The 57,671-nt window shown below is 63.7% G+C and carries 46 protein-coding genes and 2 pseudogenes (2 of these 48 running past the window's edge); 24 read left to right on the forward strand and 24 right to left on the reverse strand.

All coding sequences use genetic code 11. From position 1 onward, the window contains the following. From O7A60_RS09045 to O7A60_RS09060, 4 genes and pseudogenes are all read left to right on the forward strand, one after another. Nucleotides 1-426, forward strand: partial view of a GNAT family N-acetyltransferase gene (locus O7A60_RS09045; protein ID WP_337105948.1) — the end only. It extends 567 nt beyond the left edge of the window; the window shows 426 of its 993 coding nt (coding positions 568-993); its start codon lies off the left edge, out of view; it ends in the stop codon at nt 424-426. A 127-nt stretch (nt 427-553) separates the two neighbouring features. Continuing rightward, nucleotides 554-1,204 (forward strand): annotated as a pseudogene (locus O7A60_RS09050) (class I SAM-dependent methyltransferase); the annotation flags it as partial. A gap of 222 nt (nt 1,205-1,426) precedes the next feature. Next, a complete protein-coding gene (locus O7A60_RS09055) occupies nt 1,427-1,645 on the forward strand; it encodes a hypothetical protein (RefSeq protein WP_027144326.1) in 219 nt (72 codons plus the stop codon). Nucleotides 1,646-1,831: 186 nt separating this feature from the next. Further along, the gene (locus O7A60_RS09060) at nt 1,832-1,984 is read left to right on the forward strand and encodes a hypothetical protein (protein ID WP_337105949.1); all 153 of its coding nucleotides are present in this window, start codon (nt 1,832-1,834) and stop codon (nt 1,982-1,984) included. Here the strand turns inward: O7A60_RS09060 and O7A60_RS09065 are convergent, their stop codons facing one another. The 3 genes from O7A60_RS09065 to O7A60_RS09075 all read right to left on the reverse strand — a co-directional run bounded on the left by O7A60_RS09065 (nt 1,985) and on the right by O7A60_RS09075 (nt 4,683). Then, nucleotides 1,985-2,569 carry a sigma-70 family RNA polymerase sigma factor gene (locus tag O7A60_RS09065; protein WP_181165831.1) on the reverse strand — a complete coding sequence of 195 codons (585 nt, stop codon included), beginning with the start codon at nt 2,567-2,569 and terminating at the stop codon, nt 1,985-1,987. Nucleotides 2,570-2,806: 237 nt separating this feature from the next. Continuing rightward, complete coding sequence (locus O7A60_RS09070) at nt 2,807-3,301, reverse strand: hypothetical protein (RefSeq protein ID WP_337105950.1); 495 nt, start codon at nt 3,299-3,301, stop codon at nt 2,807-2,809. A gap of 86 nt (nt 3,302-3,387) precedes the next feature. Next, the gene (locus tag O7A60_RS09075; protein ID WP_140745629.1) at nt 3,388-4,683 is read right to left on the reverse strand and encodes an Nramp family divalent metal transporter; all 1,296 of its coding nucleotides are present in this window, start codon (nt 4,681-4,683) and stop codon (nt 3,388-3,390) included. A 247-nt stretch (nt 4,684-4,930) separates the two neighbouring features. On the opposite strand from O7A60_RS09075, the pseudogene O7A60_RS09080 reads away from it, so the two are divergent. From O7A60_RS09080 to O7A60_RS09110, 7 genes and pseudogenes are all read left to right on the forward strand, one after another. Next, nucleotides 4,931-6,683: pseudogene (locus O7A60_RS09080) on the forward strand (thiamine pyrophosphate-dependent enzyme). Between the two features lie 143 nt (nt 6,684-6,826). Further along, nucleotides 6,827-7,702, forward strand: coding sequence for a cytochrome c oxidase assembly protein (locus tag O7A60_RS09085; RefSeq protein ID WP_027144321.1), 876 nt, complete (start codon nt 6,827-6,829; stop codon nt 7,700-7,702). Nucleotides 7,703-7,912: 210 nt separating this feature from the next. Further along, the gene (gene coxB / locus O7A60_RS09090) at nt 7,913-8,941 is read left to right on the forward strand and encodes a cytochrome c oxidase subunit II (protein ID WP_337105951.1); all 1,029 of its coding nucleotides are present in this window, start codon (nt 7,913-7,915) and stop codon (nt 8,939-8,941) included. After that, nucleotides 8,938-10,878, forward strand: coding sequence for a cytochrome c oxidase subunit I (ctaD, locus tag O7A60_RS09095; RefSeq protein WP_337105952.1), 1,941 nt, complete (start codon nt 8,938-8,940; stop codon nt 10,876-10,878). The genes coxB and ctaD overlap by 4 nt, the downstream gene beginning before the upstream one ends. Further along, the gene (locus O7A60_RS09100) at nt 10,875-11,477 is read left to right on the forward strand and encodes a cytochrome c oxidase subunit 3 (protein WP_337105953.1); all 603 of its coding nucleotides are present in this window, start codon (nt 10,875-10,877) and stop codon (nt 11,475-11,477) included. Before ctaD ends, O7A60_RS09100 begins: the two co-directional genes overlap by 4 nt. Nucleotide 11,478: 1 nt before the next feature. Further along, on the forward strand, nt 11,479-11,820 hold the full coding sequence (locus O7A60_RS09105; RefSeq protein ID WP_337105954.1) for a hypothetical protein: 342 nt from the start codon (nt 11,479-11,481) through the stop codon (nt 11,818-11,820). A 26-nt stretch (nt 11,821-11,846) separates the two neighbouring features. Further along, nucleotides 11,847-13,292, forward strand: coding sequence for a c-type cytochrome (locus tag O7A60_RS09110; RefSeq protein ID WP_337106057.1), 1,446 nt, complete (start codon nt 11,847-11,849; stop codon nt 13,290-13,292). Here O7A60_RS09110 and O7A60_RS09115 read toward each other — a convergent pair. Next, nucleotides 13,264-13,689 (reverse strand): c-type cytochrome, encoded by a 426-nt coding sequence (locus tag O7A60_RS09115; RefSeq protein ID WP_140504053.1) that lies wholly within the window; start codon nt 13,687-13,689, stop codon nt 13,264-13,266. The two genes, O7A60_RS09110 and O7A60_RS09115, sit on opposite strands and share 29 nt — an antisense overlap. An 88-nt stretch (nt 13,690-13,777) precedes the next feature. Further along, nucleotides 13,778-14,080: a hypothetical protein gene (locus O7A60_RS09120; RefSeq protein ID WP_140712635.1), complete on the reverse strand. Its 303-nt coding sequence runs from the start codon at nt 14,078-14,080 to the stop codon at nt 13,778-13,780. 268 nt (nt 14,081-14,348) lie between these two features. On the opposite strand from O7A60_RS09120, the gene O7A60_RS09125 reads away from it, so the two are divergent. Continuing rightward, nucleotides 14,349-15,671 carry an Nramp family divalent metal transporter gene (locus O7A60_RS09125; RefSeq protein WP_415926808.1) on the forward strand — a complete coding sequence of 441 codons (1,323 nt, stop codon included), beginning with the start codon at nt 14,349-14,351 and terminating at the stop codon, nt 15,669-15,671. Nucleotides 15,672-15,693: 22 nt separating this feature from the next. Here O7A60_RS09125 and O7A60_RS09130 read toward each other — a convergent pair whose 3' ends face one another. The 7 genes from O7A60_RS09130 to O7A60_RS09160 all read right to left on the reverse strand — a co-directional run bounded on the left by O7A60_RS09130 (nt 15,694) and on the right by O7A60_RS09160 (nt 24,547). Next, on the reverse strand, nt 15,694-16,242 hold the full coding sequence (locus O7A60_RS09130) for an invasion associated locus B family protein (RefSeq protein ID WP_337105955.1): 549 nt from the start codon (nt 16,240-16,242) through the stop codon (nt 15,694-15,696). Nucleotides 16,243-16,308: 66 nt separating this feature from the next. Further along, nucleotides 16,309-16,770, reverse strand: coding sequence for a DUF4189 domain-containing protein (locus O7A60_RS09135; protein ID WP_337105956.1), 462 nt, complete (start codon nt 16,768-16,770; stop codon nt 16,309-16,311). 46 nt (nt 16,771-16,816) lie between these two features. Then, nucleotides 16,817-17,509: a hypothetical protein gene (locus tag O7A60_RS09140; protein ID WP_337105957.1), complete on the reverse strand. Its 693-nt coding sequence runs from the start codon at nt 17,507-17,509 to the stop codon at nt 16,817-16,819. Between the two features lie 13 nt (nt 17,510-17,522). Continuing rightward, nucleotides 17,523-18,071, reverse strand: a complete 549-nt coding sequence (locus O7A60_RS09145; protein ID WP_337106059.1) for an invasion associated locus B family protein — start codon at nt 18,069-18,071, stop codon at nt 17,523-17,525. Between the two features lie 91 nt (nt 18,072-18,162). Further along, complete coding sequence (locus tag O7A60_RS09150) at nt 18,163-23,085, reverse strand: YadA-like family protein (protein WP_337105958.1); 4,923 nt, start codon at nt 23,083-23,085, stop codon at nt 18,163-18,165. Between the two features lie 197 nt (nt 23,086-23,282). Further along, nucleotides 23,283-23,702 (reverse strand): AraC family transcriptional regulator, encoded by a 420-nt coding sequence (locus tag O7A60_RS09155; protein WP_337105959.1) that lies wholly within the window; start codon nt 23,700-23,702, stop codon nt 23,283-23,285. Nucleotides 23,703-24,358: 656 nt separating this feature from the next. Further along, nucleotides 24,359-24,547 carry a hypothetical protein gene (locus O7A60_RS09160; protein WP_337105960.1) on the reverse strand — a complete coding sequence of 63 codons (189 nt, stop codon included), beginning with the start codon at nt 24,545-24,547 and terminating at the stop codon, nt 24,359-24,361. Between the two features lie 321 nt (nt 24,548-24,868). On the opposite strand from O7A60_RS09160, the gene O7A60_RS09165 reads away from it, so the two are divergent. From O7A60_RS09165 to O7A60_RS09215, 11 genes are all read left to right on the forward strand, one after another. After that, a complete protein-coding gene (locus O7A60_RS09165; protein ID WP_337105961.1) occupies nt 24,869-26,332 on the forward strand; it encodes a phospholipase D-like domain-containing protein in 1,464 nt (487 codons plus the stop codon). A 142-nt stretch (nt 26,333-26,474) separates the two neighbouring features. After that, nucleotides 26,475-27,275 carry an endonuclease/exonuclease/phosphatase family protein gene (locus tag O7A60_RS09170; protein ID WP_140504068.1) on the forward strand — a complete coding sequence of 267 codons (801 nt, stop codon included), beginning with the start codon at nt 26,475-26,477 and terminating at the stop codon, nt 27,273-27,275. 123 nt (nt 27,276-27,398) lie between these two features. Next, nucleotides 27,399-27,719 carry a hypothetical protein gene (locus O7A60_RS09175; protein ID WP_337105964.1) on the forward strand — a complete coding sequence of 107 codons (321 nt, stop codon included), beginning with the start codon at nt 27,399-27,401 and terminating at the stop codon, nt 27,717-27,719. Between the two features lie 129 nt (nt 27,720-27,848). After that, nucleotides 27,849-28,451, forward strand: coding sequence for an ANTAR domain-containing response regulator (locus O7A60_RS09180; RefSeq protein WP_337105965.1), 603 nt, complete (start codon nt 27,849-27,851; stop codon nt 28,449-28,451). A gap of 2 nt (nt 28,452-28,453) precedes the next feature. Next, nucleotides 28,454-29,680 (forward strand): CmpA/NrtA family ABC transporter substrate-binding protein, encoded by a 1,227-nt coding sequence (locus O7A60_RS09185; RefSeq protein ID WP_337105966.1) that lies wholly within the window; start codon nt 28,454-28,456, stop codon nt 29,678-29,680. Nucleotides 29,681-29,890: 210 nt separating this feature from the next. Beyond that, nucleotides 29,891-30,217 carry a hypothetical protein gene (locus O7A60_RS09190; RefSeq protein WP_181166645.1) on the forward strand — a complete coding sequence of 109 codons (327 nt, stop codon included), beginning with the start codon at nt 29,891-29,893 and terminating at the stop codon, nt 30,215-30,217. A 65-nt stretch (nt 30,218-30,282) separates the two neighbouring features. Beyond that, nucleotides 30,283-31,584: an MFS transporter gene (locus tag O7A60_RS09195; protein ID WP_337105967.1), complete on the forward strand. Its 1,302-nt coding sequence runs from the start codon at nt 30,283-30,285 to the stop codon at nt 31,582-31,584. A gap of 20 nt (nt 31,585-31,604) precedes the next feature. After that, a complete protein-coding gene (gene nirB / locus O7A60_RS09200; RefSeq protein ID WP_337105968.1) occupies nt 31,605-34,055 on the forward strand; it encodes a nitrite reductase large subunit NirB in 2,451 nt (816 codons plus the stop codon). Nucleotides 34,056-34,060: 5 nt separating this feature from the next. Then, nucleotides 34,061-34,390, forward strand: a complete 330-nt coding sequence (nirD, locus tag O7A60_RS09205; RefSeq protein ID WP_140504078.1) for a nitrite reductase small subunit NirD — start codon at nt 34,061-34,063, stop codon at nt 34,388-34,390. A 3-nt stretch (nt 34,391-34,393) separates the two neighbouring features. Then, a complete protein-coding gene (locus O7A60_RS09210) occupies nt 34,394-37,258 on the forward strand; it encodes a nitrate reductase (protein WP_337105969.1) in 2,865 nt (954 codons plus the stop codon). Nucleotides 37,259-37,574: 316 nt separating this feature from the next. Next, entirely contained in the window at nt 37,575-38,489 is a 915-nt protein-coding gene (locus tag O7A60_RS09215; protein ID WP_337105970.1) for a hypothetical protein, read from the forward strand. 273 nt (nt 38,490-38,762) lie between these two features. On the opposite strand, the gene amaB is transcribed toward O7A60_RS09215, so the two are convergent. The 8 genes from amaB to O7A60_RS09255 all read right to left on the reverse strand — a co-directional run bounded on the left by amaB (nt 38,763) and on the right by O7A60_RS09255 (nt 51,443). Next, nucleotides 38,763-40,277, reverse strand: a complete 1,515-nt coding sequence (gene amaB, locus O7A60_RS09220; protein WP_337105971.1) for an L-piperidine-6-carboxylate dehydrogenase — start codon at nt 40,275-40,277, stop codon at nt 38,763-38,765. Nucleotides 40,278-40,468: 191 nt separating this feature from the next. Next, a complete protein-coding gene (locus O7A60_RS09225) occupies nt 40,469-41,743 on the reverse strand; it encodes an RNA polymerase sigma factor (protein WP_337105972.1) in 1,275 nt (424 codons plus the stop codon). Further along, nucleotides 41,740-42,114, reverse strand: coding sequence for a YciI family protein (locus O7A60_RS09230; RefSeq protein ID WP_337105973.1), 375 nt, complete (start codon nt 42,112-42,114; stop codon nt 41,740-41,742). Before O7A60_RS09230 ends, O7A60_RS09225 begins: the two co-directional genes overlap by 4 nt. An 83-nt stretch (nt 42,115-42,197) precedes the next feature. Further along, a complete protein-coding gene (locus O7A60_RS09235; RefSeq protein ID WP_337105974.1) occupies nt 42,198-43,313 on the reverse strand; it encodes a DNA topoisomerase IB in 1,116 nt (371 codons plus the stop codon). 145 nt (nt 43,314-43,458) lie between these two features. Further along, complete coding sequence (locus O7A60_RS09240) at nt 43,459-44,343, reverse strand: transglutaminase family protein (RefSeq protein WP_337105975.1); 885 nt, start codon at nt 44,341-44,343, stop codon at nt 43,459-43,461. A gap of 12 nt (nt 44,344-44,355) precedes the next feature. After that, complete coding sequence (locus O7A60_RS09245; RefSeq protein ID WP_337105976.1) at nt 44,356-46,767, reverse strand: circularly permuted type 2 ATP-grasp protein; 2,412 nt, start codon at nt 46,765-46,767, stop codon at nt 44,356-44,358. Nucleotides 46,768-46,776: 9 nt separating this feature from the next. Continuing rightward, nucleotides 46,777-50,136, reverse strand: coding sequence for a transglutaminase family protein (locus O7A60_RS09250; protein WP_337105977.1), 3,360 nt, complete (start codon nt 50,134-50,136; stop codon nt 46,777-46,779). Between the two features lie 110 nt (nt 50,137-50,246). Next, a complete protein-coding gene (locus O7A60_RS09255; RefSeq protein ID WP_337105978.1) occupies nt 50,247-51,443 on the reverse strand; it encodes an acyl-CoA dehydrogenase in 1,197 nt (398 codons plus the stop codon). A gap of 99 nt (nt 51,444-51,542) precedes the next feature. Here O7A60_RS09255 and O7A60_RS09260 point away from each other — a divergent pair, with 99 nt between their 5' ends. After that, on the forward strand, nt 51,543-52,454 hold the full coding sequence (locus O7A60_RS09260; RefSeq protein WP_337105979.1) for a LysR family transcriptional regulator: 912 nt from the start codon (nt 51,543-51,545) through the stop codon (nt 52,452-52,454). On the opposite strand, the gene O7A60_RS09265 is transcribed toward O7A60_RS09260, so the two are convergent. From O7A60_RS09265 to O7A60_RS09280, 4 genes are all read right to left on the reverse strand, one after another. Next, complete coding sequence (locus O7A60_RS09265; protein ID WP_337105980.1) at nt 52,455-54,779, reverse strand: Tex family protein; 2,325 nt, start codon at nt 54,777-54,779, stop codon at nt 52,455-52,457. It abuts the gene before it with no gap. 126 nt (nt 54,780-54,905) lie between these two features. Next, nucleotides 54,906-56,087, reverse strand: a complete 1,182-nt coding sequence (locus O7A60_RS09270) for a serine hydrolase domain-containing protein (RefSeq protein ID WP_337105981.1) — start codon at nt 56,085-56,087, stop codon at nt 54,906-54,908. A gap of 32 nt (nt 56,088-56,119) precedes the next feature. Continuing rightward, nucleotides 56,120-57,316, reverse strand: coding sequence for a serine hydrolase domain-containing protein (locus O7A60_RS09275; RefSeq protein WP_337105982.1), 1,197 nt, complete (start codon nt 57,314-57,316; stop codon nt 56,120-56,122). 67 nt (nt 57,317-57,383) lie between these two features. Next, nucleotides 57,384-57,671: the 3' end of an extracellular solute-binding protein gene (locus tag O7A60_RS09280; protein ID WP_027144728.1), read on the reverse strand. The gene runs 741 nt beyond the window's last position; 288 of the gene's 1,029 nt are visible here — the last part of the coding sequence; its start codon lies beyond the right edge, outside the window — the gene reads right to left on this strand; its stop codon occupies nt 57,384-57,386.

The following is a 57,671-nucleotide window of genomic DNA, read 5'->3' on the forward strand; positions in this document are numbered from 1 at the left end:
TTGTCGTCGGCACGAGGCGATGCCCAAAGGTTCCTCGACCAGTTGATCCGCCTGCACCACGCGCGCTGGGCCGGGCACGGAGGTGGCGTGTTGGCCGATGTCGCCGTGGAGCAATTCCACAGGCGCGCAGTACCCTTGCTCGACGCTCGCGGCCTGGTCCGATGCTGGCTGTTGGCAATCGATGGCAAGACCGTCGGCGCCTATTACGGTTTCCACCATCGCGGTCGTGCCTACGCCTATCTCGGCGGCTTCGACCCTGCCTATGCCGAGGAGAGTCCAAGTGCGATCCTGATCGGCCACGCGATCGCGGAGTCGATCCGCGAAGGTGCCCGCGAGTTCGATTTCCTGCGTGGTCAGGAGGCCTACAAATACGGCTGGGGCGCCATCGACAGGTGGACGATGCGCAGGATCTGGACGCGGAGCTGATAGCATGAGTGCAGCCGGGTCAAAATCCGCCCAGCGCCGGATGGCGATTAGATCGATCGTAGAAGGCTGCATGGCCGATGGTGTTTGCGCCGAAGCCGTCGTCGCCAGGCTGGCGCTTCACCTGGGGATGGAGATCAGGGTGGCGGAATTGGCGGAGATCGTGCTGGAGGTCGTTCCCTCGAATTCGCAAGAAACGGAACGGCTGCGAGAGGTAGCCGGGCTGCTTCGCCGCAAACCCGGCGCCTTTGCCACCTTGCGAGCGACGGGAGCGGCCGTTCGGCACGCACGCGACGACGACGAGACCGATGCCGCTGTCGTCAGGCGGCTGGCGTTGAGCTTCGATGCGGCGGCGGCGATTTCGCAAACAGCGAGTGTCCAGCTCGCATCGCTCGGTGATGAGGAAAGGCTGTCGGCCACGACCGAGGAAGTCGCTGCATGGCTCAAGGAGCAGGACTTCACCGGAACCGGCCGGGACATTCTGGACATTGGTTGCGGCATCGGCCGTTTCGAGCGCGCGCTTGCCAAATCATTCAAGCGGATGGTCGGCATCGATATATCCTCGCGGATGATCTCCGTTGCCTCCGACCGATGCGCCGCGTTGGGCAATGTCGAGTTGCGGCAAACCTCCGGTCTCGATCTGACCGAATTCGACGACAGCAGTTTCGATTGCGTGCTGGCGGTCGACAGCTTTCCTTATCTGGTTCTGGCCGGCATGGCCGAGCGGCATTTCGACGAGATCGCACGCGTTCTGAAACGGCCGGGCTGGCTGGCCCTGCTGAACTATTCCTATCGCGGATCGCTTTTTTTGGACCGCGCCGATATCGGCCGTCTGGCGGAAGCTCACCAATTGCGGGTCGTCATCAATGGCGAGAAGCCGTTTCGGTCATGGGATGGCGACGCCTTCCTGCTTGCTCGAGGCGGCGGAACATTACCGCGCGCCGCCAGTTCGGACGTCGAACCAGAGGCGCTGAAGAGCGTCACCGATCCGAAGGAGAAAATCATGGCATCCGGCGACAAAAAACATTTCGGCCGCGGCACCCAGGGCAAGGGTACCGGCGCCGGCGCGATGACCGACCTGCCCAAGGACAAGGTCGGAGAAAACGCGGTTCTGTCCAATCGCGACAAGAAACAGCACAGCGAGGAGCGCGGACTGGATGGCAATCGCATCAAGTCCGATCAATATCAGGACCATGCCGCGAACCAGTTGCCGAAGGATTGAACGGCGTCCCACCGCATTCTTGGCCCGTGGCGATGTAAGGCTAAGGAAATAAACCTGTGCAAGGGCCGCCGGCAATCATGCCGGCGGTGGATATCGCCTTGTAATCTCGAGCATTTGTCACCACACTAAGGTCAAGGGACTGCTATTATCAAGAGAATTTGGATGTCTCGTTCGAGGGATGATACGGTGGACCCGCAATTCGGTCTGGCTATGGACCAGGAGATCACTTCTCTCCTCGACGCCATAGAGCAGGAAAAAATTCCAGACCGGCTGACCAGGCTGGCGATGGAGTTGCAAAACGCGCTGATCGAGAAGCGTCGAGGTGACGTGAAGAACTGACTATCTGCGGCTGTCACCCTCGATACCGAGTTGACCATCCGATAGATGATTTCGTCTTTCCATCAATGTCTGCAGTGAACTCTCCCCAAGCAACTCGAGAATATTGGCGCGGGCACGATTCAGCCGACTTTTGACCGTCCCTACCGCGCAGCCGCATATCTCGGCCGTTTCCTCATAGCTTACTCCCAGAACGCCGATCAGCATCAGAACCTCGCGTTGGTGTTCGGGTAGTCTTTGAATGGCGCCGTGAACTTCCTTGCTCTGAACGCTCCATTCCTGGGTCGCTTCCGAAATCGGCCTTGAAGATGCACAGTCGAGCAGGCCTGGCGCTTCCCGGGCAGCAATCTTGATCCGGGTATAGTAAGTGTTGCGCATGATGGTGAAGAGCCACGATTTCATGCGTGTGCCGGGTTCGAACTTGTCGATGTTCGCGAGCCCCTTGGTCAGCGTCTCCTGCACCAGATCGTCGGCATCGTCGGGGACGCGACAGAAGGTACGCGCGAAAGCCCGGAGGGCGGGTATGAGGTCAACGATGGAAACTTCATTGGTTTCCTGGTCGGCCGAAATGTAGCCTCCGGATGACAATGGTCCAGCTCCCAGAAGAAAGAGTGTACGAATGCAGCCCCTGCTAAATGCATGGAAGTTTGGTTCGTTCCTCGCGCCGAGGACAACTCTTCAGAAATTCGGCAGGCCGCAACGATGACGCCTCCTTCGATGATGGATCCGCGGCGCACTCCGTTCTTTGTGGGAACAAAGCCGCACACCGGCAGTTTGACGCCTGCGGCCTGGTTTGCAGCCGCGCCTTTGGCTCACATTGCGGCCTTATGATTGGCCGGTCTCTTTGGCTGCCTCTTCTCGCTGCTTTTTCAGCACCTCGTCGGTCCCGACCAGCTTCTTTGCTCCGCCTGGAATGGCTGTGGACACGACCGCTGGCGGATCGCTCGCGGGAAAAGAATCCTCCAACCCGGCCTGCAGTTGATCCTCAAGCGTCTGCGGTTCTTCGGAGCGGCCGGGCGTCCTGCGGGTTTCGGTCTTTTCCAGCGACTGCTTCTTCTTTGGCGAATCGTTCGCTTCCCGGATCACGGCATAAAGCTGCTCGATCGCGAATTCTTTGATCGTGTCGAAATCGGCCCGGTCGTCCTTCGTCGCTTCGATCTGGGCGACCATGGCCTTCTCGAACCGCTCAAGGCTTTCACCTCCACAGGCGTGGGAAAGCCGCAGCAATGCTTCGTGCAGCATCATCGGAGTGAAATGAGCTGAAGCCTCAAGCCTGAGTTGCCGCAGACGATCCGGAGTGGCGGCCTGGAAGTTTGACATGGCGGTGTCCTCTCTCTCACAAGCGTGTCAACGACAATTGATCGCCGATGTTCCGCCACGCCTGAAGATACTTCACGTCCCGCGAATCACAGGAACCAGCTTGCCGCCAGACCCGCCGACGCCGAAAAAATCGCCAGGGTCGTCGCGCCACCCAGGATGTTCGTGCTTTTGCTGTTGACCTTGTCACCCATGATCTTGCGATTGTTGGTCATGATGAGAATGAGAAGCAGGAGCGGAGGCGTGGAAAACCCTTGCACGATGCCCGACCAGACCATGGCTTTCATCGGATTGAAGCCGAGGAAATTGAGACCCACCGCCACCAATGTGATTGTCCCGATCGCCATGTAGAATTTAGGGGCCTGCCGGGGTTTGGCATTCAACCCATTCTTCCATCCCATCGCTTGGGCGAAATCGAAGGCAGCGCCAGCCGTCATGACCGGCACAGCCAGAAAGCCGACGCCAATTACGCCTGCGGCAAAAAGAATTCCCGCCGCATCGCCGGCAAGCGGCCGCAGCGCTTCGGCGGCCTGCGCCGCGGTGTCGATCTGAGTCTGGCCGGCCTTGTAGAGCGTCGACCCTGTCGAAAGAATGATGAAATACATGATCAGATTGGAGAACGTCATGCCGATCAGGATATCGCGGCGGGATCGGCGGAGTTCGCCCTCGGTGGCGCCCTTGCGCTCTTCAAGGGTCGTTCTGCCCTTGGCAATCTCCTCCTCCACCTCCTGGTTCGACTGCCAGGTGTAGAGATATGCGGAGAGCGTCGTCCCGACGATGGCGACCAGGATGGACAGGTATTCGCGGCTGAACTCGATCCTTGGCAGCAGCGTGCCGCGAAGGACCGAAGCCGCATCCGGTTTGGCAAGCAGCGCGGAGACCACATAGGCAAGCAGCGCCAGCGCCAGCCATCGGAACACATCGCGGATCAAGGTGTAGGATCCAAATACCTGCAGGGCAAAAATGACGATCGCGACGACAATGACGATCAGTGGACCAGGCAGCGGAACGAACAACATAACGGCCGCCGACATGGCGCCAAGGTCGGCGGCTGCCTCGATCGTATTGCCAATCAGCACGCCCGTCAGAACAGACCATAGCAGCCAACGCGGATAGAAATCGGATATGACCTTGAATAGCCCACGACCCGAAACCTGACCAAGTTTGGATGAAAGATAGACGACGAGATACATCATCGGCAGAGTAACCGGTGCCGTCCACAGCAGGTCGGGCCCAAATCGGGCTCCGGCACTGGCGTAGGTACCGATCGCCGAACAATCGTCGTCAGCCGCGCCGGTAATCAGTCCAAGCCCGAGGGCCCGGACAACGCCGCCTTCCTTTCGCTCGCTTTTCCTCTGGCCGGCACTATCCAGTGGCTCGCTCATTGGAAGCGCATCTTTACCGAGGGCATGCAAAACGTCATGACAAACATTCCAACCAGGTGCCGACAAAGCGGGATTTGAAGCTGCGCCAAGACGCGGCTCGAACCACTGGTCAGGCTTTTTGTTCCTGGAGTGCGTTGGGGTCCCGACAGCCGCCCGGCCGCCGCTTTCCGACATGTCACGATTTCTTGTGATGAAGGAACCAACCCGTGCTTCACCGGTTCGGCCCTATCACCGGAGCGATCCTGACATGGCAAATGCAGCAGAAATTCTCGTCGACACACTCATCGCGTGGGACGTGGACGTGGTGTTCGGCTTGCCGGGAGACGGCATAAACGGCGTCATGGAAGCGCTGCGCACCCGGCGGGACAAGATAGCCTTCGTGCAGGTCCGGCACGAAGAGTCGGCTGCCTTCATGGCGTGCGCCTATGCCAAATGGACAGGAAAGCTAGGCGTCTGCCTGGCAACGTCCGGTCCCGGCGGAACGCATCTTCTGACCGGCCTTTATGACGCCAAGCTCGACCAGGCTCCGGTGCTTGCGATCACGGGCATGCAGTTCCACGATCTGATCGAGACGTTCACGCAGCAGGATGTCGATCTGACGCGCGTGTTCAACGATGTCTCCGTCTATAATGCCCATGTCTCCGATGCCGCGCATATGGAAAACGTTGCCAGCCTCGCCTGCCGAACCGCGCTGGCGCGTAAGGGCGTCGCCCATCTTTCGATTGCCAGTGACGTGCAGGAGCAAGAGGGCGATCCCTCAAAGCGCAGCAAACGCAACCGCCCGGCGCACACGCCGCAGCAAATGTTCGCCGGCCACACCATGCCGCTGGACGCCGAGCTTGACGAAGCAGCCGCCATTCTGAACCGCGCCTCGCGAGTGACGATCCTGGCCGGACGCGGCGCCATCGGCGCGGCCGCGGAACTCGAACATGCCGCCCATCTGCTGCAGGCACCTGTCGCAAAGGCCTTGCTGGGCAAGGCGGTGCTGCCGGACGACCATCCTCACACGACCGGCGGGATAGGCATCCTCGGAACCCTGGCTTCACAAGAAGCGATGGAGACCTGCGACGGTGCTGATCGTCGGTTCCACCTTCCCCTACATCGAATACTACCCCAAGCCCGGGCAGGCCCGTGGCGTCCAGATCGACTGCGATGCGCAGCGCATTGGCCTGCGCTTTCCGGTCGAAGCCGGTCTTGTCGGGGACGCCGCCGAGACACTGCGCGCGCTCAATCAACGTCTGACCCAAAAGCCTTCCGGTGAATTCCTGCAACACTCCCAGGAAACCATGAGGAGATGGCGCCAGATGATGAGGCAATCCGAAAACGCGCGGGCGCATCCGCTGAAGCCGCAAACGATTGCCCGGGCGTTCGGCCAAAGACTAGCCGACGACACGGTGCTGGCCACCGACTCCGGTCAGAACACGGAGCTTGCCGCCCGCCATGTCGATCTTCGAAGCGGCCAGGCGTTTGGCGTATCCGGATCGCTGGCATCCATGGCTTGCGGCCTTACCTATGCCATCGCCGCCGGCATTGCATTTCCCGGTCGACCGGTCGCCGCTATCGTGGGAGACGGAGGTTTTGCCATGCAGCTGGGCGAATTCTCGACGGCGGTGCGCTACAAGACTCCGCTGAAGATTCTGGTCGTCAAGAACAACATGCTCAATCAGATCGCCTGGGAGCAGATGATGTTTCTGGGTAATCCGCAATTCGGTTGCGAACTGCAGCCGATCGATTTTGCCAAGGCGGCGGAAGCGATGGGTGCAAGCGGTTTTCGCATCGAGCGGGCCGATCAGATCGAGACTATTCTCGACGAGGCCTTCGCAACCGAAGGTCCGGTTGTGATCGAAGCGCTGGTCGATGCCTATGAGCCGTTGATGCCGCCCAGGATGCCGCTCGACTATGCCAAGAATTTCCGCCAGGCCTTGCCGCAGACGCCGGGGCACGAGCGCATCGAAGAAAATATTGCCCGGGAGCCGGCGAAGTCGATGATGGATGCCTAGAGCAATTCCCGCGAAAATGCGAAGCGGTTTGCGTTCGGAATTGCGTAACAAACATATAGAGCATCGGAGGCGAACCTGTTTTCGCCGGAAATACTCTGGAGCCGCGAAATGCAGCCAGGAGAGCAATGCCCCAGAGGCGGAGGATGAGCTTCGACGCACTCTTCTCGACCTCTATCTGCTATGGCAGCGGCGCCCCGCAAGCCGGTTGGACGCTGGCGTTTCCGATTACATTTCCGCTCGCGGCGGCTGTGTCGCTGTACATTGCTGGCGCCAGCCGGCTCTGGCGTCGGAGCGGACGCGGACGTCCTTTGCGGTCGCGGCAGGCCTTGCTGTTTTTCGCCGGCTGGGCCGCACTGGCGGTCGCGCTTGTAAGCCCGATCCACGCATTGGGCGAACATGTGTTTGCCGCTCACATGGTCGAGCACGAACTGCTGATGGCCATCGCGGCACCGCTGCTGGTCGCTTCCCGACCGATGGCGGCAATGATGTGGGCGCTGCCCGCGCGGCTGCGCCAGACGCTCGGCGCGGCTGGGCACACAAACATATTTCAGGTGATCTGGGCTGTCATGAGCCGCCCTGTGGTCGCGACTTTCCTGCACGGAATCGCGATATGGACATGGCATGTTCCAGCGCTGTTTGAGGCTGCGCTCCAGCAGGGCTTTCTGCACTATGCCCAGCATGCGAGTTTTCTCGGCACCGGGCTTCTGTTCTGGTGGGTGCTGCTGCCCCGCCCTGGCCGCGAACAAGACTGTGGCGGTGCGGTCATGCATCTTTTCTTCACCTCGCTGCACACCGGCTTGCTCGGGGCGTTGTTTGTCGTTTCGCGCAGGCTGTGGTACCCGGAAAATGCCATCGGCTCGAAACTGTGGGGCCTCAGCCCACTCGAGGATCAGCAATTGGCGGGCCTGTTGATGTGGATTCCGGCCGGCCTGATCTATGGCGGAGCCGCACTGCTCCTGGCCGCTTTCTGGATTGGAACAAGCGGGCGGCGGCACGCTTCCCACCTGCCCATCATCTAGAGCCGCGCTTCCGCCGTATGCCGAAGAACGGCCGCCCCTCGCCTTGGTTCGACAAAGTATTCCCTGAGTTCGCGCTCTTTCCAGGGACGGTAGCGTTGCCAAGCATCCTTTTGCAACCAACCGCGTTATGGCCTTGGCAACGATGGTGGATCCTTCATGGCAAGGTGCGTGAGTCCGGTGGCCCGCCCTCGTACGCGGAAACGACCGCTGATGCCGCTCACCTGCACATGGCCAAAACAGTGGGCCAGCACAGCGCCAATGCTGGTCCTGGCTGGATGCAGCGACTGGCAGTCCGCGCTTCATCCACACGGTGCGAATGCCCGAAGGATCCTTGACCTGATCTGGTCCTTCAGCGCGGTTGCGACGGGCACATGGCTGCTTGTCATGCTGGTCTTGGCGGCAGCGCTTCTGCGTCGCCGTCTGACCGAGACAACGCATTTGCCACTTGAGATCGATGTCCGGCAGGAACGTCGGTTTACGCGCCTTGTCGCAAGCGCCATCGCTTTGACCGTTCTCGTGCTCGTCATGCTGACGACGATGAGCTTTTTCGCGGGCAAATCCATTGCTTCGCTGAGCGGAACGGAAACGCTCACCGTCCGGGTCACCGGGCATCAATGGTGGTGGGAGGTCCGTTACTTCGGGAATGAACCGTCGCAAGCGCTCGTCACGGCAAACGAGATCCATATTCCCGTTGGCGACCCGGTCAAGGTCGAGCTCGATTCGCTCGATGTCATTCATAGCTTCTGGGTGCCAAGCCTCGCCGGCAAAAGGGATCTCATCCCGGGCCGGCCAAGCGAGCTCACGCTTATTGCGGACAAACCCGGAACCTATCGCGGCCAATGCGCCGAGTTCTGCGGCTATCAGCACGCCCATATGGCCATCACCGTCGTTGCGGAAAGCCGCGAAGCTTTCGATGCGTGGCGATCCAGGCAGGACGCCGCGGCGCCCGCGCCCGCCGGCGAAGAAGAACGCCGCGGCCAGCGGGCTTTTCTTTCCACCGGCTGTGCACTCTGCCACACGATAAGAGGCACACCGGCCGGCGGAACGCTTGGACCTGATCTTACCCATCTCGCAAGCCGCCGCGCACTGGCTGCTGATACGTTGGCCATGACCCCAGGGGCGCTTGCTGCCTGGATAGCCGATCCGCAGTCCATGAAGCCCGGCGCCAAGATGCCGCGCATTGCCCTCAGCGCCGACGATCTCAATGCCGTCGTCACCTATCTTGGAAGCCTCGAATGAGCGGCGTTGCGGGAACGTCAGCCGAGCATGAACAGGAGGTGCTGAAAGGCGTGCGGGACACCGGCCTCGATGAGGCGAGGCTGCGCGCCTTTCTGGCGCATGCCTGGCGAACGCCGAAAGGCCTTTATGGCTGGCTGGTCACTGTCGATCACAAGCTGATCGGCCGGCGCTATATCGTGACGGCTTTCCTGTTCCTCATCCTTGCAGGTCTGTCCGCGCTGGCGATGCGGTTCCAGCTTGCCCGGCCCGAAGCCGGCTACATCGGTCCCGATCTCTACAACCAGCTGTTCACCATGCATGGCACAACGATGATGTTTCTGTTCGCCGTGCCGGTGATGGAGGCGTTCGCCATCTACCTGGTGCCGCTGATGATCGGCACCCGCAATGTCGCCTTCCCGCGCCTCAATGCCTTCAGCTACTGGGTCTATCTTTTTGGCGGGCTGATGATCTGGATAGCCTTTGCCTTCGAAACTGGCGCCGACGCCGGCTGGTTCTCCTATGTTCCGCTCGCCGGACCTGAATACGGCATCGGTAAGCGCCCCGATTTCTGGGCGCAGATGGTGACTTATACGGAAGTGTCCGCACTCGCGGTCGCTGTCGAGATCATTGCGACAGTGTTCAAACAACGCGCGCCGGGCATGTCGCTCGACCGCATCCCGCTCTATGTCTGGTCGGTCCTCGTTACCGCTTTCGTCATACTGTTCGCCATGCCCGCGGTGATGGTATCGAGCACGATGCTGATCCTCGGCCGGTTGGTCCGCACGAAATTTTTCGATCCTGCCGCGGGGGGAGATGCACTGCTGTGGCAGCATCTGTTCTGGTTCTTCGGTCATCCCGAGGTCTACATTATCTTTATTCCGGCGACCGGCTTTGTCTCCGCGATCCTGCCGACCTTCGCCCGGCGCCCGGTCTTCGGCTATCTCGGGATCGTGCTGTCGCTGGTCGCGATCGGCTTCCTCTCCTTTGGCCTGTGGGTGCACCACATGTTCGCCACCGGTCTGCCCCAGCTCGGCGAGAGCTTCTTCACCGCTTCCTCGATGATGATCGCCATTCCGAGCGGCATTCAGATCTTCTGCTGGATCGCGACGATCTGGGGCGGCCGGCCGAGCTTCGCCACGCCCATGCTTTTCGTGCTCGGCTTCATCTTCACCTTCGTGATCGGCGGACTGACCGGGGTCATGGTCGCCTCGGTACCGCTCGACCTGCAGGTGCACGACACCTATTTCGTGGTTGCCCATTTCCATTACGTGCTGGTCGGCGGCGCCGTCTTTCCCCTGCTCGGCGCCGTCTATTACTGGTTTCCCAAGATCACCGGCCGCATGCTGTCTGAAAGGCTTGGCCGCTGGAACTTCTGGCTGGTCTTTCTCGGCTTCAATCTCACCTTCTTCCCCATGCACATTCTGGGTCTGCAAGGCATGCCGCGCCGTGTTTACACCTATCCGCCGGCGAGTGGCTGGGGCGAGATGAACCTCTTCATCAGCCTCTCGTCGCTGGTGGTGTTCGCCGGTTTTGCGCTCTTCTTCCTGAACATCCTGCTCAGCCTTCGCAACGGCCGCATCGCCGGAGACAATCCCTGGCAGGCGAGCACGCTCGAATGGGCGACGACTTCGCCGCCGCCCTCCTACGATTTTTCGCGGCTGCCGGTGGTAAACCACCGCGAACCGCTCTGGGCCGAACCCGACATGCTCCTCGTCGTCGAAGGCCTGCGCGTCGATGCCCGCGAGGTGCTCGCCGGCACGGTCGCCGACGCGGTGCCGCAACTGAGGGTGCCATCGGCCGACAATTCGATTTGGCCGCTGCTCTCGGCCATCGCGGTTGGCGGCGCATTTCTCGGCTCGATATTCACGCCATGGGCGGTGGTCTGGGGCGCTATACCGGTCTCGATTGGCTTCATCTGTTGGTTCTGGCCGAAAGGCGAACCGGAGGACGAGGAATGAGGCAGCGCCCTGTCGCCGATGTCAGCCACCTGCCCACATATGATTTCGGGGCGGCGAGCCCGATGTGGTGGGGAACCCTTGCCTTCATCGCCCTTGAGGCGACGGGTTTCGCCTTGGCGATCGGCACCTATTTCTATCTGGCTGTGCTGGCCCCGCATTGGCCGATCGGGGCGCCAGCACCAGATCTGCTGCCAGGCACGACAGTATTGGTTATTCTGCTGGCGAGCATCGTGCCCAACCATCTGCTCGAACTTTGGGCGCGCCGTCAGGACCTCGCGAAAGTTCGCCTTGGCATGATCATCATGTCGATCGCCGGAATTCTTCCGCTGATCGTTCGTGTTTGGGAATTTCCGGCGCTGCGGATTTCCTGGGATCAGAACGCCTACGGCTCGATCGTCTGGTTCCTGCTCGGACTACACACAACGCATCTTCTTACCGATGTCGGGGACACGATCGTCCTTGCGGTTCTCATGTTCACGCCAAAAGGCAAGGCCGGCCGACGCTTCAGCGACGTCTCGGACAACGCCTCCTATTGGGACTTCGTGGTCGTCTCATGGGTCGTGCTCTATCTTATCATCTACTGGGTCCCGAGGATGTGAGATGCAGGCGATCCGCACCGGCGTTTCCTGGGCAGGCCTGGTCAGTGGACCAGCCGCGTGGGCCATAACGCTGCAGCTCGATTATTCAACCGCGTTCTGGCAATGCCACGCCGGTTTTTGGCCCACTGCCTTGTTCTCGTTGATAGGTGCCGCCGCCGCCACGGCAGGCGCGCTGCTGTCGTGGCGCGCGATTCATGACCGAGGCCATGGCACGAGCCCGCCCCTTAAAGCGCGCACTCGCATGTTTCTGGCTAGGACTTCGGTCGGCATTGGAGCGCTGTTCACGCTCGTGATGCTGACACAAATGTTGGCAGGGCTGACCTTCAGCGGGTGCGAACTGTGATGGCGCCACGAAGCGGGCTATTGGCCGTGCGCCGCCGCCGGCGTGCGCTTCGGCATGCGGTGAGCGCTCCAGTCCCCGCCGCCATCTCTTATGCGATCCCGTCCGTTTTGGCATCGTTGGCGTTTTGCACGCACCTGCAGGCGAGCGAAATCCAGAAGGGTGAATATCTTACCCGGGCGGCCGACTGCATCGGCTGCCACACGTCCAATCCCAGCCGCCCATTCGCCGGAGGCTATCGCGTCCCAACGCCGTTTGGCGACGTCTTTTCCACCAACATCACACCGGACCTCGATACGGGCATCGGGCGCTATTCCGCGGACGAGTTCGTGCGAGCCGTCCAGCAAGGCGTCAGGCGTGACGGGGCCGACCTTTATCCCGCAATGCCCTATGACAGCTTCGCAGCGATGAGCCGCGAGGACGTGCTCGCGATCCGGTCGTATCTGCTGGCGCAGCCGCCGATCTCCCAGCCGCGCCCAGCAAACATCCTGCCTTTTCCGTTCAACCAGCGATGGACTCTGGCGCTGTGGAAGCTCGCGAACTTGCACAGCGGCGGTTTCATGCCGGATCGGAGCCGAACCGCCGCATGGAACAGAGGGGCCTATCTTGTCGAAGTGCTCGGTCACTGCGGTGCCTGTCACACGCCAAGAAATACGGCGTTCGGCATGGATGACAATCGCAAGCTTGCCGGCGGCAGCGCCGGCATCTGGCAAGCCTTCAACATCACCAGTGACAAGATCGCAGGCGTCGGCGGCTGGAGCGATGAAGAGCTGTTTCGGTTTCTCAAGACCGGCGCCGTGCCCGGAAAGGCATATGCAAGCGGCCCGATGGCGGAAACGGTCATGAACAGCCTGCAACATCTGTCGGACGACGACATCCGTGCCATGGTCGCCTATCTCAGGGATGTGCCCGCACAACCCGGGGACGAAAGGCAGCCGCGTTTTTCATGGGGCAATGTGCCTACGATCGCGGACAATGCTGGAAGCAAGGCGCAAGGTAGCGGAACCGCGGCCGGCGGCGATCTCTATCGGTCGCTCTGTTCGGGGTGTCATGGAGCAAATGGAGGCGGATCAGCGGACGGCTCCGCCCCATCACTGACCCACAACACCTCCCCCGGCGCGGCCGTGCCTGACAATGTCGTCATGACGATCCTCGAAGGCGTCAAGGCTGGTGACGTCGCGGAACGCAAATCAATGGCGGCCTTCGCCGGCTGGTTGGACGACGCCCAGGTGGCGATACTTGCAAATTATGTGACCGCGCAATTCGGAAATCCGGAAGCGCGCGTTACGGCGGCCGACGTGCGTCAGATGCGGGCCGGCACGTCAACGGCGCAGACAGTCCTGGTTCTGGCGGGACAGGCGCTGGCGGTTGGAGGCGCCGGAGTGCTCCTTGATCTACTGTTTCTGCTGGCAAAACGACTGCGCCCAGCACTGCCCTCAGCGCGTCTCATGTTCGTGCATAAAGATAGGCGGTGATGTCGCGCGCCTCCTGGGGCGACAGATTTGTGTTGGGCATGGCCGTCTTGGGATCGACGTCGCGCGCCCTGCTGATCCAACGCATCATCGCGTCTGGGGATGTTCGCGACGCCCCGACATATTCTCTCTCGGCGACGCCTCGCAGGGACGGACCGACGGTGCCACGGGCACCAGGGACTCCCGGAATTTCGTGGCATCCGCCACAGCCATTGCGGATCATTGCCGGGACGGCGCGGTCAGGATCTCCACCAACCGCCTGCAGGATGGTGGTTTCTCGCAGATTGCTGCTGCGCATCAAGCCGATCGCGCAGACCGACAACGCAATAAGGGTAGCCGCCGAAGCGCCTGCCGCCCACGGCAGGGCGGATGGCGCCTGCTTGACGGCCTGTCGGCTCATCTGCGCCTGCGGCGTTGCAACGAGAACGCCGCCCGATTGGTCGCCCCGGAGAGAAGAGCGACTTCGGGCGGTGCTCCTAGCCACCGGCTCATTTGTTGCAGTTCTGCATGTTCGACGTTGTCGCGCCGGAGGCGGTGTTGTTGTCGATGTCGTTGCCCGCGGCATCCTTGCAGCGGTCGGTCATGCCGCTCGACGATTTCGTCGAATTAGTAGCGTTCGGATCGGTGGGCGTTACCCCTGCACCAGAGCCGGTGCCGGTCCCATTTGCGCCATTGGTCATGCCGGATGTCGAGCCTGAACCGCTGTTGGTTCCGGTGCCGTTCGACTGTGCCATGGCCGATGTGGCCAGAGCGACCGCAAGCACCGTGGCGGAGAGAAGTTTGGTAATCATGGAGGATCTCCCTTGGTTGTGTGTGCTGCCCCCACCAAACCAGTCGCTCGCTTATATGTTCCGAGTGAAATGATCTTCAGCGAATTCTTATGGGTTCTTTGCCGATCGATTTGATGATGGCCCTCACATGTCGCGGAAACCGACCCGTGCGAGAAATATCATGTCTCCGGCAAAGGAAGCACCAATGGTGTTTCAGCGATCACTAAAGGAACCGAATGGCGATCGCTGAATTCTGCTTCAAGCGGATATATCGAAAGGGGCCGCGGTTTTGGAGCACCTCCATGAGGACATAAGCGCCGAAGTCTCTGAAAAACAGAGTAATATTCGGGCAAAAGGGCCCTTCCAGCGATTCCTGCACACAATCGGACCTGGTTTCATCACAGGCGCTTCGGACGATGACCCTTCGGGCATCGGCACGTACAGCCAAGCGGGCGCTCAGCTGGGCTTCGATGTCGGTTGGACGATGGTGTTCACTCTTCCGCTCATGGTCGCGATCCAGGAGATAGCAGCGCGGATAGGCCGCACGACAGGTCGAGGTATTTCCGGCAATCTGGCCCGACACTACCCGCCTCCCCTGATATATTTTGTGGCCTTGCTTTTGTTCGCCGCCAACGTGATCAACATCGGGGCGGACCTGAGCGCGATGGCTGATGCATTGCGATTGCTGGTGGGCGGCCCAAGCTCGCTTTACGTCGTTGCGTTCGGCCTGGCTTGCGTTTTGGCGATCGTCTTTCTCGACTACAGCCGGTACGTCACGGTCCTGAAATGGACAACGCTGAGCCTTTTTGCCTACGTGGTGGCTGCGTTTCTGGCTGATATCCCATGGGGCGAGGCCCTCAAGGGGGTCGTTCTTCCGCACATGGAATGGAGCCGGGCCTTCTTCACGACATTTCTGGCCATACTCGGCACCACGATTTCTCCCTACCTGTTCTTCTGGCAAGCGTCGCAAGAGGTCGAAGAGGAGACGATCGACCCCAAGGCCAAGCCGCTGAAGCGGGCACCGTGGCAAGCGCGGGGTGCCTTCCAGCGCATTCGCGCCGACACCCTGGTGGGCATGGCTTTTTCGAACCTGATAGCCATCGCAATCATCGTTACAACGGCTGCCACCCTGCACAAGGCCGGGGTGACCGACATCAATTCTTCCTCTGATGCGGCCAAGGCCCTGGAGCCGGTCGCGGGCAAATTCGCATTTGTGATCTTTGCAATGGGGATTATCGGCACCGGCCTTCTCGCGGTGCCGGTTCTCGCGGGTTCGGCCGCGTTCGCCGTGGGCGAGGCGTGCCGCTGGCCAGTGGGACTGGAGCGCAAGCCGAAGGCAGCGATGGCATTTTATGCGACCCTGGCCGCCGCCGTGGCGCTGGGAATGGGGATCATGCTCACGCCGATCGATCCCATCAAGGCGCTTTACTGGAGCGCCGTCATCAACGGCATATGCGCGGTCCCCGTAATGGTCGTCATGATGCTGATGACCGGACGTTCCGATATCATGGGCAAATTCCCCGTTGAGGGTTGGCTGCGCTTTCTCGGATGGCTCGCGACAATTGTAATGGGACTGTCCGTGGTCGGCCTCGCGCTGCAATGGGCCTTTTGAGGTCCCCCCGTCGCCTTGCTCCTCAACGTGCGCTGAGCGCGACCATGCGATCGAGGGCGGCGCCAAGGCCTTTCAGCGACACCGGGAAACTCAGCGGGGTCTCGGCCGCGGTGGTGACGTTGAGCTTGAGCTCGCTGCCCGCCTTGAGCCTCTGCGTCAGCGCCCGGTCGATCGGAAACAGCGCCACGCATCCGTTCGGCAGGCAGGTCCTGAACTTCAACGGTCCGACGGGCTGCTGGTCGTCGATCTGCGCCGCTACGCCGGGCTCGAACAGGATGCCGAAGGGCAGCAGCAAGGTTCCGGTCAATCCGCCCTTCTGCCCCACGCGCAGTTCCACGGCCAGAAGCCTCTGGCCGTTTTTCTGCGTCTGGTCCTGCGTGACCGTGCAGACCCGGGCATTGTCCTGCATGCCGCAGGCCAGCTGCCAGTCCTGATAGGTTTCCTGGAGGGACGATGCGCCGTGCGGCAGCGACGCCGCCTGCTGCTGTTGAGCGAAAGCAGCCGGCAGCGAAGCGGAGAAGGCAGCCGCGCAGATGGCGGCTGCCTTCAGCGAAAAATGTCTACGAACCAATGAATGCGGCCTTCTCTTTTGTGCCGGGCAAATGCCCAAAGTGTCGGCTTCGAGACGCCGTTATTCTCACGTACAGACCCATTCGCGGATCTTGCATTGGATCCCCCCTGCCTCGCAGGCCTGCAGCGCGAGGTCCTCCGCCTCCCGGCGGGTCCCGGCCGAGTTCACGCCCCAGGGGGTGAATCGGTGCTCCACCTTGTCTGCCACGGCGAGCGCGCCGCAATGCTTGTAGGGAAATCCGGTCTCGTCGTCGTCCGTCCAATGGCGGTGATTGCGGAACACGGCAACGACATTGCAGGCTTTTCCACCGGCATTCTCGCAATATCTCTGCGCTATGTCCTTGGCTTCCTGCCGCTTGTCGGCGCCCCAGAAGAAGCCGTACTTGGTATCGGTCTGGGAGTAGGCGATTGCCGCCCAGATACCTTTCTCCTCCTGCGGCGGTTCGGACGGCTTCACCAGATCGGCCGAGACCACCTGCCCGCTCCACAGCAAGGCCATGCACAAGACTGTCAAACGTCGCGATTTCATGGTCCGCAATCCTTTCCCGGGCGCCTCGCCCATTCGCCTGACATCCTCACTTGGCCGCCGATGCGATCGAGATCACCACGCATGTGTTGCCCGTCGGCAGCAGAAGCGCTTCACCCGTGCTGCCGCCAAGCTCGTACACCTCGACCTGTCCGAGATGGTCGGTGATCTTGCTGCCTTGCGGAAGAATGGACGGAATGTCCGCGCACGGGCTGGCGAACGGCGCCACCCGCACCATCGCGCCCTCGCAGCCCGACGCTGTGGGCGATGCGAAGACCACGCCGGCCGCCGGGCCGCTGTACCGATCGGTGGCATAGTCCATGCCGACAAAGGCCTGGACGGCGTGCTTGTCGGCGGCCTGGTCGTTCCACAGCGATTTGACGCTGTATTTCGTGCCGGTCGTCAAAAGCTGCCCGAGCACCGGGAAGACGGTCGAGCAGGCCTGTACGCCGGCCTGCTTGACGTGCTGGAGGAAGGGCGTGTCCGGCAGCGCGGGAGCGGCGGCGGCCTCGGCCTGTGCCGCCGTCGGGCTGCCGACCAGGCCGGCGATCGCGGCATAGTTCGCGCCGGCGAAGCCGATGCCCATCATGGCCAGGCCCAACAGCGAAAACCCGACGATGCGCGGCCACCGCCGCGGCGGCTCGACCGTCCTCTTGCGGTCCGGCTCGACGATCCTTTTGCGGTCCGGATCGACCGTCGGATTGCTGCGCGTCGCGGAGATGAATGGGTCTTGCTGGCTCACGGTGCTGCCTCGGTTATTTGACTGGCGCAAGGGCCTCGGACAGCCCCTTGAGCGTTGCGGTGACGGTAATGGTCTGGCCATCGACGGTCGGGTACGAAATCGCCGGCGTCGCCTTTTGCGCTATCTCCTGGCGCATCAGGGGTCCCACCGGCAGCATGCCGACGCAGACCATTTCGTTGCAGCCATTCAGATGCACGTCGATCGGTTCGGCGCGCCCATCGAACTTCAGCGACACCAGCCCATCGCTCCTGGCGTTCGGCGCGGTGCGCAGGATCATGTAGGGCTTGCCATCCTGGGTGGCGGCCAGCGACCAGCTGAACGCCATCTTGCCGGCGCCGTCCTCGATCACCTGCGAGACGTTGCAGACCTTCTTGCGCGCCTTGAGGTTCTCGTCGCAGATCAGCGTCCAGTTTTCGAAGGGGCGGATGGTGCGCTGGTATTGTCCGAGCTTCACATCGGGAGGCACGATCACGTCGGAGGGCTTGATCCTGTAGGGCGAAGCCACCTGCGCGGCAGCCGGCGCCAGCCCGCCGGCAAGCGCCAGGCAGGTCAGCCATGCCATGGCAAATCCGGGGAAACCCGACGGTTTTCCCGGATTCGCGTCTAGCCTGTCATGGCCGGTTCGCCTGTTCATTGCCGCCCTGTTGTCCACCTCAGTTCAAGGTGAAGCTCAGGCCGGCGCCGACACCGACATTTCCACCCGCCGCCGTGCCCGACACATTGCCACGGATGCGGCCGTCCTCGCTGGTGTAGCCGGCGCCGAAGGCAAAGGCGCTCGAATCCCGCCAGAAGCCGCCGCCGGCCGCCACGCTCAGCTTGCCGGGACGGTCGTCATAGCGCAGCGAGGCCGCCGCCAGTCCGATTGCCGCCGCCTGCCGGGCTTCATCCCTGATGCCGCTGATGTCGGAATTGAGCTGGCCAAGCTTCTGGTCGGTATAATTGTTGGCCTGTTGCAGCGTCGTGACCGCCACCTGGTCGGTATAGGTCTTGCTCTGGGCCAGGTTCAGGTTCAGCTGGTTGACGTTGACCGCGTCGGTGCCGGCAACGCCGGGGCCGACGTTGGAGATGACGACAGGCGCATTCGGGTCGCCGCCCTGCAGCGTTATCTTGTTGGTCTTGGTCGTCGATCCGTCCGGATTGTTGATGGTGTCGTATTGCACGGTGTTTTGGACAGTGCCGCCGATTCCGCCGATCGTTTTGGTCAGGTCCTCGATCGCCGTGTTGGTGGCGTAGAGCTGCGACCCGTTGATCGCATCGGTGCTGCCGGAAGAAATGCGTCCGGCGGCGACATTGGTGATCGTCCGCTCGGAGCCGGCGTCGCCGACGCTGACGGTTCCGGTCGGGGTGGTGCCGGCATAGGCGTAGGTCTTGCCGTTGATGACCGTGCTGGACGTGCCGACGGCGGCCTGCGACACCGAACCCGAACCGAGCGCCACATCGCTGGCGTTGTTGGCCTGTGCGCCCTGGCCGAGCGCGACAGCACCTTGCCCCGCGGCTGTCGAACCATGGCCGGCGGCCAGGCTGTCTGTGCCGCTCGCCACGCTCTCCGGCCCGATCGCCACCGCGTCGGTGCCGCCGGCGACCGAGTCGGCCAGCGCCGAATTGGCGTGGAAATACTTGATGCCGCCGCCATTGTTGATGTTGGTCAGCGCATTGTCGACGGCGGTGAAGCCATCATAGACGGTCGAATAATTGTTGCCCTGAATGGTGTAGGTCGGGCCGGTGATCGAGCCGTCGGGATTGACCGTGGTGCCGCCGCCGAACAGGTTGGACACGTTTTGCGAGACGCCGCGCAACTGCGAGACGTTGACGCCGTCGGTGTCGGCCGAGCCCGCCGCGACATTGGTGAGCTTGCGTTCGGCACCCGCGGCGCCGAACGACACTTCGCCTGCGGAAGTCTGCGCGGCGGTCAGGCCAAAGGCGGTGTAGCCGGCCTGCGCGCCGACAGAGGTGATCGACGAGGCACCCAGTGCGACGCTGTTGGCGAAGGTGCTCTGGGCGCCGGCGCCGAGCGCCACCGACTGGACGCCGGAAGCGGTCGAGTCGGTGCCTAGCGCGATGCCGTCGGCCAGCATCACATGGGCATTCTGGCCGATGGCCGTGCCGCCGGGCGCCGTCTGGTCGACGACGGCGCCGTTGCCGATGCCGACGCCATTGTCGCCGTTGACGACCGTGGTCGGGCCGACCGCGACCGATTCCGCACCGACCGCCAGCGAGTCGCCAGCCGTCGAATTGGCATGGAAATATTTCGTCGAGGTGGCGGAGACCGCCGCGATCGCCCCCGCCAGCTGGCGCACCGTCACGGCGTCCTGGTCCTGCGTGCCGTCGGCGACGTTGGTGATCTGCCGGTAGGCGGTGGCGGTGCCGACCGACACGGCGCCGAGCAGCGTCTTGTCGGTGGTGTTGTACTGGATGAAGTTCGACGGACCGGCGGCGATCTGCCCGGAAGCGGGAGCGATCGCGCGGTCGGAGACCGAACCCGAACCGAGCGCCACGCTGCCGTCGATGCTCGCCGCGCTGTCGCGGCCGAGCGCCAGCGCGCTGACGCCGGTCGCGGTCGCCTGGTAGCCGACGGCCGTCGAGCCGACGCCTTGGGCGAAGGAATCGGTCTGCGCCAGCCCGGTCTCGTTGGTGCGGGCGTAGCGAATGCCCTCGCCATTGGTGGTGGTATAGATTGCCGAGGTGTCGCCGGCGATGTTGTTGATCGTGTTGCCGAGATTGGTGATGTTGCCGCCGATGGCGGCGATGTCGGTGGTGTTCTGCGTCACCTGCTGGTTGGTGGCGAAGAGCTGCGAACCATTGACGGCGTCGGTCGAACCGCCGTTCAACTGCCCGGCCGCGACATTCTGGATCTGGCGTTCCGCGCCGGCCGAACCGACGGAGAAGGCGCCGGCCGGCGTGCCGCCGGCGAAGGTGTAGTTGACGCCGCCGATCGTCGTGCCGCCGACAGCTGTCGTGGGGCCCGATGCCGAATTGAGGCCGATCGCGACGTCGCCGGCATTGTTGGCCACGGCATTGGGGCCGACGGCGACGGAATCAGTGCCGAGCGCCTGAGAGTCCGCCAGCGTCGAGTTGGCGTGGAAATACTTGATGCCGCCGCCGACGTTGATGTTGTTGAGCGTGGTGCCGATGGCGTCGACCGCCTGGTTGGTGGCGAACAGCTGCGAGCCGTTGATCGCGTCGGTCGAGAGCGCGCTGATGCGCCCGGCCGCCAGATTGGTGAGCGTGCGTTCCGCGCCGGGCGCGCCGATGCTGACCGTCGAGGTCGGCGCGGTACCCTGGAAGGCATAGGTCGTGCCGTTGATCACCGCACTGGCCGTACTAACTGCCGCGACGGTCGTCGAACCGGAGCCGAGCGCGACATCGCCGGAGCTTGCCGCCGCCGTCGCGCCATTGCCGAGCGCGACATTGCCCGCGAGACCGGCAGCGCCCGCCGTGGAGCCGTTGCCCAGCGCCACGGAGCCTTGTCCGATCGCCTTGTTGTTGTTGCCGATGGCGACGGCACCCGCCGCCTGGTTGGCAGCGGTGGCGGTTGCCGTGCCGTCGCTGTTGGCGATGTTGTTGGCGCCGCTGGTGACGGCGCCTGTGCCGCTGGCATAGCTGGGGTCACCGATCGAGACCGCGCCGTCGCCATAGGCGGTGTTGCCGGAACCGATGGAGACGGCCTTGCCGCCGGTCGCTACCGCATTCTTACCCATGGCGACAGCCTCGGCGGAATTCGCCGTCGCACTGCTGCCCACCGCTATCGCGTCGGCGGCCGTCGCACTGGCCAGGACACCGACCGCGGTCGCACGATCGCCCGACGCAGTGCTGCTCAGACCGAGGCCTGTGGACCAGGTGCCCGTTGCCTTGCTCGCGATGCCCAGAGCCGTGCCACCCTGCCCCGTGGCGACAGCGCTATTGCCAATCGCGGTCGCTTCGAAAGATGTGAAGCCGCCGGGAAGCGCCGTGCCCGAAGCGCCGCTCGCATTGGCGAAAGCGCCGATGGCGATTGGTGAACCGTTGCCGGTGGCGACGGCGTTGGCACCAATGCCCATGGCGATGGCGCCGGCGCCGGGAACACCGCCGGAGGCAGTCGCACCGTTGCCTATCGCGACTGCCGCACCTGACTGCGCATTGGCCTGATTGCCGAGCGCCACCGATTGCGCGCCGGCCGCGCTGGCGCTGACGCCGCCAGCGAGAGAATTGGCTCCTGCAGCATTCGCTCCGGACCCGAATGAAGAGGCGTTTGCGCCGCTTGCGACGGCGGTGTTGCCAACAGCCGTGCTGGCGGAGCCGCTCGCAACCGAGGTAGTGCCCATCGCGACGGCAAAAGCGCCGGAGGACAGCGAATTGGTGCCGATCGCGATGCTGTTGGGCAGGGCCGTGTTGGCCTGAACGCCTGCTTGCGCGCCGACGCCGAATGCGATGGACTGGTTGCCCCAGGCACTGGCTGTGTTGCCCATCGCCGTGGCGCCGGTTCCCGTTGTTTTGGACAGGACACCTACGGCAGTGGAATTGGAAGCGCCGGCAGCCGCTCCTACGCCGAGAGCGGTCGCTTGAACGTCGGTTGCAAACGCGTTCTGGCCGATCGCGGTGCTGGACGTGGCTGTAGCGTTAGCATTAGGTCCGACGGCGGTGCTGTATTGGCCCGAGGCATTAGCTATGTATCCCATCGCCGTTGCGTTGAGGGCCGATGCAGTGGCCTCGCGTCCTAAGGCCATGGAATTGGTGCCGCTGGCGACGGAGGACCAGCCTCCAGCGAACGCAACGTTGCCGCTGGCGGTGGAGCTGACACCCACCGCGGTGGAGTTCCCCCCCGAAGCGGAGGCAAAGGTACCCAGCGCGCTGGAGCCGGCCGCGGTGGCCTGGGCTTGGACGCCGAGCGCGACCGTGTTGACGTTGCTTGAGATCGTGCCTTGGCCCAGCGCCATCGCGCCACCGGCACCCGTGGCTTTCGCATTGAGGCCGAGAGCCACCGAATATTGTGCCGAGGAAACGGACGAACGTCCCATCGCGATGGCGTCGTTCAGGGACGCGGTGACATCCGTGCCGATGGCGATCGCGCCCGGTGACAATGCGCCCGTTCCCGCAACGGTGCGCGAACCGAGATACATGCTGTTGATCTGTGTTGCGAGCGCCTGAAAGCCGATAGCGACGGCGTTCTGGCCGCCTGCGTTGGTGCTCGTGCCTTGTGCAATGGAATCCGATCCGGATGCGACAGAGCTGGTGCCAATCGAAATGGCGCGGGTGCCCGACGCCGTGCCGCCGCCGCCGACAAATTGTGCCTGCGCCGGAGCAATGTGAAGAGCTGACAGCGCCAGCACCGCAACACCAGCCAAGAGGGCTCGCTTGCCCTGCGCGGCGAAAGCGCTCGAAAGGCTTTCGATACAGGAGACATTACCCGCCCCGAGTGCGCCAACCCCCAGATCTTTGCGGCGCATGCCAAGAACGCGAGACGCCATACGCAATACCGCCATTAGGCGCCGTCGAATCGAGCGCGAGCCCAGATCGGCCCCCGCGATCCAGTGCCCGGCGAAATGCGCCGCGCGGCGCTGCACAAGAAGCGAGCCGCTCGAAATCTTGGTGTCGGTCATGGTGCCCTCTCCGCTGGCCGGCATGGAATCGTCTGACAATTCCAATCCACTACAGGAAGACATGATTCCTGCTTGCGGTATTTCACGATATTGCTGTCTTGTGAGAAAAGGGCCGAGCAAACCGGCAGAGGTTAACGGCTCGTTACGTTAGCAACTGCTTTAAGACAAAGTAATCAAACAATGTCGCGAGCGACGCCTCATCTAACCTTGGCGTTAAGCTTGCCCATCCGCGCCTGCAATGGCGTCACCTGCCGGTATTTCTTCATCATGGTGGTAAAATGGCTCTGGCTTGAAAATCCGCAGGAATGAGCGATGTCCGTGATCGTCATGCGGCTGTCGGCAAGCAGCCTTTCGGCAAGGTCCAGCCGCAGGTCGAGAACATATTGGTGCGGCGGCACCCCGAACGTCCTGGCAAATGCCCGCACGAAGTGAGAGGGCGAAAGCCCACCGACCGCTGCCATCTCGGCGAGCGCCAGCTTGCGCGTGAAGTTCTCGCGCAGGAAGTCCTGCACCTTGCGTGCGCCGCGCGGAGAAAGCCCGCCTTTGGCATTGAACTCCGGCTGCCGGGCCGAATTGATTCGGGAAACCGACCCGGGGAAATCATCATCGCCCGGCATTCTTCGGCCTCCTGACAGGTCCCGGATGGAGTTCAACCCGAGGACTCCTTCCTCGTTCCCCCGGAAAATAATTGGTGATTGATCGCAACGGGCCTGCATCGTCAGGCCCGTTCACATGGTCGATCCGTCCCGACGGCGAACGATGCGCGGGTCGCATGGGCGCAGGCACGATCGCTAAGGGGTATTCCCTGGCCAGGAATGTCCGCGAGCCGGGCCCGCGGACCGAATGGATCACGTTCCCTTGCCCGGCCTTTCGCGGACCGGCATTTTCAGGAATGTTGTCCAGGACGTATCGAGCTATCCGCTTCCGATCGATGCCCCGGGAAACGCCGCTTTCCCGAGCCTCGTCCGCATTTTTCATTCACGCTGCCTCAGCCGTCTCGACGCCGCCTCAAATCCCGTTTCCCCGACCCGAAGACAGCGTAACGCACGCACCTTGACTTGGGAAGAACTCCCACGCGCAAAGAAAAATCTTTATTCGGGAAAAGGTAGAAAAATGAACGGCGTTGACAAGCGTTTCATTGTCGCTCGGCGCGAGGTCTTCGCCATCCCAGAGTTTCGCCGATCGGTCATGACACGACCGGTCACGCGATTCTGCATTCTCGTCAACCACTGATGGAAAGCCACGTGCGGAGCCGGTGATTGGCAGCCCACTCCTACAGATCACCGCGCCGATTCTCGTACAGATCCCAGGCGAGTTCCACGAAAGCCAGAAGAACGTCGTCCCGGTTCCAGCCGGCAGCCACCGCCGCCTGGACGATCCCATTGATGAGAGGCAGCAACTGGTCCTGGCAATCGGCCGACATATCGCCGTCGCCCGGCCCTTCAAAGTTGAACGTGATCATCCGGCGCCCCCCTCGCCTTCAGCCGAAGTGTTACATCGGCAATTTTGTTCCCTCTGATATACAACGGATGCGGCACCAAAGTACAGGAAGCCCTGGAAAACCAAAGCAACGCGGGCGGACGCCGGATCACAACGGCCCTATGCTTCCCCGGGGTCACGGGTGGAGGCCGCTTTCAGCGCCCTGGTTGGCTTGCTCAAATAACCGAGCGCCACCCGTTCTTGCATCCGTAGACACAACCCGGTAGCGCCGCGCGGCCAATGGGCGATGTGAACATCGCCGGCTGCATTGCCTTCCGCGGGCGCTCGCTGGATAGTCCCGGCAATGTTCGAGACCCTGGTGATTCACTGGACCCAAATACTGGCGATCATCTCGGTGGTGATGGCGACCATCGGCATCGCCCATGCCGTCATGACCAAGGAGGACGTCCGCGCCGCCACCGGCTGGGTCGGCATCATGGTGCTGTCGCCGATCCTCGGCGTGCTGATCTACGCCGTGGCCGGCATCAACCGCATCCGCCGCGCCACGATCAGCGCGCAGCGCCCGTTTGCCGAGGGCCTGGTGTCGGCCAAGCATGAGCGCGACGTCGCCGCCGAAGAGGCGCTGATCGTCGAGCGCTATGGACAGCGCTTCACCGGCCTCAGGACGCTGGGCGACAGGGTGGCGCGGCGCGCGCTCAACCCGGGAAATGCAATCGACGTGCTGGAGAGCGGCGACGAGGCCTATCCCGCAATGTGCGCGGCGATCGACGGAGCCGAGCGCAGCGTCCTGCTCGAAACCTATATTTTCGACAATGACGGCGTCGGCCTGCTTTTCGTCGAAGCGCTGGCCGGCGCTGTCCGGCGCGGCGTCACCGTGCGTGTGCTGATCGATGCCGTCGGCGCCCGCTACTCCGTCCCCAGCATCCTGGGACATCTGCGCCGCGCCAACATCACGGCCGATGTCTTCAACGGCAACATCGTCATGGGCCTGCGCTTGCCCTATGCCAACCTGCGGACCCACCGCAAGATCCTGGTGGTCGACGGCACGGTTGCCTTTACCGGCGGCATGAACATCCGCAAGGGTTTTTCGTCGGAGTTCGCCGGGTCGAACAGCGCCAGGGACACGCATTTCCAGGTCACCGGACCCGTTGTCGCCGATCTCTTCTCGGTCGCCGCGGAAGACTGGCGCTTCGCCACCAAGGAGGCGCTGAAGGGCGATGCCTGGCGGATCGTGCCGGTTTCACCGCCCGCCGGCCAGCCGATGCTGGTGCGTGCGGTCGCATCCGGGCCGGATGCCAGCAACGAAACCAACCACAAACTGCTGATCGGCGCCTTCTCGGTGGCGCGCAAGTCGATACGCCTGATGTCGCCCTATTTCCTGCCGGACCGGGAACTGATCAGTGCCCTGGTCACCGCAGCCAGGCGCGGCGTCGAGATCGATGTCGTGGTGCCGGCGGTGAACAACCTCTTCCTTGTCGACCGCGCGATGACCGCGCAATTCGACCAGATCCTGAAGAATTATTGCCGCATATGGCGCACGGAAGGACCCTTCGACCATTCCAAGCTGCTTTCCATCGACGGCGTGTGGGCCTATGTCGGGTCCTCCAACCTCGACGCCCGCTCGCTGCGGCTCAACTTCGAGATCGACCTGGAGATCCTCGACGCAGGCTTCGCCACCGAGATCGAGACCCGGATCGAAACGGCGATCGAAACGGCCGTCCCGGTCACGCTGGCCTCCTTGCGGGCGCGTCCCTTCATCATCCGCCTGTTCGACCGCATCCTCTGGCTGGGTTCGCCCTATCTCTAGAAAAAACCATTATCTCCGAGAAAAATCCTATCTTTAACAAAATGACGTGTTTGCCCGGTAGCATGTCACCAACGATGGAACATCGGCCGAAAGACTCTATTTCTAGGTGCATGGTGAGAACCGTAGGGATGATGGGCGGGTTATGCGAATGAGCGGGCGCAGCCTGCCGGCCAGCATGCTCCTGTCCATTCGCGACAGGCGGATGCGCAAGGCCAACGCCTTGTCGCCGAAGAAGGACGGCGTCACCGGGACGCTGGTCGCCTCCTACAACGTCCACAAATGCATCGGCGTCGACCGCAAGTTCGATCCCGACCGCACCAGCCGCGTCATCCGCGAGATCGCCCCCGACGTGATCGCCCTGCAGGAGGCCGACAATCGTTTCGGCGACCGTGTCGGGCTTCTCGACCTGCACCGCCTCGAACTGGAAACCGGCCTCGTGCCGGTGCCCATTTCCGCAACGGGCAAAGGCCATGGCTGGCACGGCAATGTCCTGCTGTTCAAAAGGGGCGTCGTTCGCGACGTGCATCAGATCAGGCTTCCGGGTCTCGAACCGCGCGGCGCCGTGGTGGCCGAGATCGATTTCGACGGAAATCAGTCCTTGCGCATCATCGCGGCCCATCTCGGATTGCTGCGCCGCTCGCGCTCGCAGCAGGCCCAGGTCGTGCTCGATCTCATGAACAGCCCCGATGAGAAGCCGACGCTCCTGCTCGGCGATTTGAACGAATGGCGGCTCGGAAACCGCTCCGCGCTGAACACGCTGCACGCGACCTTCGGCCCGCAGCCGCCGGCAGTCCCCACCTTCCCGTCCAACCTGCCGCTGCTGGCGCTCGATCGGATCATGGCCAACCGGCACGGCATCATCGCGGCCGTCGAAGCGCATGACACACCGCTGTCGCGCGTGGCCTCCGACCATCTGCCGCTGACCGCCTTCGTCCATTTGTAGTGATTTTTGCCGCGCGTCGGTCACGTCTTGATGTCCGCCGCGTTGGAAAGCGTGTGGTATGTAGCTTGGAACAAGCCCGTCCTGTCGCGAGTTGATGCCAGTCAACCCGCAGGAGGACGAAACGTGAAGAAAGTGATTTTGGCTTCCCTATTGGCGTTTGCCGCGACGGCTTCAGTCATTGCGCCAACGCAAGCCGCAAGTGTGACGATCCAGTCCGACGACGGCAACCAATATTCCTCGGATGACGATTCCGGGATTGTCGTTCGCCGTCATCATGTGCGCCGTTATGACAACGAGTATGATGGCGACCAGAACGCTCAGTACGATGACAACGACAATGGCGGCTATCGCTGGCACCGCCGGCACCACCGTTGCCACACGGAAACGATCGTGCATTGGCGCCACCATCACAGAGTGTTCGAGGACGTTCGCGTCTGCGGCTGAGCCCGCTCCGTCTCCTGATCCAATCCTTGGCGGATTGCCGCCAAGGATAGCCGTTGACGGCCGTCGCCTTTCCACGGATGCGGCTATTGCCGCATTGCACAAATTCCCGAGCATGCCCACAATGCGGGCATGATCCGAACTTCCCTCGCCGTCCTGGTGATCGACGAAAACCGCATCCGCGCTTCGATAATCGAGGCCGGCTTGCGCGATGCGGGCCATGAGCGGGTCACCGTTATCCATGACGTCAGCGGCATTGCGCGCCGCATCGCCGAGATCGAGCCCGACGTCATCGTCATCGACCTGGAAAACCCCAACCGCGACATGCTGGAAAACATGTTCCAGCTGTCGCGTGCGGTGAAGCGGCCGATCGCCATGTTCGTCGACCGTTCCGACCAGGCCTCGATCGAGGCGGCGGTCGATGCCGGCGTTTCGGCCTATGTCGTCGACGGATTGAGGCAGGAGCGCGTCAAGCCGATCCTCGACATGGCGGTGAGCCGCTTCAACGCTTTCTCGCGCATGGCGCGCGAACTGGAAGAGGCGCGCAGCGAGCTCGAGAGCCGCAAGGTGATCGACCGCGCCAAAGGCATCCTGATGAAGTCGCGCGGCCTGACCGAAGAGGCCGCCTACACGCTGCTGCGCAAGACGGCGATGAACCAGAACCGCAAGATCAGCGATATCGCCCAGAGCCTGGTGACTGCCGCCGGGCTTCTCGGACCGGCGGAGGACGAATAGACATGGGCGCCGAGCATCAGATCACCGCCGGCTTCATGCCGCTGTTCGATAGCGCCGTCCTGGTCGCGGCCGGCGAACTGGGCTTTGCCGCGCGCGAAGGCATCGATCTCACCCTGCACCGCGAGACCTCCTGGGCCAACATCCGCGACCGCATCGCCATCGGCCATTTCGACCTCGCGCACATGCTCGGGCCGATGCCGCTCGCCTGCAATCTTGGCCTCACCCCCCTCGCCTCCGAGACCATCGTGCCCTTTTCGCTGGGGCTCGGCGGCAACTGCGTCACCATCTCCAACGCCGTCTGGGCGGGCATGGAGGCGCACGGTGCCGTGCCCGATCTCGATCCGGCGCGCGCCGGCGCGGCCCTTCGCGCGTTCATCCGCGAGCGGGCGGCCGCCGGCCGCGACCCACTGCGCTTTGCCGTCGTGCATCCCCATTCCGGGCACAATTACGAACTGCGTTACTGGCTTGCCGCCTGCGGCATCGATCCCTCGCGCGAAATCGAGATCGTCATCGTGCCGCCGCCCTTCATGGCCGACGCGCTGGCCGCCGGCCGCATCGACGGCTATTGCGTCGGCGAACCCTGGAACAGCGCCGCCGTGGCGGCCGGCACCGGCCATATCGTCACCGTCAAGGCGCTGCTCTGGCGCAACAGCCCCGAGAAGGTGATCGGCGCGCGCAAGGCTTGGGCCGAACAGAGCCCCGAGGCGCTGGCGGCGCTCTTGCGCGCACTGCATCACTCGGCGCGCTGGTGCCAGGATCCGGCGAACCGCGACGAATTGGCCGCGGTGATGGCGCAACGTGGCTTCCTTGGCCTGCCGCCGGCCGTCCAGATGCCGATCCTGACTGGCCGTCTCCGGCTGGGCGGCGGGGCGGAACTGAACATCGACGACTTCTTCGTGCCGTTCGACAAGGCGGCCAACTTCCCCTGGAAAAGCCATGCGCTGTGGTTCTACACGCAGATGGTCCGCTGGGGGCATGTCGCGCACACGCCGGAAAACCTTGCCATCGCCCGCGATTGCTACCGGCCAGACCTGTACCGGTCGGCGTTGAAGCCGCTCGGCGTGGCGCTGCCGGGCGCCAATGCCAAGGTCGAGGGCGCGCTGAAGGTGGCGACCCCGGTGGGCTCGGCGGGCGCAAGCCTGGCGCTCGGCCCGGACGGCTTCTTCGACGGCCAGATCTTCGATCCCGACGAGATCGACGCCTATATTGCGAGCCAGTCGCACCGCTGATCATTCGCGCGCCATTCTTGTGCATTGCACAAAATTTATGCGATCCATCGACCGGAGTGGTCAATGTTTGACCTTGTCCGTTCCTGGCGCGACCGAAGCATGAGTCGGCGATCCAACTGATTTCGTTAGACATTCCGGCCAGTTCAGAAACTGGCACGGTTCCTGCATTGAAATAAACGAGCCCTTCTCGGGCAATCGAACAGGTGTCCAATGGCGGGCGCCACAGGCAAAGCTGCCGCTCAGGTCTACACGCGATCCCGGATGTACGGACGCGAGGGCCTGGACGGCGGCTTTTTTGTTTTGGACCCGAACACGCAATCAACGGAGCGCCGTTCCCAAGGCGCCCAACCGGAGACGACGATGACGAAACGGATCGGAACAACATCCCTCAAGGATTTCACCCGCCGCGATTTTCTGGTGAGCAGCGCGATGACCGCGGTGCTGTTCACCGTGGCGCTCCTGCTGTTTCCCACCGGCACCAAACCAGAGGGCAAGGCTCCGCAAGTGATCGCGCAGGGCGCGGCCTCTTCGCGCTGACCTATGCCGCACCGCATTCACCACCCAAGAACGAGCGCGGCGATGCCCGCAAACCGGAGCCTGACATGACCGCAAATCTCCCAGCCGCGCCCAGCCAGGACACTGCTCCCCGGCAGGCGCTCGTAATGTCCACCATCGCCTTCACCGTCTGCTTCGCGGTGTGGACGATCTTTTCGATCATCGGCGTGCGCATTAAGCAGGATCTCGGGCTGAATGAGACGGAATTCGGCCTGCTCGTCGGCACGCCGATCCTCACCGGCTCCCTCGTGCGCATGGTGCTCGGCGTCTGGACCGACCGCTTTGGCGGTCGGCTGGTCTACACCGCGACCATGCTTGCGGCGGCAATCGCGACCTTCCTGCTGGCTTTTGCGCACACCTACGCGCAGATGCTGGTCGCCGCGCTCGGCGTCGGGCTAGCCGGCGGCTCCTTCGCCGTCGGCGTGTCTTATGTCTCGCGCTTCTTCCCCGCCGACAAGCAGGGCACGGCCCTCGGCATCTTCGGTGCCGGCAATGTCGGGGCCGCGGTCACCAAGTTCCTGGCGCCTTTCGTCCTTCTTTCCTGGGGGTGGCAGTCGGTTGCGCTGATCTGGGCGGCGGCACTCGTCGTCATGGCTTTCGTCTTCTGGTTCACCACCGGCGATGATCCGGTCATTCGCGAGCGCCGTGCCGGCAAGGCGACACCCACGAGGAGCTTCTGGCAGGAATTCGCGCCGCTCAAGAACCTGCAGGTCTGGCGCTTCGCCTTCTACTATTTCTTCGCCTTCGGTGCGTTCGTGGCGTTGTCGCTGTGGCTTCCGCGTTATCTGATCGGCGTCTACGGCTTCGGTCTCGCGACCGCCGGCATGATCGGCGCGGCCTATTCAATTCCCGCAAGTGTCTTCCGCGCTTATGGCGGCGTGCTCTCCGACCGGATCGGCGCCCGCACCGTGCTCTATTGGACTTTCGCGGTCAGTGCCGTCGCGACCTTCATTCTGTCTCTCCCCTCGGCAGACTACGTCGTACGCGGCATCAGCGGGCCGATCGCCTTCCATTTCGAGATCGGCCCGCTCGCCTTCATCGCCGTTGCCTGCGTGCTCGGCTTCTTCATGAGCCTTGGCAAGGCCGCCGTCTACAAACACATTCCCGCCTATTATCCACAGAGTGTCGGCGCGGTTGGTGGCGTGGTGGGCATGATCGGCGGTCTCGGTGGCTTTATCCTGCCGATCGCCTTTGGCGCACTCAACGACCTCACCGGCGTCTGGTCGAGCTGCTTCATGCTGCTCTTCCTGATCGTCGTCTCCTGCTTTGCCTGGATGCACTTTTCCATCCGGCGCATGGAGCGCGCGACAGCCGCCGAAGCTCCAGACCTTTCCTACGCCGCAGAGTGACACGGGAGCGGAGTAAGCACATGACCGAAAAACTCGTCATCATCGGCAACGGCATGGCCCCCGGGCGCATGCTGGAGCATCTGCTGGAACAGGCGCCGGGCCGCTACGCCGTCACTATCTTCAACGCCGAGCCGCGCGTGAACTACGACCGCATCATGCTCTCGCCCGTGCTGTCAGGCGAAAAGGCCTATGAGGAAATCATCATCCATGGCGACGGCTGGTACATCAAGCACGGCATCACCCTCTACAAGGGCCACAAGATCGTAGCCATCGACCGCCAAGCGAAGACCGTCACCTCCGATCACGGCGTGACCGAGCCCTACGACAAGCTCGTCATCGCCACCGGCTCTGTACCGTTCATCATCCCGGTGCCCGGCCACAACCTGCCGGGCGTGCTGACCTATCGCGATCTGGATGACGTCCGCGCGATGATGCTTGCCGCCCAGTCGCGCGCCAAGGCCGTGGTCATCGGCGGCGGCCTGCTCGGGCTCGAGGCCGCGGCCGGACTGAATTCGCAAGGCATGGATGTCACCGTGCTGCATGTGATGCCGACGCTGATGGAGCGCCAGCTCGATCCGGCCGCCGGCTATCTCCTGCAGCGCGCCGTCGAACAACGCGGCATCAAGGTCATCACCAAGGCCAACACCCAGGCGATCACAGGCAATGGCAAGGTCGAGCAGGTGGAACTCGCCGACGGCACAATCATCCCGGCGACCCTGGTGGTGATGGCGGTCGGCATCAGGCCGAATGCGGCGCTGGCCAAGGATGCAGGCATCGCCGTCAACCGCGGCATCGTCGTCGATGCCGGGATGCGCAGCAACGACCCCGACATCTTCGCGCTCGGCGAGTGCGCCGAGGTGGGCGGCACGGTCTACGGGCTGGTGGCGCCGCTCTACGAGATGGCGCGTGTTGCCGCTCATCAGCTTGCCGGCGACGAGACCGCCGCCTTCGTCCACATGGACACACCGACCAAGCTCAAGGTCACCGGCATCGACCTCTTTTCGCTCGGCGACTTCGCCGATGGCGACGACCGCCAGGAGATCGTGCTGCGCGACGCTTCCGCCGGCGTCTACAAACGCCTGGTGCTCAGGGATGATCGCATCATCGGCACCGTGCTCTATGGCGAGACGGCTGACGGCGCCTGGTTCAACGACCTGAAGAAGAAACAGACCGACATATCGCAAATGCGCGATACGTTGATCTTCGGCCAGTCCTACCAGGGGGGTGCCCCGCTGGACCCTATGGCGGCCGTTGCAGCCTTGCCGGATGATGCGGAAATCTGCGGCTGCAACGGCGTCTGCAAGGGCAAGATCACGGGCGCGATCACGGGCAAGGGCCTGACTTCGCTCGATGACGTGCGCGCCCACACCAAGGCGTCGGCCTCCTGCGGCTCCTGCACAGGGCTGGTCGAAAAGCTGATGGTGCTGACCCTCGGCGACACCTACAACCCGGCCGCGGTGCAGCCCATGTGTTCCTGCACCACGTTCGGCCATGACGAAGTACGCCGGCTGATCAAGGCCAAGCACCTGAAGACCATTCCGGCGGTCATGCAGGAACTGGAGTGGAAGACCTCCTGCGGCTGCGCCAAATGCCGGCCGGCACTCAACTACTATCTCGTCTGCGACTGGCCGGACGAGTATGCCGACGACTACCAGTCGCGTTTCATCAACGAGCGCGTCCACGCCAACATCCAGAAGGATGGCACCTATTCGGTGGTGCCGCGCATGTGGGGCGGCGTGACCAATGCGGCCGAACTGCGCGCCATCGCCGACGTCGTCGACAAGTTCGAGATCCCGATGGTCAAGGTCACCGGCGGCCAGCGCATCGACATGCTGGGCATCCGCAAGGAGGACCTGCCGGCGGTGTGGGCCGATCTCGGCCAGGCCGGCTTCGTCTCGGGCCATGCCTATGCCAAAGGGCTGCGCACGGTGAAGACCTGCGTCGGCTCCGACTGGTGCCGCTTCGGCACGCAGGATTCGACCGGGCTCGGCATCCGCATCGAGAAATTCATGTGGGGTTCGTGGACCCCCGCCAAGGTCAAGATGGCGGTGTCGGGTTGTCCGCGCAACTGTGCCGAGGCGACCTGCAAGGATGTCGGCGTGATCTGCGTCGACAGTGGTTACGAGATCCACTTCGCCGGTGCCGCCGGTCTCGATATCAAGGGCACGGAAGTGCTCGGCCTGGTCAGGACCGAAGACGAAGCGCTGCAGCACATCGTGGCGCTGACGCAGATGTATCGCGAGCAGGGCCGCTATCTCGAACGTATCTACAAATGGGCCAAGCGCATCGGCATAGCCGAGGTCAAGCGCCAGATCATGGACGACGGCGAGAAGCGCCAGGCCTACTACGAGCGCTTTGTCTTTTCGCAGAAATTCGCCCAGGTCGATCCGTGGTCCGAGCGCGTCTCCGGCAAGGACAAGCACGAGTTCCGGCCCATGGCCTCGGTCGGGTTTGCGCAGGCGGCGGAGTGACAATCATGAACTGGATCGCGATCGGCACCATCTCCGATATTCCCCGGCGCGGCGCGCGCTGTGTCGCCACACCTCAAGGCAAAATCGCCGTCTTTCGCACGGCGGACGACGAGGTCTTCGCCATCGAGGACCACTGCCCGCACAAAGGCGGACCGCTGAGCCAGGGCATCGTCCATGGCGCGGCCGTGACGTGTCCTCTGCACAATTGGGTGATCTCGCTGGAGACGGGCAAGGCGCTTGGCGCCGACGAGGGCGCCGTGCGCACGATTCCCGTGAAGCGGGAAGGCGAGCGCCTGTTCATCGCGCTGGAAGCGCTGGCCAGCCGCGCGGCCTGAACCATGGAGATTGACGAAGCACGCGAGGTGAGGACCACCTGCCCCTATTGCGGGGTGGGCTGCGGCGTACTGGCAAAGGTCGCCGCGGACGGGCAGGTGTCCGTCCGTGGCGACCCCGATCATCCTGCGAATTTCGGCCGGCTCTGCTCGAAGGGCTCCGCGCTCGCCGAGACCACCGGCCTCGACGGCCGGCTGCTCCATCCACAAATCCACGGCCGAGGCTCCTCTTGGGATGAGGCGCTCGACCTCGTCGGTTCGACCTTCTCCCAAACCATCGCCGAACATGGTCCCGACGCGGTCGCCTTCTACGTCTCCGGCCAGTTGCTGACCGAGGATTACTATGTCGCCAACAAGCTGATGAAGGGTTTTGTCGGCTCGGCCAACATCGACACAAATTCGCGTCTCTGCATGGCGTCCTCGGTCGCCGGCCACCGCCGCGCGTTTGGTTCGGACACCGTGCCGGGAACCTACGAGGATCTGGAACTCTCCGATCTCGTCGTGCTGGTCGGCTCCAACCTCGCCTGGTGCCATCCGGTGCTTTATCAGCGCATCGCGGCCGCGCGCGAAAAACGGCCCGAGATGAAGGTGGTGCTGGTAGACCCACGCCGCACCATGACATCTGACATCGCCGACATGCATCTGGCGATCGCGCCGGATGGCGACGTCGCCCTGTTCACCGGCCTGCTCGCATGGCTCGGCCAGCACAATGCGCTCGACCGTGCCTATATCACGGCGCATACGTCCGGCTTTGGACAAGCACTGTTCGCCGCCTCGGCGCTCGACCTTGCCGGCGTCGCTGCCGCCACGGGGCTCAGCGAAGACGAGCTCGGCCGTTTCTACAGCCTGTTCGCCAGGACGGAGAAGACAGTCACCGTCTACAGCCAGGGCGTCAACCAGTCGTCCCAGGGCACCGACAAGGTCAATGCGATCATCAACTGCCATCTCGCCACTGGCCGTATCGGAAAACCGGGCGCCGGGCCGTTCTCTGTCACTGGCCAGCCCAACGCCATGGGGGGCCGCGAGGTCGGCGGCATGGCCAATATGCTCGCCGCCCATATGGAGATCGAAAACCCCGAGCATCGCGAACGCGTGCAGCGCTTCTGGAATGCGCCGGCGATTGCCGGCAAACCGGGCCTCAAGGCGGTCGATATGTTCAAGGCGGTTGCCGACGGACGCATCAAGGCGCTGTGGATCATGGCCACCAACCCGGTCGATTCGATGCCGGATGCAGGCGCTGTCGAAGCGGCGATCAAGGCCTGTCCCTTCGTCGTGGTCTCGGACGTGCTGGCCGAGACCGACACGGTCCGCCATGCCCATGTCCGGCTGCCGGCGACGGCCTGGGGCGAGAAGGATGGCACCGTCACCAACTCCGAGCGCCGCATCTCGCGCCAGCGCGCGTTCTTGCCGGTCCCCGGCGAGGCGCGGCCCGACTGGTGGATCATTGCCGAGGTGGCCCGGCGCATGGGCTTTGACGGGGCGTTTGCGCATGAGACGCCGGCGGAGATCTTCGCCGAGCACGCCGGGTTGTCGGCATTCGAGAATGACGGCGAGCGCGATTTCGACATTGGTGCGTATGCTGGTGTTGATGAAGAAGACTACGACGCGCTTCAACCATTCCAGTGGCCAGCGCCGAGCCCAGGCACCCCCCTCTGGCCTGCCGGCCATCTCCCCCCCCACAAGGGGGGAGATCGGATGTTGTCGCGGCCTTCGCCAATCTTCAACGTTGCTAGACAGGCGCCGGCGCCAAAGCAGCTAATCTCCCCCCTTGCGGGGGAGATGGCCGGCAGGCCAGAGGGGGGTGTTCAAGCTCGACATCCGCCACAAGCGGGCGGCACCACCGGGCACCAATCCACCCGCTTCTTCGCCAACGGCAACTTCTACACGCCCGACCGCAAGGCACGCTTCATCGCCATCCGCCCAACCGTCGAAACCCGCATCACCTCCGACTTCCCGCTCATCCTCAACACCGGCCGCATCCGCGACCACTGGCACACCATGACGCGTACGGGCAAAAGCCCGCGCCTGTCCCAGCACATCGCCGAGCCGTTTGTCGAAATCCACCCAGTGGATGCGCAACGCCACGGCATTGGCGATGCCGACATCGCACGCGTCTCGACCCCGCGCGGCGAGGTGCTGGTCCGCGCGCTGGTGACCACGCGCCAGCGCCAGGGCAGCCTGTTCGCGCCGATGCACTGGACGGACCAATTCGCCGCCAGGGCCCGGCTCGACACGCTCACCGCATCGCTTACCGATCCGGTGTCAGGCCAGCCGGCGTTGAAGCATGTCGCGGCCAGCATCGAGAAATTCACCGCCAGGACCTTCGGCTTTGCCGTGACACGCAAAAGACCCGCGACGATGGCCGCCGACTACTGGGCGGTAGCCAGATGCCGGGGCGGCTGGCGGGTCGAGCTTGCCTTTGCCAATGACGATGTCGACTGGACGGCCTTCGCCGGTTCGCTCTTCGATACCGCGGATGCCGAAGTTCTCGCCTATCACGACCGCGAGGCCGGCCAACACCGCATCGCCGCCTTCGATGGCGAGCATCTGACGGGTGCCTTGTTCATCGCGCCAGGTCCGGTCGCGGTGTCGCGCGGCTGGGCGGCCGAGCAGCTCGGCGAGGTCCACGCCAGCCAGCGTCAGCGCTTCCGGATCGTTGCCGGTCGCGCCGGTGCCGGACGGCCCGATGCCGGCGCGACCGTCTGTTCCTGTTTCAACGTCGGGGTCAACCAGATCACGGCTGCCGTGGCCGCTGGCTGCACCACCGTGGACGCCATCGGCGCCGCGCTGAAGGCAGGCACCAATTGCGGCTCCTGCCGGTCCGAGATCCGCGCGATCATCGCGGCCAACCAGGTTCAGGCCGCCGAGTGAAGGCGACCCGCCAGGCCGGGCTGAACTCCGGCCGGAAGTTGGGATCGAACCTTTCCAGCAGGATCGACTTCGCGGGTGATGGGGTGAAAGACGCCGCCAGGGACCAGCAACCGGAAATGCCCCTGCGGGCGACCGTCGCGTGACGCCGCTCGCGTGGCCGGATCCCACCGTTCGGCTGACCAGTTGGGAGGTGTTTTCCAAGCCATAGCAAGCAGTTGGCGAAATGCGCCATGAAATCGTCGCCGTAGATCTGTGGCTCGGCTGGCGCTGTCCTCCGCAATTGGTACGTCTGGACAGGCGTGTTGAAGACTGAAAAATGGAGAACGCAACCTCGCCATCCGAGTTGATTCAAAGCATCGGGAGATCAGCGCTGAATCTGGAAGACATAGCCGGCCATCCGGCCTTGCACCGCTACGTTCAGGAACAGTCGCAGTCCCTGATCCGCATCTATGAGGAAAGCCCGCGCCTGGCTTCCATCTTTGCCACACAGCAGCGCTGGCTTTTGGGTCATGTTGGCCTTGCCATGCACTTCAGGCGAGACCCGAATGACCGCCGCAAGGAGCTGACCGTATCGCGTTTCATCGAGGTCGTGCACAAGAACGCGGTGGCCAGCCGCAACACGGCGGACGCCTTCATCAAGGAGATGCTGCACTACAACATCGCCGAGTATGTGGCGGGCGGCGACGGCCGCACGCATCCCCTGCAGCCGACAGCGGCCACCATCGAGCGATTCACCGGCTGGGTAACAGCCCATCTGCGCACGCTCGACCACATCGACGGCGGCGACCGGCTGGCCAGATTCCTGGAGCGGCCCGAGATGCTTGCCACGCTGCAGCCGCTGGTGGCTGACGGCCTGCTTGCGTCCAAGCCGGTGCGCGAACCCAACCAGACCTTCTCCCTGTTCATCTGGCTCAACAATGGCGGCATCGTCATGGACTGGCTGATGTCGGGCATCGACCCCGACCACGCCGGCCTGGAGCGGATTCCGACCGGCGTGGTTTCGATCGGTGACTTCGCCAAATGGCTCAAGCTGTCGCGGACCCATCTCGGCCGCAAACTGCGCACGGCGGAGGAACTCGGCAGCGTTGGCTGGCTTGGTCAGCGCGGCCATTCGGTGATGTGGGTGTCGAACGGATTCTACGAGGAATACATGACCGTCCAGGCCGCCAAGCTGGCCGTCGTCGACACCGCCTTCAAGGCCTGTTTTCCACCGTCGCAGGGCGACGGCTGAGCAGCGCCGCGCATGAGAGTCATTCCAGGAAAAGTGTGAAGCGTTTCGTCCGGAATTGTACCAGAACAGGTGGATTGACCGGTTCCGCGTTTGCGTGGCTGCGCGACGCCGAGGACCTCGGCAGCGTCGGTTGGCTCGGCCAGCGCCCAGTCACGAAAAGCCGGCGCTGGACAGACGTCAGAGCCTGTCCAGCGTTACTGCTGCGTGTACACCCTCCACCTGTGTCGATTGATGCTCGCCGAGCTTGATCGACACCGATCGCGGGCGGCGTTCTCAATCGATGTCGAACGAGACGCCTTGGGCGAGCGGCAGCGCCTTGGAATAGTTCACCGTGTTGGTGGCGCGGCGCATATAGGCCTTCCATGCATCGGAGCCGCTCTCGCGGCCGCCACCGGTTTCTTTCTCGCCGCCGAAGGCGCCGCCGATCTCGGCCCCTGAGGTGCCGATATTGACATTGGCGATGCCGCAATCCGAACCATCGACACCGAGGAAGCGCTCGGATTCCTGCAGGTCGCGGGTGAAGATCGATGACGACAGGCCGGCGCCGACCGCATTGTGCTCGTCAAGCACGGCGTCGAAATCCGAATACTTCATCACATAGAGGATCGGCGCGAAGGTTTCTTCCGTTACTGGCGAAACCTGCTTTGGCATTTCGACCAGCGCCGGATGGACATAATAGGCATCCGGATGGCCATTCTCGACCCGTGTCCCGCCGGTCACCTTGCCGCCATGGGCGGTCGCTTCGCTCAGGGCCTTCTGCATGGCATCGAACGCTGCCTTGTCGATCAACGGCCCGACCAGCGACGAGGTCTGCAGCGGATTGCCGACCGAAACGCTCTGATAGGCCTTCTTCAGCCGCGGCACCAAGGCGTCGTAGACGCTGTCATGGATGAACAGGCGGCGCAGCGTCGTACAGCGCTGGCCAGCCGTGCCCATGGCCCCGAAGGCGATGGCGCGCAGCGCCATGTCGAGATCGGCCGTCGGGCACACGATGCCGGCATTGTTGCCGCCCAGTTCCAGCACCGCTCGTGCAAAACGCTTGGCCAGGCGCGGACCGACATCCCGGCCCATGCGGGTCGAGCCGGTGGCCGAAACCAGCGGCACCTTCGGATGATCGACCAGGATCTCGCCGACGGCGCGGTCGCCGATCAGCACCGGCGCCAGGCCTTGCGGTGCGTCCGCGCCGAAACGCTTGACCGCACGCTTGAAGATCGCTTCGCAGGCAAGCGCCGTCAGCGGCGTCTTCTCGGAAGGTTTCCATACCACGGCATCGCCGCAGACCAGTGCGAGCGCTGCGTTCCACGACCACACGGCGACCGGGAAGTTGAAAGCCGAGATGACACCGACGACGCCGAGCGGATGCCAAGTTTCCATCATACGGTGGCCGGGACGCTCGGTGGCGATGGTCAGACCGTACAATTGCCGGGACAGACCGACGGCGAAATCGCAGATGTCGATCATTTCCTGCACTTCACCGAGCCCTTCGGAGGGGATCTTGCCAACCTCGATCGACACCAGCCGGCCCAGCTCGGTCTTGTGCGCGCGCAGTTCTTCGCCCAGCAGCCGAACCAGTTCGCCACGCTTGGGACCCGGCACCAGCCGCCAGGACTGGAATGCCTGGTGGGCGTCATCAATAGTCTTTGCCGCGTCGGCCGGCGAGATCGTCTTCAGCGCCGCGATCTGCTCACCCGTCACCGGGCTGCGCACGATCAGGTCGCCGCCGACAAGCGCCTCCTTGGCCACGCCCAGTTTCGCCAGAAGCTCGGCCGTTTCCTTCGCTATCGTCATTTTTGTCCCTTTCAGATCCCGCCGCTCGTGTGGCGTGGGTCAACGTCTTGCGCCATGCCTTCCCGCGCCGTTGCGGCTGGAAGGGGCTATCATGGCGTGCCATTACCTGTTTCAGGGGAAAATCGCCACCCCGGCATGGTCCAAGCCCAGGCTGCACGATTGAGCCAGACGACCCTTGGAGCAGAACTGGCTCAGTTTGCCTTTTTCGCCGGCGCGCGCACGGCGCCGTCCTTGATCAGACGGTCGATATGCATGCGGATATGGGCTGCTTCCGCCGCCGTGTTGGCGAGCGCAATGGCGCGGTCGAAGGCAATGCGTGCCTCCTCGCCCCGGTCGAGTTGCATCAAGAGCCCGCCCTTGAGGCCGAAGAAATGGAAATAGCCGGATAGTCTCTGTTCGAGCGGCTCGATCATCGCCAGCGCCGCTTCCGGTCCGCGCACCTTGGCCACCGCGACCGCACGGTTGAGCGTGATGACCGGCGACGGCTGCATCTGTTCGAGCAGGCCGTAGAGAAGGTCGATCTCCACCCAATCCGTGTCCTCGGCCTTCTCGGCCCGCGCGTGGAGCGCCGCGATCGCCGCCTGCACCTGGTAAGGGCCGGGCTTGCGGTGGCGCAGGGCCTTGTCGACCAGCGCCAGCCCTTCGTCGATCATCTTGCGGCTCCACAGGCTTCGATCCTGGTCCTCGAGCAGCACGATCTCGCCATCGGCATCGAAACGAGCCGGTGCGCGTGCGTGCTGCAGCAGAAGCAGGGCCGTCAGCCCCATGATCTCCGGCTCGGTCTGGAACAATCTGAGCAGCAGCCGGGCGAGCCGGATCGCCTCCTCGCACAGCGGCGCGCGGGCCGGCGCCTCGCCGCTGTTGGTCGAATAGCCCTCGTTGAAGATCAGGTAGACCATGGACGCGACCGCCGCGAGCCGCTCGGAGCGCTCGACCGCGTCCGGCGTCTCGAACGGCACGCCGGCGTCCGCGATGCGCGCCTTGGCGCGGGTGATGCGCTGCTCCATCGCACTCTCGCCGACCAGGAAGGCGCGCGCGATCTGCTTGACGGTGAGGCCGGAGACGACGCGCAGCGCCACTGCGATCTGCTGTGTTGCGGGCAGATCAGGGTGACAGCAGATGAACAGCAGCCGCAGGATGTCGTCGCGGTAATGCGCGCCGTCCAGCCGCTCCGCGATATCGCTCTCGGCGTCTTCCAGATCGGATATCTGGTCTTCCTCCGGCAACGGCGCCTGCTTGGCACGCTTGCGCACCGCGTCGATGCCGCTGTTGCGGCCGACGAAGATCAGCCAGGCCGCCGGATCGCGTGGCGGCCCGTTCTGCGGCCAGTTCTTCAGCGCCTTGAGACAAGCGTCCTGGAAAGCTTCCTCCGCGGTATCGAGATCGCGGAAATAGCGCAGCAGTGCGCCCATCGCTTGTGGGCGGGCAGCGCTGATCGCGGAGCTTATCCAGGCGAATTCGGTCATGCTGAAACCCTGGTTGGATGGAACACCGATACCGGCCGGATCTCATAGGAACCGCCGCTCGGGTTGACCTCGGAAAGCTCGCGGGCGAATTCGACGGCCTCGTCGAGGTCAGCGCAATCGAGCGTATAGAAGCCGAGGAACTGTTCCTTGGTTTCGGCGAACGGCCCGTCGATGACCAGCGATTCGCCTTTCACTTTCCGCAGCGTCGTTGCCGCAGTCGTCGGCAAAAGCCGCGCCACGGGCCCAAGCCGCCCGGCGTTGGCATACTTCTCCTGGACACCGAGCAGGTCGGCCATGACCTTGTCGTCCTGTTCCTTGCTCCAGGAGCAGACGACATCTTCGGAGGCGTAGCAGAGGATGGCATAGAGCATGGATGGTCCTTTCTGTAGCAAAGGACGAAACAGTAGGGCCGATCCCGACATGGCGTCGACAAAAAAAACGAGACGCCGCGGATTCAGCGGCCGCTGATTGCCGCCGATCGACTCTCCTGCGTCTTCAGCCATCTCAGCACGAGCGCTTCCTCTTCGTCGAGACCGTCTATGGATCGCTTGCGCTTGTTGGCTTCCGCCATTTCGGCAAGCAGCCGTCCTTCGCTCCAGGCCTCGAAGACCTGCGGGTGGATATAGCATTTGCGGCAGACCGCGCGCGTATTGCCCAGCCGTTCGGCCACTTTGTCGATGATGTTGTTCATCACCCGCTTTCGCTGTGCCTGGCTTTCAGGCAGTTCCGTCTGTGCAAACAGCGACGCGGCATGGATGGTGCCGCCCCATGTGCGGAAATGCTTCGAACTGAACGCGTCGCCGGCGGCGTCCCGGATGTAGCGGTTGACGTCGTCGGAGCGGACCGGGCGTCTGTCGTCCCTCTCGTCGAGATACTGGAACAGTTTCTGGCCCGGCAGGTCCTGCGCGCCCCGAACGATCCCGGCGATGCGGCGGTCCACCAGCTTCAATCTCCATTCCTTGCCGGACTTTCCCTTGAAGGCGAAGCGCAGGCTCGACCCCTTGATGTCGACATGCCGATCGCGCAACGTCGTCAGGCCGAAGCTCTTGTTATCGCGTGCATAGGCCGCGTTGCCGACGCGGATCATCGTGTTGTCGAGCAGCCAGACCACCGCTGCGACGACGCGTTCGAGCGGCAGGCCGTGACGGCGCAAGTCGCTGTCGATTCTGCGCCGAAGGTCCGGCAGGCTTTCGGCGAAAGCGACGAGGCTGGAATATTTGACACCGTCGCGCTCCTCGGCCCATTGCGGGTGATAGCGATACTGCTTGCGCCCCCGCTGATCCCTCCCGGTCGCCTGGATATGCCCATCCGGATCGGGCGAAATCCAGACATCGGTCCAGGCCGGCGGAATGACGATGGCCGCGATGCGCGCCCTGTCGGCATCGGAGACCGCTCTCCCGTGCGGTCCCTTGTAGGCAAATCCCTTGCCAGCCTTCAGCCGGCGGATGCCGGGCTCGGCATCGCTGACATAGGTGAGCGCGGTACCCCGGGCGGAAATCTGTGGTCGATTCTTGGGTACGCTATCACCGCCAGCCAATCGGCTACGCGACGATCCGGTTCTCTGCAGCATGACGGCTCCACGCAAAATGTCCGTAGATAAGCTGCGGGCTGACTGCTGGTTCCACACCCCGTCTGGAAAGCAGGATCCAGTGGCGTCGGCGAGGCAATGCGCTGCATCTGTGTCGGCGGAAAGGACAGCCGGCGGCGCGCCCTTTTTACACCTTTTCGAGCATCACCGGGATGACGTCGACAGCCTGTTCTCCGACCTGTCCGCCGGTCGTCTTCAGCACACCGACGATGGGCGCCACATCCGAATAGTCGCGCCCGTAACCGACGGTGATATGGTCGTTGGAAGCCCGCATGCCGTTGGTCGGATCGAACTCCTGCCAGCCGGCATCACGCCCGCACCAGACCTTGACCCAGGCATGCATGGCATCCGCACCTTCCAGCCGCGGCTTGCCCTTGGGCGGAATGGTTCGCAGGAAACCGCTGACATAGCCGGCCGGAATGCCGAGTCCGCGCAGCCCGGCGATCATGATGTGCGAGAAATCCTGGCAGACGCCCCGCTTCAGCCGAAAGGCATCGCTGGCCAGGGTCCGCACCGTGGTCGCTTCGCCATCATAGGTGAAATCATGGTGGATGCGCTGGCAGAGGCTCATAGCCGTGCCGGCGGTCGAGCCACCGATGCTGTCTTGCGCATAGGTGGTGATCGCTGCATCCATGCCGGCGTGGCCGCTTGCCACCAGGAAGTGATGCGGCGACGCCGGGGCCAGCGACCGCACGGCCGCCAGCTCCCGCCTCAGTCGGCCGATATCCGGCGACACGTCGAGCCCAGGCTCGGGCCGCGACACCGAAACGCGCGCGCTCATCCTTATGTCGAGCGCTTCATGCGCGTCGCGAAACGCGATCGAGGTAACGTTGTTGCGGAAAAAATCGGTAAAGTCGGATCGTTCATTGGGTGCCGGTTCAAAGGACAGCGAAGCGGCGATGACGCGCTGCACGCCGCCAATGGTCGGCGGCAGCACCCGCACCTGATGCCGGCCGCCGCCGGCAGCGGCGGCGTAGTCGTAATGGAGCAGAAGCCGGATGTCGTACAGCATGGCCATTGCTTTCTAGCCGAAATAGGCTTTGGCGAGGCTGTTGTAGAGGCCGCCGATTTCGCTGGCGAGTTCGTTCAGCGCCTTCGTCGTCATGTCAGCCGGCTCCTTGATGGCGATGGCGGTATTGAGCTGCAGGATCTCCTTGGCCGCCGCCGACATGTGCCCCTCGCCGCCGGTCGCCGGCAGCAGCCCTACCTCGGTCTTCAGCCTTTCCAGCTGGAACAGGATGGAGCGTGGATTGAGCGGATCGAGCGCCAGGAGATCGACCACCGTGCGCCGGCCGGCCTGCACCGGATATTGCCGGCGATGGGTCATGACGCTGTCGCCGATCTCCAGCATCATGTCCAGCGCGCCATCCGGCGCCTTGCTGCCTGTCAGTCGGGCCAGCGTGCCGGCGATCTGGATGCCACGCTCCAGCCGCCGGCCGATCTCGAGGAAGCGCCAGCCGGCGAAACGGTACATGTTCTCGTGCAGCAGGCCGGAGAATCCGGCAAGCTTGCGCAGAATGACGGTCATGGCCCGCGTCGCGTCGTCGCCGGGCGCCACGGTGGTGGCGAACCGATGGATCGTCTTCGACAAATCCTTGAGCGCCAGCCAGCCATCCGGCGAGAAACGATCGCGGATCTGGCCGGCGCTGTAGACGGCGCTGTCGAGCATGCCGATCAGCCCTGGTGGGATCGCCGTTTCGACATCGATGCCGAACGGTTCGAGATAGTCCCTGACATCTGCCAGCAGAGGCATGTCGGGATCGGATGTTTCGGCGAGCCGCACATGATAGGCGCGCAGGATGCGCACGGTGTCTTCCGAGCGTTCGATGTAGCGGCCGAGCCAGGTCAGGTTTTCCGCCGCGCGGCTGGGCAGGCTACCCGGCCTGGTGCGGTTGAAGCTGTCGCCCTCCTGCGGCAGCAGCGTCTCGCGCTCGACCGGTCTGTCGCTGACCACCCAGACATCAGCCGCCTGGCCGCCGCGCTGCATGGCGATCGCCGTCGGGTCGAGCGACAGGCCGACGCGGGCGAAACCGCCGGGCATCACCGTCCATCCCTCGGGCGTGCGCGCCAGATAGACGCGCAAGCTCGCCGGCCGGGGTTCCAGCCAGCCGCCGACATAGACGGGTGTCGTCGAAAGTGTCACCGCTTCCTGGCCGACGAAGGCCTCGCCATCGCGTTCGATGCGCGCCACCAGTTCCGCCCGTTCCCCGACCGACAGCGCCGAGCCGAGCTTTGTCTGTCCGTCATCCTCGAAGGCAAGTCTTGTCGACAGCGCCGGGCCGACCACCATGCGGTCGATATTGGCGAGGACATGGGCGCGCTCCGTCGCCTGCCCGCACCACCATGTCGCCACACTGGGCAAAAGCAGCTCCTCGCCCCACAATTCGCGCGCGATCTTGGGCAGGAAGGCAAGCAGCGCACGCGTCTCCATCAGGCCCGATCCCAGCGCATTGACGGTGGATACCGTACCTTGCCGGGTCGCTTCGACCAGGCCCGGCGTGCCGATCTGCGAATCCGGACGCAGCTCGAGAGGATCGGCGAAGGCGGCGTCGAGCCGCCGCCACAGCACGCTGATCGGCATCAGGCCCGACACGGTGCGCACCATGAGCCTGCCGCCGGAAACAGTCAGATCCTCGCCTTCGAGCAGCATGATGCCGAGGTAGCGGGCGATATAGGCGTGTTCATAGTAGGTTTCGTTGAGCGGCCCCGGCGTCAGGATGGCGACGCGGCCGTCGCTCTCCTTTGCCATTCCGATCAGCGCATCGCGGAAGCGACGGAAGAAGCCGGCGAGCCGGTGCACATGCATCTCGCCATAGATGTCGGACAAAGCGCGCGTGGTGGCGACACGATTCTCCAGCGCGAAGCCGGCGCCCGAAGGCGCCTGGGTGCGGTCGCCAAGCACCCACCAGCGGCCATCGGGCCCGCGGCCGAGCTCGAAGGCGCAGAAGTGCAGGAAATGCCCTCCGGCCGGCCTGGTGCCGACCACGGGCCGCAAATATTCAGGGCTCGCCGCGATCAGCCCTGCCGGCAGGATGCCTTTTTCGACCAGTCGGTTCTGTCCATGGATATCGGCGACAATTTCCTCGAGCAGGTCGGCGCGCTGCACCAGGCCGGCGCTGATCGCCTGCCACTCGCCGTCCTCGATGAGCACGGGAATATGCGCCAGCGGCCATTCGCGCTCGTTGGCGCCCGCCTTGTCATAGACGCGGTAGTAAACACCCGCATCGCGCAGATACTGGTCGGCGCGGGCGAAGCGCTGGCCGAGCTTTTCGGCCCCGAGTTCGTCCAGCGCTTCGACAAAATCCTTCCAGACCGGGCGGGGATTGCCCGACGCGTCGACCATCTCGTCGACGACGCCGTCAATCGGCTGGTAGTGCTCCAGCAGGCTATGGGCCTGCGGCTTGCCGCGTACCCTTTTGTGATTCCCCTTTGCCATATGGTCAGATCACAGTCTTGGTGGACGCCTGAGGTCAAGGGTCATCGGGAAATCTTCCCCCGGCTGTTCTTCACGCAACACATAGCCGGACGGGGTATGGCCGCGCGGTTCGAAGCGGGCGAGCCGCCGTGCCTCGGCCTCGTTGCCGTTGACCGGGAAGGTGTCGTAGTTGCGCCCGCCGGGATGGGCGACATGGTAGACGCAGCCGCCGACCGCCCTGCTCGACCAGCGGTCGTAGATGTCGAACACCAGCGGCGTGTTGACCGGCAGTGCCGGATGCAGGCCTGAAGCCGGCTGCCAGGCCTTGAAGCGCACGCCCGCTACCGCGACCTCGCGGTTGTCGGTAGCCCTCATCGGCACGATGCGGCCGTTGCAGACGATCGCATGGCGCTCCGGATTGAGACCTTCGGTCTTGACCTGCAGCCGTTCGACCGAGGAATCGACGAAACGCACCGTGCCGCCGATCGCGCCCTGCTCGCCCATGACATGCCATGGCTCCAGCGCTTGCCTGAGCTCCAGCTTGATGCCCGCATGCTGGACTTCGCCGCAGAAAGGAAAGCGGAATTCGAGCTGGGCGTCGAACCATTCGGGCCGGAACTCGAAACCATTGAGCTTGAGGTCGTCGAGCACATCGAGAAAGTCCGCCCAGACATAGTGCGGCAGCATGAAGCGGTCATGCAGCGAAGTGCCCCAGCGCACGAAGCGTCCGTCGAGCGGGTTCTTCCAGGCGCGTGCGATGATGGCCCGCACAAGCAATTGCTGCGCCAGAGACATGCGCGCATTGGGTGGCATCTCGAATCCACGGAATTCGACAAGGCCAAGCCGACCGGTCGGTCCATCGGGCGAGAATAGCTTGTCGATGCAGATTTCCGAGCGATGCGTATTGCCGGTGACATCGGTCAACAGATTGCGGAACAGGCGGTCGACCAGCCATGGCAAGGGTGCGGCCCCCTGGTCGGGATGCGGCACCTGCGCCATCGCGATCTCGAGCTCATAGAGTGAATCGTGTCGCGCCTCGTCGAAGCGCGGCGCCTGGCTGGTCGGGCCGATGAACAGCCCGGAGAACAGATAGGACAATGAGGGACGCCGTTGCCATTGTAGCACCAGGCTCTTCAGCAGGTCGGGCCGGCGCAGGAACGGACTGTCATTGGGCGTGGCGCCACCGACCACGACATGGTTGCCGCCGCCGGTACCGGTGTGGCGGCCATCGATCATGAACTTGTCGGCGCCAAGCCGCGTCTGCCGCGCCTCGTCATAGATCGCCGTCGTCGTCGCCACGCAATCCTGCCAATTCGAGGCGGGATGGATGTTGACCTCGATGACGCCGGGGTCGGGCGCGACGCGGATGACATTGAGGCGCGGATCCTGCGGCGGGCCGTAGCCCTCGATATGCACGGGAAGGCCAATCGCCTTTGCCGCGTTCTCGGCAGCGGCGACGAGTTCGAGATAGTCTTCCAGCGCCTCGACCGGCGGCATGAAAACGCACAGCCTGCCGTCACGCGGTTCGACCGAAAGTGCAGTGCGCACGGCGCCGCCGATCTCGGTGATCTCCTGCTCGACCCGCTCCTGCTGGCCGGTCGCCGCCGTGAACGACACCGCCTGCTGGCGGCGGGCCATTTCGTCGGCACCTTCCAGTTCGGCCGGAGCGGCCGCAGGCAAGATTGCTTCCCGCACGGGCAGCGGGCCGCGCGGCAGCGACGGATCGACAGGCACGATGTAGGGGAACTGCGCCGGCGGCACATGAGGAAGCGTGCCCAGCGGCAGACGATAGCCGACCGGGGAATCGCCCGGCACCAGGAACAGCCGGCCGCGCCGCGTCGTCCACCTCTCCGAACGCCAGCGCGGATCGGACGCCTGGCTGTTCCAGCGCTGCACCGGCAGCACATAGCCTGACGGCTTGGTCAGCCCACGCTCGAAGACGCGCGCCATGCGGCTGCGTTCCTCCGGATCTTCCAGCTTGGAGTTGGACGGGTCGACATTCTCGGGCAGCTTGCCTTCCTTGAGCAGCCATTCGGCTGGATCCTCATAGGCTTCACTGACCATGGACGTATCGATGCCGAGCTCGCCGGCGATCGCCGTCAGCAGGCTTTCGGCCTGTTTCGGCCCGACATCAGCCGAGCTTTTTTCCGGCGCGATCAGCGACGGATCGCTCCAGACCGGCTCGCCGTCGGCGCGCCAAAAGAGCGAGAAGGTCCAGCGCGGCAGGCTTTCACCGGGATACCATTTGCCCTGGCCGTAATGCAGAAAGCCGCCGGGCGCGAAGCGCTCGCGCAGGCGGCGGATCAGGGCGTCGGCCTTTTCACGCTTGCTCGGCCCGACGGCGGCGGTGTTCCACTCGGCGGCCTCGAAATCGTCGATCGACACGAAGGTCGGTTCGCCGCCCATGGTCAGCCGCACATCCCCGGCCGCGAGCGCGGCATCGACCTTGTTGCCGAGCGCGTCGAGCGCCTGCCAGCTTTCATCCGAGAACGGCTTGGTGATGCGCGGATGCTCGGCGATGCGATCGACCCGCATCTCGAAGCCGAACTCGACATTGGCAAAGCTCGCCATGCCCGAAATGGGTGCCGCATTGCGGAAATGCGGCGTGGCGGCCAGCGGCACATGGCTCTCGCCGGTGAGCAGGCCGCAAGTCGGGTCGAAACCGATCCAGCCGGCACCGGGAAGATAGACCTCGCACCAGGCATGCAGGTCGGTGAAATCGACTGATGTGCCAGCCGGCCCATCCAGCGCGACAAGGTCGGGCTTGAGCTGGATCAGATAGCCCGAGACGAAACGCGCGGCGACGCCGAGATTGCGCAGGATCTGTACCAGAAGCCAACTCGAATCCCGGCAGGAGCCCTTGGCCGCCGCCAGCGTTTCCTCGGGTGAAAAGACGCCGGTCTCCATGCGCACGATATAGGCGATCTCGCGCTGCAGACGCGCATTGAGGTCGACGAGGAAATTGACCGTGTTCGGCGCGCTGCGGTCGACGGTTTCCAGGAAAGCCGAGAGAAGCGGCCCCGCCGGCTCCGGTGCCCGGTAGATGGCCAGATCATCCCTGATTTCCTCGGGATAATCGAACGGGAACGCCTCCGCCGACGGTTCGACGAAGAAGTCGAACGGATTATAGACCGTCATGTCGGCGACGAGATCGACCTCGATCTTCAGCTCCGTCACCGGCTCGGGAAAGACAAAACGGGCGAGGAAGTTGCCGTAGGGGTCTTGCTGCAGATTGACGAAGTGGTTCGCCGGCTCGACCTTGAGCGAATGGCTCAACACCTTGGTGCGGGAATGCGGTGCCGGCTGAAGCCTGATCACCTGGGGACCCAGAACCACCGGCCGGTCGTATTTGTAGTGGGTCAGGTGGTAGACGGCTGCCAGAATTGCCATGGGGCCCCGGAATTCAGCGTTTCAAACGATTTCGCTGAACCCTGACACATCCGGCCGCCATTCTCCAAGCGGATGTTGCGGTGCACCTAAATTAAACGGCTATCAAACCCTTAGAAGAACGCCTGTATCCCCGTCTGCGCCCGTCCCAGGATCAGTGCGTGCACGTCATGCGTGCCCTCATAGGTGTTGACGGTCTCCAAATTCTGCGCGTGGCGCATGACATGGTAGCCGATCTGGATGCCGTTGCCGCCATGCATGTCGCGAGCCTGGCGGGCGATGTCGAGCGCCTTGCCGCAATTGTTGCGCTTGACGATCGAGATCATTTCCGGCGCCATTTTGCCTTCGTCAAGCAGACGCCCGACGCGCAACGAAGCCTGCAGCCCCAAAGCGATCTCGGTCTGCATATCGGCGAGCTTCTTCTGGTAGAGTTGCGTGCCGGCCAGCGGCTTGCCGAACTGCTTGCGGTCCAGCCCATACTGGCGAGCGCGATGCCAGCAATCTTCCGCCGCGCCCATCGAGCCCCATGAGATGCCGTAACGGGCCCGGTTGAGGCAACCGAACGGTCCGCCGAGCCCCTTGGCGTTGGGCAGCAGTGCTTCCTCGCCGACCTCGACGCCTTCCATCACCACTTCACCGGTGATCGACGCCCGCAGTGACAGCTTGCCGCCGATCTTCGGCGCCGACAGCCCCTTCATGCCTCTTTCCAGCACGAAACCGCGAATCTCGTCCTTGCCGTTCTCGCCCTTCAACTTCGCCCAGACGACGAACACATCGGCGACCGGCGCATTGGAAATCCACATCTTGGAGCCGGTCAGCTTGTAGCCGCTGGCGGTCTTTTCCGCGCGCGTCTTCATGCCGCCGGGGTCGGAGCCGGCATCCGGCTCGGTCAGACCGAAGCAGCCGATCCATTCGCCGCTGGCGAGCTTCGGCAGGTACTTCTTGCGTTGTTCATCCGAGCCATAGGCGTAGATTGGATACATCACCAGCGATGACTGCACCGACATCATCGAGCGATAGCCGGAATCGACGCGTTCGACTTCCCGCGCCACCAGCCCGTAGGTCACATAGTTGGCGCCGAGGCCACCGAACTCCTCCGGGATATTGATGCCGAGCAGGCCAGCCTCGCCCATCTCGCGGAAGATCGCCGTGTCGAAAGTCTCGTTGAGATACGCCTCCTCGATGCGCGGCGCGAGCTTGTCGGCGGCAAAGGCCGCCGCGCCGTCGCGCACCATGCGTTCGTCTTCCGAAAGCTGCCCCTCGATCAGGAACGGATCTTCCCAGACGAATGCATTCTTGTCGGCGGCCATGGCTTGATCCTCAGAAGGGTGAAGCCCGGCTTATCGGCCCGTGGCCTGAAAAAATCAAACGAAATTGCTTCACCGATCAATGAGCGGTAGGAATGGATCATGAGTGTCCAGCGTCGCCTTCTGCCCAACATCAGCGCCCTTGCCGCCTTCGAGGCGGTGGCCCGGCTTGGCAGTTTCACCGCCGCCGCCCAGGAACTGGATCTAACCCAAGGTGCCGTCAGCCGGCAGATCAGCTTGCTGGAAGATCAGTTCGGCCGCCGATTGTTCGAGCGCGACAGCCGCAACGTCCGCCTGTCGACGGCAGGCGAAATCTACGCCGAGGCGGTACGTTCGGCGCTTGGCCAATTGCGCGACGCAGCGCTTGGATTGATGAGCAATCGGCATAGCGGCATCCTGAACCTGGCCATATTGCCGACCTTCGGCACGCGCTGGCTGATGCCGATGATCCCCAATTTCGTCGAAAGCAATCCCGACATCACCATCAACTTCGTCACGCGCGTCGGCCGGTTCGACTTCGCCAGGGAGAGGTTGGATGCAGCCATCCACTACGGCCTGCCGGACTGGCCGGACGCCGATTCGACACTGCTGGTGCGTGAGACGGTGGCACCGGTGGTGTCGCCCGAGTTCCTCGCCGGCCGCGCCATCGCCACGCCGTCCGACATCGGTCGTTTGCCGCTGCTGCACATGACGACGCGCCCCGGCGCCTGGACGGAATGGTTCGAGCATCAGGGACTGAGCGCGCCGACCGGGCCGGGCATGCAGTTCGAGCAGTTCGGCACCGCCGCCCAGGCCTGCATGGCGGGGCTCGGCGTGGCGCTGTTGCCGCTGCTCCTCATCGCTGGCGAATTACAGCGCGGCCAGCTTGTGCCCGCGCCCGGCCAGCCGATGCAAAGCCGCAGCGCCTATTACCTCGTCATTCCCCACGACAAGCGCGGCTATCCACCGGTTGCCAGCTTTCGAGACTGGTTGCTGGGCCAGCTCGAGAAGGAGCCGGCTGTTCTGGCGTGGTAGCTATTTCCGCTTCAGCGCGTCCGCCAGCGCGGCGCCGAACGCACCTTGCTGTGCCGGCCGCTCGGGCTGGCGCTGCGGCGCCGGCGAGCGTGGCGCCGGCCTGCCGCCGCCATTGTCGCGCGGCCCGCTCCTCGGCGCGCCGCCCTCGCCGGCATCCCTACGCATGGAGAGCGCGATGCGCTTGCGCTTGATGTCGACATCGACGACGCGCACCTTCACCACGTCGCCCGCCTTGACCACCTCATGCGCGTCCTTGATGAAACGGTCAGCCAGTTGCGAGACATGCACCAGCCCGTCCTGGTGGACGCCGATATCGACGAAGGCGCCGAACGCTGCGACATTCGTGACAGTGCCTTCCAGCAGCATGCCGGGCTTCAAATCCTTGATGTCGTCGATGCCATCGGCGAAGGTAGCCGTCTTGAAGCCGGGGCGCGGGTCGCGGCCGGGCTTTTCCAGCTCGGCAAGAATATCGCGCACCGTCGGCAGGCCGAAACGCTCGTCGACGAAGACGCGCGGGTCGAGCGCCTTCAGCGCGGCGCTGTCGCCCATCAGCGAACGCACATCGCGGCCGCAGGCGGCGACGATCTTCTTGGCCACACCATAGGCTTCCGGATGCACCGACGAGGCATCGAGCGGCTCGCTGCCATTGGCAATGCGCAGGAAGCCGGCGGACTGTTCGAACGCGCGCGGCCCAAGCCGCGCCACCTTCAGCAGGTCCTTGCGGCTGGCGAACGGGCCGGTCGCATCGCGATGCGCGACGATCGCCTCGGCAAGCGACGCGCCGAGGCCCGAAACGCGCGCCAGCAACGGTGCCGAGGCGGTGTTGAGGTCGACGCCGACCGCGTTGACGGCGTCCTCGACGACAGCCTCCAGCGAGCGGCCGAGCCGGTACTGGTCGACATCGTGCTGATACTGGCCGACACCGATGGATTTCGGCTCGATCTTGACCAGCTCAGCCAGCGGATCCTGCAGGCGCCGCGCGATCGACACCGCGCCGCGCAGCGACACGTCGAGGCCGGGAAATTCGGCCGCCGCCGTCGCTGAGGCCGAATAGACCGAGGCACCCGCCTCGCTGACGATAACCTTGAGCGGCTTCGGGCCTGGCCCCGCTGGCATGTCCGACAGCATGTCCGCCACCAGCTTCTCCGTTTCGCGGCTGCCGGTGCCGTTGCCGATCGAGATCAGCTCGACCTTGTGCTGGCGGATCAGCGCGGCAAGCTCGGCCTGCGTACCACGCACATCGTTCCGCGGCGGGAACGGATAGACCGTCGTCGTCGCCAGCAGCTTGCCGGTGCCGTCGACCACCGCAACCTTGACGCCGGTGCGGATGCCGGGATCGAGCCCCATCGTCGGCCGCGAGCCGGCGGGAGCCGCCAGCAGCAAATCCTTCAGGTTGCGGGCAAAGACATGGATCGCCTCTTCCTCGGCCCGCTCGCGCAGGTCGCGCATCAGATCGAGCGTCAGGTGCAACGACAGTTTTATCCGCCAGGTCCAGCCGGCGACCTCCATGAGCCAGCGGTCGCCCGGTAGGCTGGCGCCGATGGCGTAGGCATTGGCGATCATCCGCTCGACCGGCTTCACCGGTGAGGCATCGTCGGCGTCGACCTCGATATCGAGCGACAGCACCTCTTCCTTGCGGCCGCGCAGCATGGCCAGCGCGCGGTGGCTTGGCGCCGTGGACCAACGCTCGACATGGTCGAAATAGTCCGAGAATTTCGCGCCGGCCTCCTGCTTGCCGTCGACCACCCTGGCGCGCAGGAAAGCGCGCTCCTTCATGTAGCCGCGCAGCTTGCCGACCAGATCGGCATTTTCGGAGAACTGCTCCGACAGGATGTCGCGCGCGCCATCGAGCGCCGCCTTGGCATCGGCCACCTCTTCGGTGACATAGGCGAGCGCGACTTCCGCGGGCACCAATGAGCGGTCGTTGAGAATGGCTTCGGCGAGCGGCCCCAGCCCGCGCTCCCTGGCGATCTCGGCCTTGGTGCGGCGCTTCGGCTTGTAGGGTAGGTAGATGTCTTCGAGCTCCGCCTTTGTGGCCACCGCCCCGATCTTCGCTTCGAGGTCTGGCGTAAGCTTGCCTTGCTCGCGGATCGAACCCAGGATGGTGTCGCGGCGGGCGTCGAGTTCGCGCAGATAGACGAGACGCTCGGCAAGGTCGCGCAGCTGCGTGTCGTCCAGCCCGCCGGTCACCTCCTTGCGGTAGCGCGCCACGAACGGCACCGTCGCCCCCTCATCGAGCAGTCCGATCGCCGCGGCCGCCTGTTCGGGCCGCGCCTTGATTTCGGCTGCGATGATGGCTGCGATGCGCTTGATGTCGGATGCCATGTCGTTCCCACTCTCGTCGAAAAGAGCGGCGACCATAGGCGCAGAGATCAGGTCCGCCAACCACCGCGTTTTCAACGGCGGCGGAGGTCCACAGGAAAGCGCGGGCGATTGGATTGTCCGGGCTGGTCAGACCATGCGGCTCAGCACTTCGAAAAAGGCAACGATTTCGAGGTCCAGTGCATCGTCGACCGGCTCCGGCTGCGACGACATCTTGGCGATGACCACTTCGGTCCTGGGATCGACGTAGAGCCACTGGCCATGGATGCCGATGCCGCAATAGGCGCCATTTTCCAAACCGGTCTGATACCATTTGTTGCGGTAACGGCCTTTCGGGAACAGCGGCAGCATGGCACCGCGCTGCCAGGCTTCCGAGCTGCCGCCGGTGCTGGTGGTGTCGCGCACCCAGGCCTCGGGCACGATGCGGCGGCCATTGGCCTTGCCGCCTTGCCGCATCATCTCGCCGATGCGCGCCAGGTCACGCGGCGTCACCGAAATGCCGCCTGCGGTACGTGCCGTGCCTTCCATGTCGACACCGACGGAGGCCTCGCTGACGGCCCCAAGCGGCAGCCACAGTTTTTCGCGCATCAAGTCGCAGAAGCGCTGCCCTGAAGCGCGTTCCAAGAGAAGGCCGAGCAGGTCGGAATTCGGCGAACGGTAGCGGAAGGTCTGGCCATGCGGCTCGGCAAGCCGCTGCAGGGTCTGGATGAATTCGCGCAGGCTTTCGGTGCCGCCGCCAGGGTTCCACAGCGTCGCGCGGCGATAGCGGACAAAGGCGCTTTCCGGATCGAGATAGGCCTCCTCGAAATCGAGGCTGACGCTCATGTCGAGCACATTCCGCACGCTTGCATCGCCATAGGCCGAGCCGGCGGCTTCGGGGATGTATTGCGTCACCGGCGCTTCAGGGTCGAACACCCCCTCGTCTTCCAGTATGCCGGCGATGATCGCGGTCACCGACTTGCTGATCGAGAAGATGATGTGACGCGCGCCGAACTCCATATGCGGCGCGAACCAGTCACCAATGATCTTGCCGCCTTTCATCACCGTCAATGCGTCGGTGCTGGAGCGGACGAGAAACTCGGCCACCGTCTCCGGCGCGCTCGCGACCGTGACCTTTTCCCCGAGCAAGCCGCCCAAGTCCCGCACAGGAGCCTCGATGACGCCCGGCGCCGCTGCCACGCGTGCCGTCGGCACCAGTTCGCCGAGGTTCTGGAATGACCACCGGTTGAACGGGGCCACGCGCCAGTTGGCGAGCAGCACCTCGTTACGGCCGAATCCGTATCGTGTCTCGAACGCGGTCTTGCCTGCCATCGCGTTTCCTATCAGTCCATTGTTCTTGAAGCTCAGCTAAGCGCCGCTGCGATGGCGTGCACGGCCTTCAGCGTTGCCACGGAATAGGCCATGTTGCTGAAATCCGGGTAGGTCGACAGCTTCACCACCACCATTCCTGTGTTCCAGTCGATATGGATCAACTGTCCAAACACGCCCCGGCACATCAGTGCGCGCGAGTTGGGATCCTCGATCCAGAACTGGTTGCGATAGCTGCCCTCGGGCAGGCTGGCGGAGAAATCCGGACCATGCTTGCCAGTGCGCGTCGCCTCGATCCAGTCGGCCGGCACGATGCCGCCGCCATTGTCGAGGATCAGCTGGCCAAAGCGGGCGTAGTCGCGCAGCGTCGCGTTGAAGCCGCCATCGGCCAGCGCATAGCCGGCGCCGTCGACGGTGAAGCAGGCGCTTTCGTCGGCACCGAGCTTTTGCCAGAGTTCCTCGGAAACCAGCTGCGCCAGCCGCTTGCCCGTCACCCGTTCCATGATGAAGGCGAGCACATCCGTCTCGATCGAGCGATATTCGAACGCAGCCCCATGCGGGCGCACCGTCTCTTTCAAGCCCAGGATCAGCTCGAACATGTGCGAGGGCCAGCGGAAATCCGGATCGCTGCCCGGCGGCACCGGCTTCCAGCCGGTGGCGACATCGACCTGGCCGATGTCGGAATAGCGGTCGGTGTATTCCTCTGAGAACCGCACGCCGGTGGTCATATCAAGCACATGCTGGACGCAGGCACCGGCCCAGCCGGTCGCGTTGAGTTCCGACAGGTAGTCCGTCACCGGCTTCGCCGGATCGATCAGGCCCCGCCCGGCCAATATGCCGAATACCGAGCCGGTGACGGACTTCGCCATCGACTGCGACAAATGCAGCGTGCGCTCGGTCATACCGTTGAAGTAGCGCTCATAGGCTATCCTGCCGTCCTTGAGCACCAGGAAGCCGTCCGTATAGGTCTCGTCGAGCAAGCCGGCGAGCGTCGAAGGCCTGCCCTCGCTGTCCTTGACAACCAGCGCGTCGAGATCGACCTCGGCCCGTTCGAGACGATGCCTATGGCCATTGCCGCGCCATACTTCGGCGGTCGGCAGAATTTCCCTGATGTGCTGGAAAGCCCAGCGGTTCCAGGGCGGCCTGTCCCAGTCGAGCTTGGGGGGCGCCATGGCGGGCGGCGAACCCTGCATGATCGGCGGCCGCGGATCGGAATTGCGATAGGACGTCATCGAACCTCCTCCCGTAAGCGCGAAGAAGGGAGGCCGAAGCCCCCCTTCCGCTGGATTTTTACCGACGCTACTTGCGCAGGTTGGTCCAGATCTTGTTGTAGATCTCCACCACTTCCGGCGGGCATGGCGGTACGAATTCCGCGGCCGGAGCGCCGGCCGGCGGGTTGATCTCCGGCGAGTTGGCAAAGTCGGGCGACAGGAACTTGTGGCTGCCGGCAATGCCATTGTCATAGCCGGCAAACTCGGAGATCAGCGCCGCGTTTTCCGGAGCCATGATGAAATCCTGGAACAGCTTGGCGTTTTCGAGGTTCTTCGCGCCCTTCAGCACCGCCACATTGTCCATCCAGCCCTCGAT

The sequence above is a fragment of the Mesorhizobium salmacidum (SeqCode) genome, assembly GCF_037179605.1.
GTDB lineage: Bacteria > Pseudomonadota > Alphaproteobacteria > Rhizobiales > Rhizobiaceae > Mesorhizobium > Mesorhizobium salmacidum.

What these genes read in the sequence shown, in the direction of transcription:
- O7A60_RS09055 (WP_027144326.1), top strand. Translation starts at nt 1,427, where the DNA reads ATGGCATCCGGCGACAAAAAACATTTCGGCCGCGGCACCCAGGGCAAG.
- O7A60_RS09070 (WP_337105950.1), bottom strand. Translation starts at nt 3,301, where the DNA reads ATGTCAAACTTCCAGGCCGCCACTCCGGATCGTCTGCGGCAACTCAGG.
- O7A60_RS09075 (WP_140745629.1), bottom strand. Translation starts at nt 4,683, where the DNA reads ATGAGCGAGCCACTGGATAGTGCCGGCCAGAGGAAAAGCGAGCGAAAG.
- O7A60_RS09085 (WP_027144321.1), top strand. Translation starts at nt 6,827, where the DNA reads ATGAGCTTCGACGCACTCTTCTCGACCTCTATCTGCTATGGCAGCGGC.
- coxB (WP_337105951.1), top strand. Translation starts at nt 7,913, where the DNA reads ATGCCGCTCACCTGCACATGGCCAAAACAGTGGGCCAGCACAGCGCCA.
- ctaD (WP_337105952.1), top strand. Translation starts at nt 8,938, where the DNA reads ATGAGCGGCGTTGCGGGAACGTCAGCCGAGCATGAACAGGAGGTGCTG.
- O7A60_RS09100 (WP_337105953.1), top strand. Translation starts at nt 10,875, where the DNA reads ATGAGGCAGCGCCCTGTCGCCGATGTCAGCCACCTGCCCACATATGAT.
- O7A60_RS09105 (WP_337105954.1), top strand. Translation starts at nt 11,479, where the DNA reads ATGCAGGCGATCCGCACCGGCGTTTCCTGGGCAGGCCTGGTCAGTGGA.
- O7A60_RS09115 (WP_140504053.1), bottom strand. Translation starts at nt 13,689, where the DNA reads ATGAGCCGACAGGCCGTCAAGCAGGCGCCATCCGCCCTGCCGTGGGCG.
- O7A60_RS09120 (WP_140712635.1), bottom strand. Translation starts at nt 14,080, where the DNA reads ATGATTACCAAACTTCTCTCCGCCACGGTGCTTGCGGTCGCTCTGGCC.
- O7A60_RS09135 (WP_337105956.1), bottom strand. Translation starts at nt 16,770, where the DNA reads ATGAAATCGCGACGTTTGACAGTCTTGTGCATGGCCTTGCTGTGGAGC.
- O7A60_RS09145 (WP_337106059.1), bottom strand. Translation starts at nt 18,071, where the DNA reads ATGGCATGGCTGACCTGCCTGGCGCTTGCCGGCGGGCTGGCGCCGGCT.
- O7A60_RS09150 (WP_337105958.1), bottom strand. Translation starts at nt 23,085, where the DNA reads ATGACCGACACCAAGATTTCGAGCGGCTCGCTTCTTGTGCAGCGCCGC.
- O7A60_RS09155 (WP_337105959.1), bottom strand. Translation starts at nt 23,702, where the DNA reads ATGCCGGGCGATGATGATTTCCCCGGGTCGGTTTCCCGAATCAATTCG.
- O7A60_RS09160 (WP_337105960.1), bottom strand. Translation starts at nt 24,547, where the DNA reads ATGATCACGTTCAACTTTGAAGGGCCGGGCGACGGCGATATGTCGGCC.
- O7A60_RS09165 (WP_337105961.1), top strand. Translation starts at nt 24,869, where the DNA reads ATGTTCGAGACCCTGGTGATTCACTGGACCCAAATACTGGCGATCATC.
- O7A60_RS09170 (WP_140504068.1), top strand. Translation starts at nt 26,475, where the DNA reads ATGCGAATGAGCGGGCGCAGCCTGCCGGCCAGCATGCTCCTGTCCATT.
- O7A60_RS09180 (WP_337105965.1), top strand. Translation starts at nt 27,849, where the DNA reads ATGATCCGAACTTCCCTCGCCGTCCTGGTGATCGACGAAAACCGCATC.
- O7A60_RS09185 (WP_337105966.1), top strand. Translation starts at nt 28,454, where the DNA reads ATGGGCGCCGAGCATCAGATCACCGCCGGCTTCATGCCGCTGTTCGAT.
- O7A60_RS09190 (WP_181166645.1), top strand. Translation starts at nt 29,891, where the DNA reads ATGGCGGGCGCCACAGGCAAAGCTGCCGCTCAGGTCTACACGCGATCC.
- O7A60_RS09195 (WP_337105967.1), top strand. Translation starts at nt 30,283, where the DNA reads ATGACCGCAAATCTCCCAGCCGCGCCCAGCCAGGACACTGCTCCCCGG.
- nirB (WP_337105968.1), top strand. Translation starts at nt 31,605, where the DNA reads ATGACCGAAAAACTCGTCATCATCGGCAACGGCATGGCCCCCGGGCGC.
- nirD (WP_140504078.1), top strand. Translation starts at nt 34,061, where the DNA reads ATGAACTGGATCGCGATCGGCACCATCTCCGATATTCCCCGGCGCGGC.
- O7A60_RS09210 (WP_337105969.1), top strand. Translation starts at nt 34,394, where the DNA reads ATGGAGATTGACGAAGCACGCGAGGTGAGGACCACCTGCCCCTATTGC.
- O7A60_RS09215 (WP_337105970.1), top strand. Translation starts at nt 37,575, where the DNA reads ATGGAGAACGCAACCTCGCCATCCGAGTTGATTCAAAGCATCGGGAGA.
- amaB (WP_337105971.1), bottom strand. Translation starts at nt 40,277, where the DNA reads ATGACGATAGCGAAGGAAACGGCCGAGCTTCTGGCGAAACTGGGCGTG.
- O7A60_RS09225 (WP_337105972.1), bottom strand. Translation starts at nt 41,743, where the DNA reads ATGACCGAATTCGCCTGGATAAGCTCCGCGATCAGCGCTGCCCGCCCA.
- O7A60_RS09230 (WP_337105973.1), bottom strand. Translation starts at nt 42,114, where the DNA reads ATGCTCTATGCCATCCTCTGCTACGCCTCCGAAGATGTCGTCTGCTCC.
- O7A60_RS09235 (WP_337105974.1), bottom strand. Translation starts at nt 43,313, where the DNA reads ATGCTGCAGAGAACCGGATCGTCGCGTAGCCGATTGGCTGGCGGTGAT.
- O7A60_RS09240 (WP_337105975.1), bottom strand. Translation starts at nt 44,343, where the DNA reads ATGCTGTACGACATCCGGCTTCTGCTCCATTACGACTACGCCGCCGCT.
- O7A60_RS09245 (WP_337105976.1), bottom strand. Translation starts at nt 46,767, where the DNA reads ATGGCAAAGGGGAATCACAAAAGGGTACGCGGCAAGCCGCAGGCCCAT.
- O7A60_RS09250 (WP_337105977.1), bottom strand. Translation starts at nt 50,136, where the DNA reads ATGGCAATTCTGGCAGCCGTCTACCACCTGACCCACTACAAATACGAC.
- O7A60_RS09255 (WP_337105978.1), bottom strand. Translation starts at nt 51,443, where the DNA reads ATGGCCGCCGACAAGAATGCATTCGTCTGGGAAGATCCGTTCCTGATC.
- O7A60_RS09260 (WP_337105979.1), top strand. Translation starts at nt 51,543, where the DNA reads ATGAGTGTCCAGCGTCGCCTTCTGCCCAACATCAGCGCCCTTGCCGCC.
- O7A60_RS09265 (WP_337105980.1), bottom strand. Translation starts at nt 54,779, where the DNA reads ATGGCATCCGACATCAAGCGCATCGCAGCCATCATCGCAGCCGAAATC.
- O7A60_RS09270 (WP_337105981.1), bottom strand. Translation starts at nt 56,087, where the DNA reads ATGGCAGGCAAGACCGCGTTCGAGACACGATACGGATTCGGCCGTAAC.
- O7A60_RS09275 (WP_337105982.1), bottom strand. Translation starts at nt 57,316, where the DNA reads ATGACGTCCTATCGCAATTCCGATCCGCGGCCGCCGATCATGCAGGGT.